Source organism: Streptomyces sp. NPDC020996 (genome assembly GCF_040641355.1).
Taxonomy (GTDB): Bacteria; Actinomycetota; Actinomycetes; order Streptomycetales; family Streptomycetaceae; genus Streptomyces.
Genome location: NZ_JBFADM010000001.1, coordinates 288,034 through 332,847, shown reverse-complemented (window position 1 = coordinate 332,847; position 44,814 = coordinate 288,034). Strand labels below are relative to the sequence as shown.

The following is a 44,814-nucleotide window of genomic DNA, read 5'->3' as shown; positions in this document are numbered from 1 at the left end:
AAGACGGCGACGGGGCGGCCGTCGACGGTGCCGTAGCCGGTGACGACGCCGTCGCCGTAGGGGCGGTTCGCCTCCAGGCCGAAGTTGGTGGAGCGGTGCCGGGCGAACTCGTCCAGCTCGACGAAGGAGTCCTCGTCCAGGAGCAGTTGGATCCGCTCACGGGCCGTCAGCTTGCCCTTGGCGTGCTGCTTCTCCACGGCGCGTGCGGAGCCGGCGTGCGTCGCTTCGTCGATACGGCGCTGCAGATCCGCGAGCTTGCCCGCGGTCGTGTGGATGTCGATCTCTTGACGCTCTTCCGGCTCGGACATCGGGATGCGGCTCCCTGCCTGCTCAAAAGGGGGGACGGTTACTCATCCGTAGCGTAGTGGCGTGCCCCTCGATCGGCAGTGCGGCGTGCACCACACCTAGGGTGGCTTGCATGACGCCGCCCGATGCAGCAGACGACAGCCGCTGGTCCGACCTCGACCGCCCGCCCCTGAACGCCGCCGCGCTGCGGCGCGGGCTGGTGCACGAGGGCAGCCTGTGGCGTGAGATTCGGGTGGTGCGGAGCACCGGCTCCACCAACTCCGACCTCGCCGCACTCGCGCAGTCGGGCGAGGCGGCCGAGGGAACCGTCCTGGTCGCCGAGGAGCAGACGGCCGGCCGGGGGCGCCTGGACCGCCGGTGGACGGCGCCGGCCCGCTCGGGCCTCTACTTCTCCGTACTGCTCACGCCGGGCGACGTGCCCGTGGCCCGCTGGGGCTGGCTGCCGCTGCTCACCGGCGTCGCGGTGGCCACGGGACTGTCCCGGTCGGCGGGCGTGGACACGGCACTCAAGTGGCCCAACGACCTCCTGGTCACCGTCGGCGGCGAGGAACGCAAGGCCGGCGGGATCCTCGCGGAGCGGGCCGCGGGCGACGCCGTGGTCGTCGGCGTCGGCGTCAACGTCACCCTGCGCCAGGACGAGCTGCCGGTGCCGCAGGCGGGCTCGCTGGCGCTGGCGGGAGCGGTGAGCACGGACCGCGACCCCCTGCTGCGGGCGATGCTGCGCTCGCTGGAGGACTGGTACCGGCGCTGGCGGGCCGCGGGCGGCGACCCGGCGGCCTCGGGGCTGCAGGAGACGTACGCGGCGGGCTGCGCGACGCTCGGGCGGACGGTGCGGGCCGAGTTGCCCGGCGACCGGTCGGTCATCGGGGAGGCGGTGGCGGTCGACGGGGACGGCAGGCTGGTGCTGGCGACGCCGGACGGAGTGCAGGAGCCGGTGGGCGCGGGCGACATCGTGCACCTCAGACCGGCGTGACGGCGCGGGTCCCGGCCGGATGCCCGGCCGGATGCTCGCTCGGGTGCCGGTCGGGCGGGGGCGCGGCCGATGCGCCGTGCGTGGGGCCGATCGGTGTGCCGTGCGCGGCGCTGGCTGGTGTGCTGAGTGTGGCGCCGATCGGTGCGCTGTCCGCGGCGCTGGCCGGTGTGCCGTCCGCTGCGCTGGCCGGTGTGCCGCCCGTGGCATCGGCCGGTGTGCCGTCCGCAGCTTCGGCCGATGCGCCGTGCGAGGCTTCGGCCGGCGTGCCGTCCACGGGGTCGGCGGATGTGCCGTGCGGGGCTGTGACCACGGCTCCGACCGTGGCTGTGACCGGGGCTCCCGCTGTTCCGGCCGGGAGTGAGCTACCGCACACCTGCCGTACAGTTGAGGCCGGTCGATACCTGACCGTGACAGATCGGAAGGGCAGCAGGCGTGACCGTCGACGACACGGGCTCCGGCGCGGGCGCGCACGACCGGGTGGACCACGACGCCGCCGACTCCGGCGAGGATCCGCTCGCCCTGCGTCTCGAACAGCTCATCCTCGGCGCCGAGCGGCGCTACACCCCGTTCCAGGCGGCCCGCAGCGCCGGTGTCTCCATGGAGTTGGCCTCCCGGTTCTGGCGGGCCATGGGCTTCGCGGACATCGGCCAGGCCAAGGCGCTGACCGAGGCCGACGTGCTGGCCCTGCGGCGGCTGGCCGGCCTGGTGGAGGCGGGGCTGCTCAGCGAGGCGATGGCCGTGCAGGTCGCCCGGTCCACCGGGCAGACCACCGCGCGCCTGGCCGAATGGCAGATCGACTCCTTCCTGGAGGGCCTGACCGAGCCGCCCGAGCCGGGGATGACGCGCACCGAGGTGACGTACCCGATCGTCGAGCTGCTGCTGCCCGAGCTGGAGGAGTTCCTCGTCTACGTCTGGCGTCGCCAGCTCGCCGCCTCCGCCGGCCGGGTCGTGCAGGCCGCCGACGACGAGGAGATGGTCGACCGGCGCCTCGCGGTCGGCTTCGCCGACCTGGTCGGCTTCACCCGCCTCACCCGCCGGATGGAGGAGGAGGAACTCGGCGAACTCGTCGAGGCCTTCGAGACGACCGCTGCCGACCTCGTCGCCGCGCACGGCGGACGGCTCATCAAGACGCTCGGCGACGAGGTGCTCTACGCGGCCGACGACGCCGGGGTCGCCGCGGAGATCGCGCTGCGCCTGATCGAGACGATGGCCAACGACGAGACGATGCCGGAGCTGCGCGTCGGCATCGCCTTCGGCACCGTGACCACCCGCATGGGCGACGTCTTCGGCACGACGGTGAACCTGGCGTCCCGCCTGACGTCGATAGCTCCCCGCGACGCCGTCCTCGTCGACAGCGCGTTCGCCGAGGAACTGATCCGGGTCGGTGACGCGCCCGCCTCGGAGGCGGCCGCAGCCGAGGCGGCGGCGACTGCGGAGAAGGAGGGCGAGGAGCCCCCGGTGTACCGCTTCGCGCTCCAGCCGATGTGGCAGCGCCCGGTGCGCGGCCTCGGCGTGGTCGAACCCTGGCTGCTGACCCGGCGGAGCGGCGGGCCCGAGTGACGGGCCGACGGCTCACGGGCTGACCGGCTCAGGGCTGACCGGCTCACGGGTTGACCAGCTCGCGTGCTGACCGGCTTGCGGGGGCACGGACGCCGGTCGCGGGCGATGCCAGTCGTCGTGGCCGCCGGGCAGGTCCACGCACAGGTCGATGACCGGGACGCACAGGTCCGGCAGGCCGGGGGTGCTCGGCTGCGGCGCGGGCGGTGTGGTGGTGCCGCTGGGGGCCGGGGGCGCCGGCGGGGCGGTGCTCGTCGTGGCCGGTGGGCGGGGCGTTGCCGTGGGGTGCGGGCCGTCGGTGGTCCCGGGGAGGGGCGTGGCAGCGGGGACGGGCGCGGACGAGGTGGCCGCGGCCGGTACCGGGACGGCGCTCGGTTGTGCGGCCCGCCGCGTGCTCGTACCGCCCCGCGCGGCGGCGGACGGCTTGGCCGTCTTCGACGGCGCCGAAGCGGTGGTGGCGGCGGGCGACGGGGTCGTGACGGTGCTCGGCGCCCGGGCCGCCTCGGGGGCGTCGGGTGTCAGGCGGGCGAGGCTCAGCGCGCCGGCGGCCAGCGCGAGGCCCCCGGCGGCGATCAGCGCCCGGCGCCGGCGAGGCCTGCGGTGCCGGCCGCGGATACGGAGACCGGGCCCGCGCAAGCGGGGGTGAGAGGTGTCGGCGGCGTCCGTCGGATCGACCGCCTTCGCTATGCCTGCTATGTCCGTCGTGCCCGTCGTGCCCGTCGTTTCCGTCGTTTCCGTCGTGCCCGTCGTGTCCGTCGCGTCTGTCATGGCAGCCCCTCCCCGCCGCGCCCCGCCCCCGGTGCGCCGTGGCGGAGGAACGGTATGCGCCGCCGTGGCCGGTGGGGTGGGAGTCGGGCGGTATGTCACTCGAACGGGTTGACGGGTGCGCCTTTCGCCGCCGGGCCGGGGCTGGGATGATCGAGACGTATCTTGTTAACCCGCGTTAACCGGAGGGCGTCATGAGCGAGGAGCGGTACGGGGAGTTCGTGCTGGTGCGGCGGCACGGCGACGGGGACGTCGGGCATGTCGCCGAGCTGGCCCTGGACCGGCCCAAGGCCATGAACGCCGTCTCCACCGAGATGGCCCGCTCGATCGCCGGGGCGTGCGCGGCGCTGGGCGCCGACCGTGACGTGCGGGTGGTCGTGGTGACCTCGACCCACGAGCGTGCGTTCTGCGTCGGGGCGGACCTGAAGGAGCGGAACTCCTTCACCGACGCGGAACTGGTGCGCCAGCGGCCCGTCGCGCGGGGCGCGTACACCGGTGTCCTGGAGCTGCCGGTGCCCACGATCGCGGCGGTGCACGGGTTCGCCCTGGGCGGCGGCTTCGAGCTGGCGCTGTCGTGCGACCTGATCGTGGCCGACCGTACGGCGGTGGTGGGGCTGCCGGAGGTGTCCGTCGGCGTGATCCCGGGCGGCGGCGGCACGCAGTTGCTGCCGCGCCGGGTGGGCGCCGCACGGGCCGCCGAGCTGATCTTCACCGCGCGGCGCCTGGAGGCCGCCGAGGCCCATGAGCTGGGGCTCGTCGACGAACTGGTCGAGCAGGGACGCGACCGCGAGGAGGCGCTCGCGCTGGCCTCCCGCATCGCGGCGAACTCGCCGGTCGGCCTGCGGGCCGCCAAGCGCGCACTGCGCCTCGGCCACGGCCTCGACCTGAGGGCCGGCCTGGAGGTCGAGGACGCGGCCTGGCGCTCGGTGGCCTTCTCCGGAGACCGGGCGGAAGGAGTGGCGGCCTTCAACGAGAAGCGGAAGCCCCAGTGGCCTGGCGAGTGAACGCACAGAGCCGCCGGACGGGGTGACGGGGCCGTCGGGTGGTCGGGGTCGAGCAGCCGGGTCGCCGGTCGCCGAGCAGCGGGTCCCCGGCTGCGGCGGTCGGCAGCGCGGTGTCTCCTGGCCCGCTGCCGCCGCCCCCGCTCCCGCTGTAGTTGCCTTGTGCGGGACGGGATGCCGGATGGTCCCGCTGGTGAGGCGCTTCGTCGGTGTGGTCATGGGGCCGGGTGGCCGGGGTCCGGTTTCGGGCGGCGGGTGCCGGGCGTGGGTGCCGGTGGAGCGGCGGTCGGCTGCTGGGTTGCCGTTGCCGGGCGCTGTGTGGCGGACGCGTGATCGGGTGCGGTCGCCGGACGGGGTGACGGGGCCGTCGGGTGGCCGGGGTCGAGCGGCCGGGTCGCCGGTCGCCGAGCAGCGGGTCCCCGGCTGCGGCGGTCGGCAGCAGGGCGTCCCCTGGCCCGCTGCCGTCGCCCCCGCTCCCGCTGTGGGTGCCTTGTGCGGGACGGGATGCCGGATGGTCCCGCTGGTGAGGCGCTTCGTCGGTGTGGTCATGGGGCCGGGTGGCCGGGGTCCGGTTTCGGGCGGCGGGTGCCGGGCGTGGGTGCCGGTGGTGCGACGGTCGGCTGCCGGGTTGCCGTTGCCGGGCGCTGTGTGGCGGACGCGTGATCGGGTGCGGTCGCCGGACGGGGTGACCGGGCTGCCGGGTGGCCGGGCCGCCGGGCAAGGCGTCGGGTGCCCGGCTGCGGCTGCGGCTGCGGCTGTGACGGTCGGCTGCCGGCGTCGCCCGGTGTCGGGGTCGGGGCCGGTGTGAGGGGTGGCGTGCTGGGTCGGGCCCGTGCCTGTGGGGTGCGGCCCGTGTAGTCGCGGGGGAGGGGTGCCGGGGAGGTCGGGTGCGAGAGCCGGTGGCCGGGATGGGGCGCGGCTGGGCGAATTGAATGTCCCTAATCGTCCTGGATGTCCCTAGCCTGGGGTGATGGGTGAGGACAAGCGGCTCGCGGCTGTCGTGGCGCTGGCGCAGGGCATGGCGGCCGCCCACGGCACGCGCGAGGCGTGGCGTGCCGCGGCGGCCGGCGCGTGCCGCGCGCTGGGCGGAAACTTCGCCGCGCTGTCGGTGTGGGAGCGCGACCTCGGCAGACTCAGGGTGCTCGTCAACGTCGGAGAGCGGGCCGAGGGCGAGCAGGAGTTCCCGGACGACGAGTCCTATCCGGTGCACCAGTTCCCCGAGATCACCGAGTTCCTGCACGAGCGCTGGGCCGGCGGCGGCGGTCCCAACGCCTGGGTGGAGACCGCCGCGGGCCCGGCCGCCGGGGGCCGCCCCGGCTACGTCCACCAGCGCGTAGCCGCCCTGCGGCGCCGGGGCCGCGGCTGCTGCGTGGTCGCGCCGATCGTGCTGAACGGGCGGGCCTGGGGTGAGCTGTACGTCGCGCGTCGGGCCGGCGATCCCGTCTTCGGGCCGGGCGACGCCGACTTCGCCACCGTCCTGGCCGCCGTCGTCGCCGCCGGTATCGCCCAGGCCGAGCGTCTGGAGGAGGTCAGACGCCTCGCCTACACCGACGCGCTCACCGGCCTCGCCAACCGCCGCGCCGTCGACGCGCGGCTGGACGAGGCGATCGAGCGCCACCGCGCGGACGGCACCGTCGTCAGTCTCGTCGTGTGCGACCTGAACGGGCTCAAGCACGTCAACGACACCCGCGGCCACGCCGTCGGCGACCGCCTGCTGGAACGCTTCGGCTCGGTCCTCTCCCTGTGCGGGGCCATGCTCCCCGGCGCCCTGGCCGCCCGCCTCGGCGGAGACGAGTTCTGCCTGCTCGCGGTCGGCCCGTCCGCCGACGAGGTCGTCAAGGCGGCCCGCGAACTGTGCCGCCGGGCCGCCGAGCTGGAGCTGGGCGAGGGGGTCGCCTGCGGGGTCGCCTCGACCGACGACCCGATCGGGCCGGTCGGCTCGGCCCGCCGCCTGTTCCGGCTCGCCGACGCCGCCCAGTACCGGGCCAAGGCGGTACGCGCCGCCGAGCCGGTGGTCGCCGGCCGGGAGGGCCCCGACGACCCCGTCGTGCGGATGGCCGACGAGCCGTCCGGGGAGCGGACGGCCGAGCGCCGCCGGTTCCGCGGCCGCCGCGCGTGACAGACCCGCGCCCGGGTTCCCGGATACTGGCCGCCGCCCGGGTAAGGGGTGCACCCACCACCCACTGGTGACATCGCGGAATTCACTGCGTACGCTCCTGAATATGGATATGCACACTGTGGTGGTGGGGACGTCCGGGGTCACCGCGTCCGACGTTCTCGCCGTGGCGCGCGCCGGCGCCCGGGTCGAGCTCTCCGCGGAGGCCGTGGCGGCCCTCGCTGCCGCCCGCGGGATCGTGGACGCGCTGGCGGCCAAGCCCGACCCCGTCTACGGCGTCAGCACCGGCTTCGGCGCCCTGGCGACCCGGCACATCAGCCAGGACCTGCGCAGTCGGCTGCAGCGCAACATCGTTCGCTCGCACGCCGCCGGCATGGGCCCGCGGGTGGAGCGCGAGGTCGTGCGGGCCCTGATGTTCCTGCGGCTGAAGACCGTCTGCTCCGGGCACACCGGCGTCCGCCCCGAGGTCGCGCAGACCATGGCGGACGTCCTCAACGCCGGCATCACCCCGGTCGTGCACGAGTACGGCTCCCTCGGCTGCTCCGGCGACCTCGCCCCGCTGTCCCACTGCGCCCTGACGCTCATGGGGGAGGGGGACGCCGAGGGTCCGGACGGCGCCGTACGGCCCGCCGGGGAGCTGCTCGCCGAGCACGGGATCGCCCCCGTCGAACTGCGCGAGAAGGAGGGCCTCGCCCTCCTCAACGGCACCGACGGCATGCTCGGCATGCTGGTGATGGCCCTGGCCGACCTGGACACCCTCTACAAGTCCGCCGACGTCACCGCCGCCCTGACCCTGGAGGCCCTGCTCGGCACCGACCGGGTGCTCGCCCCCGAGCTGCACGCCATCCGTCCGCACCCCGGGCAGGCCGCCTCCGCCGCCAACATGCTGGCGGTGCTGACGGGTTCCGGACTCACCGGCCACCACCAGGACGACGCCCCGCGCGTGCAGGACGCCTACTCGGTGCGCTGCGCCCCGCAGGTCGCCGGCGCCGGGCGCGACACCCTCGCCCACGCCCGCCTGGTCGCCGAGCGCGAACTGGCGTCGGCGGTCGACAATCCGGTGGTTCTTCCCGACGGGCGGGTGGAGTCCAACGGCAACTTCCACGGCGCCCCGGTCGGCTACGTCCTCGACTTCCTCGCCATCGCCGCCGCCGACCTCGCCTCCATCGCCGAGCGCCGCACCGACCGCCTGCTCGACAAGAACCGCAGCCACGGCCTGCCGCCGTTCCTCGCGGACGACCCCGGCGTCGACTCCGGCCTGATGATCGCCCAGTACACGCAGGCCGCGCTGGTGAGCGAGCTGAAGCGGCTCGCCGTACCGGCGTCGGCGGACTCGATCCCGTCGTCCGCCATGCAGGAGGACCACGTCTCGATGGGCTGGTCGGCGGCCCGCAAGCTGCGCACCGCCGTCGACAACCTCACCCGCGTGCTCGCGATCGAGCTGTACGCCGCCACCCGCGCCGTGGAACTGCGCGAGGGCCTGACGCCCGCGCCCGCCTCGCGCGCCGTGATCGAGGCCGTGCGGGCCGCCGGTGTCCAGGGGCCGGGCCCCGACCGGTTCCTGGCGCCCGACCTGGCCGCCGCGGACGCGTTCGTGCGGGACGGACGGCTGGTGGCCGCGGTGGAGAAGGTCACCGGGCCGCTGCGGTGAGCCGGCCGGGCCGGGGCCCCGCCGCCGCGCTGCGGGGCCCCGGAAGGCCACTCGGGCTCACGGCCCCGGAGGGCCACCCGGGCTCACGGCCCCGGAGGGCCACTCGGGCTCACGGCCCCGGAGGGTCACTTGAGCTTGGCCGCCTGGGCCTGGACGACGTCGGCGGGGATGTCGTACGTGTCCTCCTTGCCGGCCAGCGCGGCCAGGCTGAGCGTGTAGTACGTGGCGACCGTGGAGCCGTGCCGCACGACCTCGGCGTGCACGGTCGTCGTGCCGCCCTCGACCTTGCTGGTCACCGCGAACGCCACCGACTGGTCACCGGTCCCGGCGGACTTCTCCTCCGCGACCTTGGTGAACGTCTGGGTGTCCTGGCCCTTGGCCGAGACCGTGAACCCGCCCGCGCAGCCGCCGACCGCGTCCGTGACGGACTTCATCGTCTCCTCGGCGCCCCCGCCGGCGTAGGAGGAGAGCGAGACGATGGTCATCGTGGAGTCCAGCACGTCCTGGAGACCGTCCATCGCGTTGTCGAGATCCTCGTCCGAGGTGCCCGAGGCGGTGGGCTCGGTGCTCTTCTCGGTCACCATCCGGTTGACGTAGGCGCTCTCGTCGCCCGGCGCGAAACCGGTCAGGACGTAGGCGATCGGCTCGCACTTCGCGTCCGCCACCGTCACCTGGTCCTTCGAGGCGGCGAAGCGGTCACCGGTGTCGGCGGGCCGGACGTCGTACCCGTCGAGGTCCGCCTTCGTGACGATGAGCTTCTCCAGCTCGCCCGCGCCGAGCGCCTTCGCGGCGGCCGTGGTGGACGCGGTGGACGCGGTGGACGAGGAGTCCTCGCCGGGCGGCGCCTTGGCGTCCTGCGCGCCGGAGTCCCCGCCGCATCCCGTGGTGAGGGCGAGCGACAGCACGCTCACGGCAACCGCGGCGCCCCTGCGCGCGCCCGATGATCTCTTCATGAGCGGACTATGAAGTCCTCGCCAAGGGAACGTCAAACGAGTTCAAAAACCCAGACGTTCCCGGCGTACCGAGTAGGCGACGAACCCCGCGCCGAGGGTGAGGAGGAGCGAGCCGCCGACGACGTACGGGGTCGTGTCGAAGCTGCCGGTGTCGGCGAGCCGGGAGTCCGCCGCGGACGCCGTCGTGTCCGCCTCCGAAGCGGCCCTGGCCTGCGTCGTCGTGCCCGCCGAGGGCTGCTGTCTGACCGGCGTGTCCTGAGTCGCGTTGGCGGACGGGACGAACCACAGGGCGCACAGCAGCGTCCCCGCGGCGGTGGCGGTCAGCAACGGACGGCGAGCGGATGACACGGAATATCGATCCCCTTGTGGCGCTGGCGAATTGGCCGTGTGGGCCGATGGTAGTGAAAGGCGAGGGTCACAGGAAAGTCACGGGAGGAATGAGTCGTACGCTCCGGGGCATGAGCACTGAAGACACGTCACGTTTTGTCCGCCTTCGCGTCGAACTCGTCCTCGAAATCGAGGACTCCGGCGCCCTGACCCGGGCCGCCCTGGAGCGGATCGCGGACGACCCCGATATGCCGGCCGGTGAGCGGGTGCACGCCGAGAGTGCTGTGACGGAAGACACCGCGGAAGCCCTGGCCTACCTCGTGGATCCGTTCGACCTGGTCAGTGAGGTGCCGGGGGCCGAGCTCGCGCAGGCCTCCTGGTCGGCCGAGCGGATCGACTACGACCCCGATTCGCCGGACGGGTACCTGGACGAGGATGATGTCGAGGAGGACGACGAGAGCGAACGGGCGGGCGGCAGCGCCTGACGTCGGTCCGGGGACCGCGATCCCCCGGCCGGCAGCCGCCGCCCGGGGTTTCGTCGTCCCGCCTGGCGCACGGACCGTCACCCGCACCACCCGTCGCGGCGGACGTGTCGTGCCCCACACATGCGGTAGATGTGGAACGGGGCGCACCGGTCGGAGCGTTGGAGTTCGTTAACGGGGGCTCTTGGGGTTTGGGGATACGGCAACGATGGAGAAGCGTGTGATGACGAACAGTAAGCGGCGCAGGGGCTTCGTGGTCGCGTCCGCACTGCTCGGTGGCGTGCTGGTGCTCTCGGCGTGTTCCGGCGGCGGCGACAGCGCCTCCGGAAGCAGCGGGGGCGGCGACACCTCCCAGGCCAAGGCCGACGAGGCGGCCGCCAAGAAGGCGTCCGAGGCCGACATCAGGATCACGCCCAAGGACGGCTCCGACAACGCCTCCATCAACAACTCCGCGGCCGTCACCGTCAGCAAGGGCACGCTGACCAGCGTGACGATGACGTCCGCCGACGGCAAAGCCGTCTCCGGGCAGCTGTCGGCCGACAGGACCAGCTGGAAGCCGAGCGTCCAGCTGGAGCGCTCGACCACCTACAAGGTCGCCGCGGCCGCGAAGGACTCCGAAGGCCGCGTGGCCCACGAGAACGCCTCGTTCACCACGGTCTCCCCGTCCAACAGCTTCATAGCGAACTTCACGCCGGAGGACGGCTCCACCGTCGGTGTCGGCATGCCGGTGTCGATCAACTTCGACAAGGCGATCACCGACAAGGCCGCCGTCCAGAAGGGCATCACGGTCACCTCCAGCAGCGGCCAGGAGGTCGTCTGCCACTGGTTCAACACCAACCGCATGGACTGCCGGCCCCAGGACTACTGGCAGGAGAACTCCACCGTCACGCTGAAGCTCGCGCTCGACGGCGTCGAGGGCGCCGACGGCGTCTACGGCGTCCAGCAGAAGACGGTCACCTTCCACATCGGCCGCAACCAGATCTCCTACGTCGACGCGCAGACCAAGCAGATGAAGGTCACGCAGGACGGCAAGGTCGTCAAGACCATCCCGATCTCCGCCGGTTCGCCCGAGAACACGACGTACGAGGGCATCATGGTGATGTCGGAGAAGTTCAAGGAAACCCGGATGAACGGGACGACCGTGGGCTTCACCGACAACGACGGCAAGGCCGAGTACGACATCAAGGACGTGCCGCACGCCATCCGCCTGACCAACTCCGGCACCTTCGTGCACGGCAACTACTGGGGCGCGAAGTCCATCTTCGGCAGCGTGAACACCAGCCACGGCTGCGTGGGCCTGTCCGACACCAAGGGCGCCAACGACCCGAACACACCGGCCGCGTGGTTCTACAACAACTCGATCCTCGGTGACGTCGTGGTCGTCTCGAACACCGGCGACAAGACGGTGGCCCCCGACAACGGCCTCAACGGCTGGAACATGAACTGGGCCGAGTGGAAGGCCGGATCGGCCGTCTGACGGCTGCTCCACAGGTGACCGGTGCCGCCCCCAGGGGCGGCACCGGTGTTTCTGGGCCCGGCCACAGCCTTCTCATGCTTCTCTTATGGCCGCCTTATCGAGTCATCACGGGGCGTACCTACCTTGCGGCCATGTTCTTCACCTACCTGAGGCGCGAACTGCGGCGCCGTAGAAAGGCGGCGCTCGTCGTCGCCTCCGGCCTCGCGCTGGGCATCGCGCTCGTCATCGTGGTCAACTCCGTGGCGTCCGGCATGGGCAAGGCGCAGGACAAGGTCCTCCAGTCGCTGTACGGCCTCGGTACCGACATGACGGTCACCAAGGCGGCCGCGCCCCCGACGAGCGGCTCGGGCCGTCCCCGCTTCGACTTCGACGCGCAGGACGCCGACTCCGACAAGGAGCAGAGCAGCGACCGCGTCATGGTGCAGGGCTTCCAGACGCTGTCGACGGCGACGGTGACGAAGGTGGCCGGCCAGCGCGGTGTCTCGGACGCCGTCGGCGGTCTGAGCCTCCAGGTCATCAAGGTCAGCGGCCAGTTCACGCGGGGTCAGTTCCAGCAGAACGGCGACGGCCAGCAGAACGGCGAGGGCGGTATGCCGGGCGGCCCCGGCGGCGGCACCGGCCAGCCGCAGGGCGAAGTGCGCGGCGGCGGCGCCAACTTCGACGTCAACAACTACTCCGTCTACGGCACCGACGTCACCGATCCGGCCCTCGGCCCGCTGACCTCGTCGAAGATCACCAGCGGCCGCACCTTCAAGACCACGGAGACCGACGCCGAGGTCGCCGTCGTGGACTCCGCGTACGCCAAGGAGAAGAAGTACAAGGTCGGTTCGACCGTCACCGTCAAGGGCACCAAGTTCAAGATCATCGGTGTCGCCACCGCCGACAGCGGCGACTCGGCCGCCAACCTCTACATCCCGCTGAAGCAGGCCCAGACCCTCAGCGACTCGAAGAACAAGGTCACCACGATCTACGTCAAGGCGACCGACTCGCAGAAGATCGACTCCGTCAAGTCGGCGATCCAGAAGAACATCTCGGGCACGACGGTCACCACCTCCGCCGACCTCGCCGACACCGTCTCCGGCTCCCTGTCCACGGCCTCCTCCCTCGCCACCAGCGTCGGCAAGTGGCTGTCGATCGCCGTGCTGGTGGCCGCCTTCCTGGTCGCGGGCCTGCTCACCTCCTCCGCGGTCTCGCGCCGGGTGCGCGAGTTCGGCACGCTCAAGGCGCTGGGCTGGAAGTCTGGCCGGGTGACCGGGCAGGTCGTCGGCGAGGCGATCGTCAACGGACTGGTCGGCGGCGCCCTCGGCATCGCGCTCGGCCTGGCGGGCGCGTACGCCGTCACCGCGATCAGCCCGACGCTGCAGGCCCAGCTGGGCTCCGGCGGGGGCGGCGGAGGGATGGGCGGACCCGGGGGCGGCGGCTTCGGCGGCGGTCCCGGCCGCCAGGCCGCGAAGACCCTCGAGGTCGCGCTCACCGCGCCGGTGAGCGCCACGACGATCGCCCTCGCGGTCGCCCTAGCGGTGGCCGGCGGCCTGATCGCGGGCGCGTTCGGCGGCTGGCGGGCCTCGCGGCTGCGGCCGGCGGACGCACTGCGGCGCGTGGAGTAGCGCACCCCCTCAGGCGCCCCCTCCGCACCCTCTCCGCACGCCCTCCGCACCCTCTCCACGCGTCCTCAGCACCCTCTCCGCTGGCCCTCCGTGCCCCTCTGCACGCCCTCAGCGCCCCTCCGCACGCCCTCCGTGCCCCCCCGCACGCCCTCCGTGCCCCCCCCGCACGCACCCGGGGCCCGCCCGACCGGCGCGGGCCCCGATCCCCATACGTCAGGCAGGAGTTGACCATGTACGAACTCAGAGGCGTCACCAAGCGCTACACCCGCGGCAAGGAGACCGTCGACGCCCTCGACGGCATCGACCTCACCATCGGCGACGGCGACCGGCTCGTCATCCAGGGCCCCACCGGCGGCGGCAAGTCCACCCTGCTGCAGATGCTCGGCGGACTGGACCGGCCCACCGCCGGCGAGGTCGTCCTCGACGGCGTCGACCTGGCGAAGCTGTCCGAGGCCAGGCTCACCAAGGTGCGCAGCGAGAACATCGGCTTCGTCTTCCAGTCCTTCAACCTCATCCCGACGCTCACCGCCCAGGAGAACGTCGAGACCGCCCTCGTGCCGCTCGGCGTGAAGGTCAGGGAGCGGCGCGAACGGGCCGCCGAGGCACTGAAGTCGGTCGGTCTCGGCGAGCGGCTCGGGCACCTGCCGTCGGAGATGTCCGGCGGCCAGCAGCAGCGCGTCGCCATCGCCCGCGCCCTGGTCAAGCAGCCGAAGGTGCTGCTCGCCGACGAACCCACCGGCAACCTCGACGAGTCGATGCGCGACGAGATCATGGAGGTGCTGGAGCGGATGTGGAAGGAACTCGGGCTGACCTTCATCATGGTCACCCACGACTCCTCGATCGCGCGGCGGGCCCCGCGCCTGGCGACGATCCGCAAGGGACGCATCACCGTCAAGGAGAACGCGGGCGCGTAGGGCCTGTCGCGAAGTCCCGCCGCCCGCCCGCGGGACGCCTGTCAAGCGGCCCCGCGGAGTCCCAATTCGACGAAGCTGTAACAGTGTTCGTGCGGCGGCGTAACAGTTGCCGCATACACCTGATGCCCTTCTCTCCTCCCTTGAGACGCCTGATCACCCCCCGGCATACTGCGTGTTCCCGGGGGGCGTACGCGCGCCTGTACGAGACCACCCCCGGCCGGGTGACGGGGGACGACGCCCGGAACTTCATCTCCAGGGGGAGACTTGCGTCAACAAGTGAAGAGAGCATGCGCGGCCACGATCGCCACCGCGGCCGCCGTGGCCCTGGCGGCGGGCATGACCAGCCCGGCGTCGGCCAGGCCCGGACAGGCGAGCAGCGCCTCGAAGGCGGCCCTCACCGCCAAGCACCGCATCACCCTGATCACCGGTGACCGCGTCGCCGTGGACGCCAAGGGCCGTGTCGTCGGCCTGGAGCCGGCCAAGGGGCGCGAGCACATACCCGTCCAGATCCGCAAGGCCGACGGCCACACCCTGGTCGTGCCGGCCGACGTCGCCCGCATGATCGCCACCGGCAAGGTGGACCAGCGCCTCTTCGACGTCACCGAGCTGAACAAGGCCGCCACCCGCACGTCGCAGAAGCGGGGCCTGAAGGTCATCGTCGGCTACCGGGGCGCCGCGGCGGCCGCCCGGGCCGACGTACGGGACGCGGGCAAGCTCCGCGAGAGCCTGAAGACCCTGAACGCGGACGCGGTGCAGACGCCGAAGCAGGACGCGCCCGAACTGTGGGACGCCGTCACCGACGGCGACCGCACCGCCTCCGGCATCGCCCACGTCTGGCTCGACGGCGTCCGCAAGGCCAGCCTCGACAAGTCCGTGCCGCAGATCGGCGCGCCCACGGCGTGGGCGGCCGGCTACGACGGCAAGGGCGTGAAGATCGCCGTTCTGGACACCGGCATCGACGCCACCCACCCGGACCTCAAGGACCAGGTGATCGCGGCCAAGAACTTCTCCACCTCGCCCGACGCCACCGACAAGTTCGGCCACGGCACGCACGTCGCCTCCATCGCGGCCGGCACCGGCGCCAAGTCCGGCGGCAAGTACAAGGGCGTCGCCCCGGGCGCCAAGCTGCTCAACGGCAAGGTCCTCAGCGACGACGGCTACGGCGACGACTCGCAGATCCTCGCGGGCATGGAGTGGGCCGCCGAACAGGGCGCCGACGTCGTCAACCTCAGCCTGGGCGGCGGCGACACGCCGGAGATCGACCCGCTCGAGGCCGAGGTCAACAAGCTGTCGGAGCAGAAGGGCATCCTGTTCGCCATCGCCGCCGGCAACGACGGCGACTTCGGCGACCAGACCATCGGCTCCCCGGGCAGCGCCGCCGACGCCCTGACCGTCGGCGCCGTCGACGACAAGGACAAGCTGGCCTCCTTCTCCAGCCGCGGCCCCGGACTCGACGGGCAGATCAAGCCCGACGTGACCGCCCCCGGCGTGGACATCACCGCGGCGGCGGCCCCCGGCAGCGTCATCGACCAGGAGGTCGGCGAGAAGCCGGCCGGCTACCTGACGATCTCGGGCACGTCGATGGCGACCCCGCACGTGGCGGGCGCGGCGGCGATCCTCAAGCAGCAGCACCCGGACTGGTCGTTCGCCGAGCTCAAGGGCGCGCTGACCGGCTCCGCCAAGGACGGCGGGTACACGCCGTTCCAGCAGGGCTCGGGCCGCATCCAGGTCGACAAGGCCATCAAGCAGACGGTGATCGCCGACCCGGTGTCGGAGAGCTTCGGCGTCCAGCAGTGGCCGCACACCGACGACAAGCCGGTCACCAAGCAGCTGACGTACCGCAACCTCGGCACCAAGGACGTCACCCTGAAGCTGACGTCCAGCGCCACCAACCCCAAGGGCCAGGCGGCTCCCGCGGGCTTCTTCAAGCTCGGCGCCACCACGGTCACCGTCCCCGCGGGCGGCAAGGCCACCGTCGGCCTCACCGTCGACACCAGGCTGGGCGGCACGGTCGACGGCATGTACTCCGCGTACGTGACCGCGACCGGCGGCGGGCAGACCGTGCGCACCGCGGCCGCGGTGCAGCGCGAGGTCCAGTCGTACGACGTCACGCTGAAGTTCATCGGCCGTGACGGCAACCCGGCCAAGAACTACCTCGCGACCCTGTTCGGCGTCTCGGGCCTCGGCGAGGGCAGCTTCTACTCGCCCTACGACCCCTCCGGCACCGTCACCGCGCGCGTGCCCAAGGGCAGCTACGTCCTCGACACCGGCGTCATCGTGGACCCGGAGGACTTCGCCAAGGGCGTCGACTCGCTGGCCCAGCCGAAACTGAGCGTCACCAAGAACACGACGATCACGCTGGACGCGCGGACCGCGAAGCCGGTCGACATCACCGTCCCGGACGCCGCCGCCAAGTCGCAGTTCGCGTCGCCCGGCTACACGGTCCAGTCCGGCAACTTCGGCATCTCCTTCGGCTGGTGGCTGGACTCCTACGACAACTTCCGCACCAAGGGCCTCGGCCCGGAGGTCACCGACGGTTCGCTGACCCAGCAGTGGGACGGCCACTGGACCAAGGGCGACGACGAGGAGTACGACACCACGACCGGCGCGGTGGTCAAGCAGCTCGCCACCGGCTACACCAAGCACTACAAGGCGAGCGAACTCGCCACGGTCAAGGTCGGCATGGGCGCCGCGGCCAGCGGCAAGACGGGCGCGGTCAGCGCGCTGGGCTGGCTGCCCAACAGCACCGGCGCCTCCTCGATCGGCGTTCCGCAGGCCCTGCCCGGCACCCGCAAGCTGCACCTGTCCACCTCGGGCGGCGTGCAGTGGAACCTGGAGTTCGCGCAGTACGGCGGCACCGACTCCGAGGGCTTCCCGATCTCCGAGGCCGGCTACGTCATCGACGCCCCGCAGACCTTCAAGGCGGGCCAGACCTACTCGAAGACCTTCAACACGGCCGTGTTCGGACCGCACCTGAACTACAACTACGGCCTGTACCGCGACGGCAACAGCATCTCCGGTCTCGTGCCGCTGTTCGCCGACGGCAAGGCGCACGCGGGCTCCTCGCTCTTCACCTCGGTCACCACCACGCTCTACCGCAACGGCACCAAGGTCGGCTCCAACGACGACCCGCTGTTCGGCGACGGCGAGTTCAAGGTCCCCTCCGGTGAGGCGGACTACAAGCTGACGACGTCGGTCAAGCGCACCGTCAAGGTCGCGGCGGCCTCCACCCGCATCGACGCGAGCTGGACGTTCCGCTCCAAGAAGACCTCCGACTTCACCAAGCTGCCCGCCTCCACGGTCCGTTTCAACGCGACCACGGGACTGGACAGCAGGGTCGAGGCCGGCAAGACGATGAGCATCCCGGTCGTCGTCGAGGGCTCCGCCAAGGGCAGCAACCTCAAGTCGCTGGGCGTGTGGGTGTCGTACGACTACGGCCAGACCTGGAAGAAGGTCAGCGTGGTCCACGGCAAGATCACCGTGAAGAACCCGGCGAAGGGGAAGGCCATCTCCTTCCACGCCAAGATCACCGACAAGAAGAACAACAAGTCGACGATCTCGATCTACAACGCCTACTACGGCAAGTAGTCCGCGGTTCCTGACAGGGAACCCAGCGGCCTGACAGGCCGAAGAAGCCCGCCGGAAGATCTTCCGGCGGGCTTTTCGCCGAGTCCGTGCCGCACCTGGCGGCGGGGACGTTCCCCTGAGCGGCCGTCAGCCGCCCGGCCGGAACGCGCCCTCCGCCGGGTGCGCGAACGCCTCCACGGCGGTCTTCCGGCCGGCCGCGGTCCCCTTGAGCGCGAGCTGCCCGCCCATCACCCGCAGGTCCACGGCGAAGCGCACCGCGCCCCGCTCGGCCCGGAGGCCGTGGACGCGGGAGCCGGGGTAGCCGAGCTCGTTCAGTTCCCTCGCCACCCGGCCCGTGGTGGGCCTGTCCAGGCCGGTCAGCGCCAGGGCGACGCGTTCGCTGTGTTCCCGCCCCTCACACGCCTCCACCCCCTTCAGCCGGGCCGGCTCAGCCGTGGCGGCGGGGGACGGCTCCTCCGTGGGCTGCTCCTCGGTGGGCGGCTCCTCGTCCACCGGCAGCGGCTCGTCCGGGCTCGTGGGCGGACGCTCACCCGGGGCCGGGTCATCGGACTCCGCCGTCGTCGGAGGGTCCGGTACGCACGGGGCGCCCACCCGCTCCAGCATCTCCAGGAACGCCACCCCGGCATTCGCGCCCGGGCTGGTCGCCGCCCGCGCGCCCGCGGCGTCCACGGTGTGGTGCCGTCGTCCCCCGGCCTGTTCGCCGCCGCACCCGGACAGCGCCGCGACGGCGAGCGCCGCCGCTCCGGCGCTCGCGAGAAATCTGTTCAGCGTCATGAACAAACCCTTACGGAACGGCCCGCATCGCCACATGAGTACGCGTACTCACCGGCCCCTGAGCCCGCTCGGGCGGACGCCGGTGGATCAGGGCCGGGCGGAGGAGGCCTTCGGGGTCGCGTCCGCCGCCCAGCTGCCGAGCAGCCGCAGCGCCTCCGCCGACGGCGACCCCGGCTCCGCGTGGTAGGTGACCAGGACCTGCTCCGCGTCGTCGGCCAGGCGGAAGGACTCGTACGACAGTGTCAGGTCGCCCACCAGCGGATGGCGCAGGTTCTTGACGCCGTAGCCCTTCTCCTTGACGTCGTGCATGGCCCACAGGCACCGGAACTCCTCGCTCTTGACGGAGAGTTCACCCACCAGGGAGGACAGGCGCGGATCGTCGGGACAGCGGCCCGCCTCCATGCGCAGGAAGCTGACGACGTCGCTCGCCTTCTGCTCCCACTGCACGAACAGGTCACGGTAGTCGGGCCGCAGGAACACCAGCCGCGCCCAGTTCCGCTCCTGCGCCGGCAGCTCGGCCCAGTCACCGAAGACCGCGGCGGCCATCCGGTTCCAGGCGAGGATGTCCGAACGCCGCCCCGTCACGTAGGCCGGCACCGTGTCCATCGTGTCCAGCAGCTGCCGCAGCGCGCCGCGCACCTGCTGCGTCCGTCCGGCCGGCTTCTTCTTGTGCTGCTTCGGCTTCGCCAGGTGCACCAGATGCGCGTGCTCGGCGTCGCTCAGCCGCAGCGCCCGCGCGATCGAGTCGAGCACCTCCGCCGACACGTTCCGCCCGTTGCCCTGCTCCAGACGCGTGTAGTACGCCACGGACACCCCGGCGAGCTGCGCCAGCTCCTCGCGGCGCAGCCCCGGCACCCGGCGGTGCCGGCCGAAGTCCGGCAGCCCCACGTCCTCCGGCTTCAGCCGGGCGCGCCGGGTGCGCAGGAACTCGCTGAGCTCGGCACGCGGGTCCAGGGCCGACGCGGGCTCCCGCACGGTTTCGGGCTGTTCCTCCATGCCTTCCAGTATTCACGGTCGTACGCACAGCAGCCTGACCCCGCCAGTGGTAGGCACAGCGGACGTAGGCACAGGCGTGGCCTGGGTGAGCCGCGATCCGCTGGGCACACTGGACGTCGTGCCCGGCCGAAAGGCAGCCGGGCGCACACGACCTTGCTAGGAGAACCCCCGGCATGACCACTGTTGCTGCGTACGCCGCACCCGCCGCCAAGGCGCCCCTGGAGCGCACCACCATCGAGCGCCGAGCGGTCCGCGAGCACGACGTCCTGATCGACATCAAGTTCGCCGGCATCTGCCACTCGGACATCCACCAGGCGCGCGAGGGCTGGGGCGAGGCGATATTCCCGATGGTCCCGGGCCACGAGATCGCGGGCGTCGTCTCCGAGGTCGGCCCCGGCGTCACCAGGTTCGCCGTAGGCGACCGCGTGGGCGTCGGCTGCATGGTCGACTCCTGCCGCGAGTGCGAGAACTGCCTCAAGGGGCTGGAGCAGTACTGCCTGGCCGGCAACGTCGGCACGTACAACGCCATCGGCAGGGACGGCGAGCCGACCTACGGCGGCTACTCCGAGAAGATCGTCGTCGACGAGAACTACGTCGTGCGCATCCCCGACGGCCTGGCGCTGGACGTCGCCGCGCCCCTGCTGTGCGCCGGCATCACCACCTACTCCCCGCTGCGTCACTGGAACGCGGGCCCCGGCAAGAAGGTCGCGGTCGTCGGCCTCGGCGGCCTCGGCCACATGGGCGTCAAGCTCGCGCACGCGATGGGCGCCGAGGTGACCGTCCTGTCCCAGTCCCTGCGCAAGAAGGACGACGGGCTGAAGCTGGGCGCCGACCACTACCACGCCACCAGCGACCCGGAGACCTTCAAGGCACTGCGCGGCACGTTCGACCTGATCATCTCGACCGTGTCGGCCCCGATGGACTTCGGCGCGCTGCTGTCCCTGCTCAGGACGGACGGCGCGCTGGTGAACGTGGGCGCCCCCGAGGAGCCGGTCTCGCTCAACCTGTTCTCGGTGATCGGCGGCCGCAAGACCCTCGCCGGCTCCGGCATCGGCGGCATCCAGGAGACCCAGGAGATGCTCGACTTCTGCGCGGAGCACGGCATCGGCGCCGAGATCGAACTGATCCGCGCCGAGCAGGTCAACGAGGCGTACGAGCGGGTGCTGGCGAGCGACGTCCGGTACCGGTTCGTGATCGACGCGTCGACGATCTGACCCCGCGCCGCGCTCCGGGGCTCCGGCGGTGTTACGCCGGAGCCCTCGACGGACGCCGGCCGGCCACCGTCGGCCGGCCGGGTGCGCTCAGCCGGCGGCGGCGAACTCCTCGCCGTCGCCGTAGACCCGTACCAGCACGCCTCCATCGGTCCCCGGCCGCACCGAGTGCGCGCGCCCGAGCCCGGCGACCCGGACCCGTCCGTCGGCCGTGACCTCCGCCATGGTGTTCTCGTCGAGCGCGACGCCGTGGGCGAGCCCGTGCCGGGCGGCCGCCGCGATCAGCCGCGGCAGGTTCCCCCACTGCGCGGCGTGCACGTCGACGGCGAAGGGCACGATCCCGAGCCCGGCCCGCACCTCCACCTCCTCCAGGTCCTCCGCGCTGTCCTCCGGGCACACCGCGACCCCGCCGTCGAGCCAGCCGCCGACGAGGGCGTCCCGCGCCGCCACCACGGCGCCCGCGGAGAAGCCCGCGTACGGGATGCCGTACTCGGCGAGCAGGCCCGGCAGCCGGTCGAGACAGTCGCTGAACGCCTCCTGGTACGCGGGCGTGAGCCCACCGCAGACCAGCAGCCCCTGCACGTCCCGCAGGAGACCGACGTCGAACCGCTCGCCGAGCGGCACGAGCAGCGGAACGGGGACGCAGTCGGCGACCTTGCGCAGTACCGGCTCGTACCGCGCGAACTGCCCCGCGCCGTCGCCCTCGTCGACGATCACGCACCCGATCCTGGGCGCACCGCCCCCGGCGGCGTCCGCGGCGGCGCGCAGGAAGGGCCCGTAGACCGCTGTCGCGGCGGCCGTGTCCCAGCCGCCCCCGATGAGAAACGTACGAAAGCTCATGTGCTCCCCCGATTGATCGAACCGGCACTGTACGGGCTGGACGTGCTGATCGTCGAGCGGATGGCCGGACCGGTCCCGGCGGATCCCCGGTCCGGGACGGATCTCCGCCCGGCCCCCACCGCGTTCGCGCGGAATGTGCACCCATGGTGACATTCCGGCTACCGAAAGTTCCCGTGCTCGGTCAGGAGGGACGGCATGGGCCGCGTCACGCCGAGAGTCCGGTCTTCGCTGACGTGCGTGGTGCTTCTCGCCGCGGCCGGATGCGGTCAGTACCAGGCCGGCGCCGGGTCGGGCACGGCCGGCGACCAGGTCACCGAGGGGCTGGTCGGCGACCTGAAGCAGAGCGGGTTCCAGGTCAGTCCGGGATACGCGCGGCTCTACACCCAGCAGGGCTGCAAGCAGTACACCCAGTCGATCGCCGACCGATACCACTCGGACAACGCCGCCGGCTCCTCCCGGAGCGCCACGCCGATCGGCAGCCGGCCCAGCTCGCAGGGGTAGCCGTACGGGCTGTCCATGTCCTCCGGCCACAGTGGGGTGTCTACGCCGGCCTCGAAGAAGAACCGCAGCCAACGGGTCACACGGCATCCTCTCAGGCGTCCGCGACCGGGCCGCGTCGCGTCAGCGGGCCCGTACGGTGAACGGCACGGTGATCACCTCGCCGCCGGCGAGCCGGAACTGCGCCCACAGCCGGTAGGTCCCGGCGGTGGGGAACTCGGCGTGCACGTCGAGTTCGGGCCCGAAGGTCTGGCCGGGCAGGGCGAAGACCGGACGGCCGTCGGAGCCTGTGACCTCGGCGTGTTCGTGGGCGAAGGTCTGTCCGTCGGCGCGCATGACCACGATGTGGCCGGCGGCGGCGAGGTAGGGCCGCAGGCCGTCGACCGGGCGGCCGGTGGCGGCGTCGCTGAAGGTGTAGCGCAGGTCGCTGCGCCTGCCCGCCTCGGCGTCGCCGTCGAGCCGCACGCGGACGCCGTCCACGACGGTGCTGCGCGGGCCCGCGGTGAGGGTCACCGGCGCGGGGGCGCGGCCGGCGACGGTCAGCAACTGCCGGAAGTGGACGTCGGCCAGCTGACCCTGCCGCCGGAACTCGGCGTTGACGATGTACCGTCCGGCGGTCGGGAAGGTGATCTCCACCGCGAGCTGTCCGGGCCGGCCGGTCGGTCGCGGATGCGCGTGGGTGAACGTGCCGAGATCGGCGCGGGTGGCGATCAGGTGCATCCACGCCTCGTGGCTGCGGGTCAGGTCCTGCACCGGCTTGCCCGTCCGGCGGTCGACGACGGTGGCCACCAGCCGGGTCGGCACGCCCGGCCGGGTGCTCGCGGGCAGGTCGAGGCGGACATCGAGTCCCGCCTCGGCGGCATCGGCCGGCGGGCTGTCGGCGGTCATCATCACGCTCATCGCGGGGCGTATCGGCATACCGGTGCCCTGCACCCAGGCCAGCTGGCCGTTCATGCCGCGCTCGGCGAAGTCCATACGGCTGACCGCGGTCAGTCCGGCGCCCAGGGCCAGGGCGACGGCCGCGATACCGGTCAGGTAGGCGTACTGGCCGACCCGGGCGCGCAGCGGCGGACGCAGTATCTCGCGGGCCCCGGCCGGGCGGCGGAAGCGGCGCAGCCGCAGCGCGTTGGTGACCACGCTCACCGAGCTCATCGCCATCGCCGCACTGGCCAGCACCGGGTCCAGCAGCAGGCCGTGCCACCAGTACAGTGCCCCGGCGGCGACCGGTACGAGCAGCAGGTTGTAGCCGAACGCCCAGCCCAGCCCCTGCTTCATCGTCGTCACGGTGCGCCGCGACAGCGCGATCGCCGAAACGATGCCGCGCAGGTCGCCGCCGACCAGCGTGACGTCGGACGCGGCGATCGCGACATCGGCGCCGGTGCCGACCGCCAGGCCGATCGCGGCCTCACTGAGGGCGCCGGCGTCGTTGATGCCGTCACCGCAGAAGGCGACGACGTCCCCCCGCTCCTGCAGTTCGCGCACCTTCGCCGCCTTCTCGGCCGGCAGCACATCGGCGAGCACGTGCTCGATGCCGACCTGCTCGGCGATCGCCGCGGCGGTGGCGGCGTTGTCGCCGGTGAGCATCCACACCTTCAGGCCCAGCGCCTTGAGCTGGGCGACCGCCTCGGCCGACTCCGGCTTCACCGTGTCGGCCACGGTGAGCACGGCGGCCGCGGCCCCGTCGACCGCGACGAACATCGGCGTGCGACCTGCCGCGGCCTCGGCGGCAGCGGTGGACTCCAGCGCGGCGACGTCGACGCCGCGGGCGGCCATCAGCGCGGCGTTGCCCACGAGCACGCGCTTCTCACCCACGACGGCGTCGACGCCATGCCCGGGAACGGCGTCGAAGGAACGCAGCGCGGGCAGGTCGAGGGAGCGAGCGGTGGCGGCGGCGACGATCGCCTCGCCGACCGGGTGCTCGCTTCCGGTCTCGGCGGCCGCCACGAGGGCCAGCACGTCGTCCTCGCCCCAGCCGCCGGTGGCGGTGATGCCGGTCAGGGACGGCTCGCCCCGGGTGATCGTGCCGGTCTTGTCGAGCACCACGGCGGTGACCCGTCGGGCGGTCTCCAGCGCGTCCCCGTTGCCGATGAGGATGCCCAGCTCCGCGGCGCGGCCGGTGCCGGCCATCACCGCTGCCGGCGTGGCCAGGCCGAGTGCGCAGGGGCAGGCGATGATCAGCACCGCGATCGTGGTGCTGATCGCCGTCGTCAGCCGTCCGGTGTCCGGGCCGAGCGTCGCCCACGCGACGAACGTGGCGGCGGCCAGGCCGAGCACGATCGGGACGAACCAGGCCGAGACCCGGTCGGCGAGTCTCTGCAGCGGCACCTTCGCGCCCTGCGCGTCCTCGACCAGCCGGACGATCTGCGCCAGCGCGCTGTCCGCGCCGACCGCGGTGGCCCGCAGCACCACCGTGCCGGTGCGGTTGATCGTGGCGCCGATGACCCGATCGCCGGCGGTCTTGTCCACCGGCAGGCTCTCGCCGGTCAGCATGCTCTCGTCGATCGCCGTGGCGCCTTCGGTGACGACGCCGTCGACCGGGACCTTCTCCCCCGGCCGGACCCGGACCAGGTCGCCGACGACGACCTGGTCGACCGGGACGTCGACCGGAACGCCGTCGCGCAGCACGCGGGCGGTCTTCGGCGCCAGTCCGGCCAGGGCGTTGATCGCCGCGGCGGTCTGCTTCTTCGCCTTCGCCTCCATCCACCGCCCGGCCAGGACGAGGGCCAGGATGACCAGCGAGGTCTCGAAGTACAGGTGCAGCGGCAGGCCCCACCGCTCGGCGGCCGCGGGCCAGAGAGTGACGAACGCGCTGTAGGCGTAGGCGACTCCGGTGCCCAGCGCCACCAGGGTGTTCATGTTCATGCTGCGGTGCCGCGCGGCGGCCCAGGCGGCGCGGTAGATGTCCCGCCCGGCCCAGAACTGCACAACCGTGGCAACCACGAGGACGGCCGGCATCAGCCAGTCCATCACGTCGAGGTAGAGCGGTATGTACATCAGCACCATCAGCCCGAGGCCGGTGGCGAGGGTGACCTGCCACCTGCGCTTCAGCGAAGTCAGGCGGGGCCCGCCGTCCCGCTCGTCACCCCCCGCGGCGTTCGCGGTGGTCGTCGTCGGTCCCGCGGTCGTGGGTCCCGCGGTCGTGGGTCCCGCGGTCGTGGGTCCCGCGGTCGTGGGTCCCGCGGTCGTGGGTCCGGTGGTCGTCGGTCCGGTGGTCGTCGTCGGCCCGGCGGCGGACCGGGCGTCGCGGCGCGGGGCCGCGGTGTAGCCGGCCCGGGTGACCGCCGTGGTGAGCTCCTCCAGCCCCACTCGCGTCGGGTCGAAGAGGACGGTGGCGACCTCGGTGGCCAGGTTGACCTCCGCGGCTGCCACCCCGTCGACACGGCGAAGCGCCTTTTCCACCCTGTTGACGCACGAGGCGCACGTCATGCCGCCGATGTCGAGGATGCAGCCGGCGGTCGCCGCGGCCGCGGTCGAGGCAGTGCTGGTCATTCCGGACTCCTGTTCGGGCGGGGTTCCTGTGCCACGGCTGATGGTGCAGGGCGGGGGACCGGCCCCGGACCGGCGATTTCGCCGGGTTCGCGACGGGGTTCGCGACGGGGTTCGTGGTCGTCGGCGACCAGGCCTGCGTATGCGCTGGGCGGCCAGGCAGCGAGGATCTTGGGCCGCAGGGTGGCGCCGAGCCGGCGGTAGAAGCGCTGCGCGTCGACGTTGCCGGCCTCCACGCCCCAGCGGATGAGCAGTCGCCCGGGTGCGGCCGACGCGGCGAGAGCCGCCATGAGTCGTCGGCCGGTGCCGGCGTCGCGGTGCCCGGGGCGGACGTAGAGGTCGTCGAGGTCGAGTACGTCGCCGCCGGTCCACAGGTGCAGCCGGCGGACGGCGGAGACGTAGCCGACCGCCGGGCCGCCGTGTTCGGCCAGCAGGACGATCACCTCGGGGCGTCCGAGCAGGGCGTGCCACTGATCGTCGGTGACGTGCACCTGCGCCGTCTGATCCTCGTGGGCGGCGATCTCGCGGACCATCGCGGCCACGTCGGCGGCGTCGTCCGGTGTGGCCCGGCGGATCGTGATCTCGGTCATTGCGGGGAGTCCTCTCGTGGGGCGGTGGTGGACGGGGCGGCGGGAGCGGGAGGGCGGCTCCCGCCGCCGCGGTCGGTCCGCGCGACGCCGCGGGTGTCACCGACGGCGCCGGGCTGGGGCCGACGCCTCAGCAGTGGGCGTATTCGTGCGGACGCAGCAGCATGGCCGCGGCCATCGCCGGGAGCATGAGCAGGTGGCCCCACAGCATCAGGGCGCCGCCGTCGATGAGGTCGAGCGCCAGCGGCACGAACAGCACCAGGAAGGGCAGGTACATGGCCGCGCCCATCTCGGCGATGGGCCGCCAGCGGTGGCCGCGGAACCTCATCCACGCGGACATGGCCACCGTCATGTTCGTCGCCATGATCAGCGCGCCGGTGTAGGGGTTGTCCATCAGCGCGGCGGCGTCGAGGACGTACATCCACACCGGGTGCAGGACCACCATGCCGACGGCCATGGCCACGACCATCTCGGCGAAGTGGAGGGCGAATTTCCTGGCGCTCAGGCGGTGGCCGTCGTGCCCCGCGGCGTCGGTGGGCGCGGGGGCTGCGGACGGGGTGGCGGTTCGGTTGTGCACGGTATGTCTCCAGGGACGGGGTGGGGATGTCGGGGACGGGGTCCGGTCACGGGACGAGGGTGAAACCGGCCTCGTCGACGGCGTCGGCGATGGCGGCGCGGTCGACTGGCCGGGAGACGGTGACGGTGACGCTGCCGGTGGCCAGATCGACGGTGACGGACTCCACGCCGGCGACGCCCGAGATCTCCTCGGTGACGGCGCGGACGCAGTGCGCGCAGGTCATGCCGGTGACCCCGAAGGTGGTCGAGCCGATGAAGGTGCGGGGGGTGCCGGAAAGCATGGGTACTCCTCGAGTTGGTCGTGTTGGTGACGCTGGGGTCGGGTAGCGGAGTCGGCCCGGCGGCGGGTGCATCTCACCGGGAAAATCGCCGGGATCGGGCACGTTGCCGGCCCTGCTCGCGGGATCGTCCGCGGTGGCGCCGGTGCCGGGCTCGCCGTCTGGCGTGGCGAGGGGGAGGGCGGCCGCAAGCCCTTGATCTCTGACTCCGCGGACAGCTGGGCGCCGGGGGTCTGCGGCGGACGTGCCGGCTGTCACTCGGGCGGGGCGGCGAGGCAGCCGAGCCCGCTGGGGCGTGGTCGTTCTGAGCGTTCTCACGTGCGGAGACCGGGTCCGACGTCGCGGTAAGCCGGCCCCCGTCGAGGCGGCCAGGGCGGTCCTCGGCCGGCCGAAGGCGGGGTCTCGGCCCGGCCCCGGGAGGCCGTGGGGCGTCGTGGCCAGGGCCGGGCGTCGGCTACGGGTCGGCGCGGTCGCCGGTGATGCCGAAGGCGACCAGCGTCTGGTCCACGGCTTCATCGGCCCGGCGACGAGGCCTCCGGATCCGGCATCCTCCAGGCGACCACGACCAGCCAGATCATCCACGACACGTCCAGGACGAAGGCCAGCACGATGGCGATCGACTCCGTTGGGGAGAAGCCCGCGGAGCCGACGACCCAGCCCTGCACCAGGTAGCTGAGGCCGGAAAGCCCCATCAGGTGGACCATCGGCCGCGGGATCCAAGCCGTCCGCACGGCGGCGACCGCGAACAGGAGCAAGGCAAGGCCCAGGGCGAAGTCCTGGTAGCTCCGCACGCCCCACTCAAGCCAGCGGATGGCCTCGGCGCTCGCGAAGCGCGCCGGCTTCTCGGAGGCCGGGGCGCTCGCCCACGCGTTCACGGCATGCTTGAGGGCGACCCCGTCCACTGCTTGCAGGACGCCGTACAGCGCCAGCGTCGCCGCCGCGGAAGCGGCACCGAGTCGCCCCGCCCATCTCGCCGTTCCGCTGTGACCATCCAGAGCGGAGAACAGGGCGAGCAGCCCTGCGAGGAGGATCGCCATGCCGGCGAATTGGCCGACGTGCACGAGTGTCCAGACCCCGCTGTCGGCGTAGGCGGCGAACACGGCGTGGTGGTCATTTGCGTCCCCGCCGGTGTGGAACTGGGTGACCGCGATGTACAGGAGCTGTCCCACCAGAAGCAGCGTGGCGGCGCGGCGCAGCGACGTACGACGCGCCAGGGGTTCGGGGGGCGCGGGGGTGGCGCTCAGAACGCGGGACGCGCCGGGCGCAGCCGTGTGCTGGCGGTGTGCGCAGGTTCCGCCCTCGCTTGAAGGCGGTACAGCCGATGAAGGTGCGGGGGTGCCGGGAAGCACGGGAACTCCTCAAGGTGGTCGTGGTGGTGACGCTGGGGTCGGGTAACAGAGTCGGCCCCGAGGCGGCTGCGTCTCACCGGGGAAATCGCCGGGTTCGCAGTGCGAGGAACAGGGCGAGCAGCGCTGCGACGAGGATCGCCATCCCCGCGTATCGGCCGAAGTGCACCAGTGCCCGGAGCGCGCTGCCGGCGTGGGCCCCGAACACGGCGTGGTGGTCATGGGCGTCCCCACCGGTGGGGAACCGGGTGACCGCGAGGTACAGGACCTGCCCCGCGAGGAGCAGCGTGGCGGACAGCCGTAGCGACGTACGACGCGCCAGGGGTTCGGTGGGTTCGTGGGTCGCGCCCGGAGCGGGCGATGTGCTGGACACGGCAGGCCTCCGGGTGGCGTGCGGGTCGGACTGCGGGTCGGGCGGTGTCACGGGAGGGCCACGGGAGGAGGGCGAGGCCCGCCTCGCCGACGGTGGCGGTCCGCTCGGTGACCGGGCGCGGGGCGTCGGACGGTGAGGGGGAACTCCTCGACGTGCTGACGGCGGTGCCGTTCTGGTAAGCAGAGTCGGCGCCGGCCGGGGGCGTCTCACCGGGGAAACCGCCGGGTTTCCCGCCGTGCTCGGGCAGAGGACACCGACGCCGACGGCCCGGTCGCAGCCGCCTCGGACGTGGGGTGGTGGTCGCCTGGCCGCCTGCCGTGCCCGCCGGTCGCCCGGTCACGCACGCGGGATGTGGTCGGATCTCGGTCGGGGACCGTCCGGTGTGCTCGATGCGCTCGATATCGTTGGTTCGTGCTGGCCGGAAGGGACCTAGAGCGCGCGGCGGTCTCCGCGCTGCTCGACGCTGCCCGCGCCGGCAACGGCGGCGCGCTGGTGGTGCGTGGTGTCGCCGGGGCCGGCAAGTCGGCGCTGCTGGCCGACGCGCTGTCGACCGCGCCGGACCTCCAGGTGCTGCGCACTTCCGGCGTGGAATCCGAATCGCCGCTGGCCTTCGCCGCGCTGCAACGGCTCCTGTGGCCGTTGCGCGCCCGGATCGATGCCCTGCCGGCACCGCAGGCCGCGGCGCTGCGCGCGGCGATCGGTGAGGCCGAGGGCGAGGGCGACCGCTTCCTGGCGTTCCTCGGCACGCTGAGCCTGCTGGCCGACGCTGCCGAAAGGGCGCCGCTGCTGGTCATCGTCGACGACGCGCACTGGCTCGACGACGCGTCGGCCGCGGCGCTGCTGTTCGCCGCCCGCCGACTCCAGGCCGAGCCGGTGGCGCTGCTGTTCGCCGCCCGCGACGGCGACGCCCGCCGCTTCGACGCCGGGGACCTGCCCACCGTCGTACTCGGCGGCGTGACCGGCGCCGACGCCGACGCGCTGCTGTCCGCCCACGCCGGGACCGACGTCGACCCGGCGGTGTGCGGCCGGCTGGTCGCGGACACCGGCGGCAACCCGCTCGCGCTGGTCGAGCTGGCCGGCGTGCTCACCGCCGACCAGCTGGCCGGCCGGGCGCCGCTGCCCACTCCGTTGCCGCTGACCGGCGGCGTGGAGCGCGCCTTCCTCAACCGCTGCCGCCGTCTCGACGAGCCCGCGCAGCGGTTTCTGCTGGTCGCCGCGACCGACGACACGGGCCGGCTGACCGTGGTCCGGGAGGCCGCCGAACGCCTCGACGCCGCGGATGCCGCCCTGGACGCGGTGGAACGGTCCGGGCTGCTGCGCGTGGACGGCGACGCCGTCGCCCTCTACCACCCGCTGGTGCGCTCGGCGGTCTACCGGGCGGCCACCAGCGCGCAGCGCCGAGCCGCGCACCGTGCGCTCGCCGACGTGCTGACCGGCGACCCCGAGCGGCGGGCCTGGCACCTGGCCGCCGCCGCCGACCGGCCCGACGAGGACGTCGTCGCCGCCCTCGACGGGGTCGCCGAGCGCGCCGCGGCCCGCGGTGGCCACGAGGCGGCGGCCGCCGCCTGGGCCCGCGCCGCCGAACTCGAAGAGGCCAGTGAGGCCCGCGGCCGGCGGCTGTACCTGGCCGCGTCCTCGGCCTGGCTGGGCGCGCACCCCGCACGCGGCTCGGCGCTCGCCCAGGCCGCTGCGGCGGACGTGACCGATCCGCTGCTGCGGGCGCGACTGCTCGCCCTCCAGGGGCAGATCGAGTGGAACACCCGCTCGCTGAACGACGGCTACGACCTCGTCCTCCAGGCCGCCGAGACCGCCACCGGCGTGGACGCGGCGCTGGGGGCTCAGCTGGCGATGCTCGCCGCGTCGCTCACGGCGTTCGGCGCCCGGTCCCCGCGCGCGGTGGACCCGGCCGCGCTGCTGGCCGAGCCCGCACCGGACGCGCCGCCCCGCGTGCGGGCCGCTCGGGCTCTGCTGCACGGCTTCGGCGCCGTCGCCCGCAGCGACTGGGCAGCGGCCGCGGAGTCCTTCCGGCGCGCGTTCGACCTCACCGACGCCGAGCCGGTCGACGACCACATGCTGCAGCCCAACCTGGGCATCGCCGCGATGCTGATCGACGACGACGAGCGCGGACTGCGACTGCACGAGCAGCAGCTGACCGCCGCCCGCAGCGCCGCCGCACTCACCATGGTCGAGCACGCCCTCACCCGCGGCGCCCACTTCCAGATCGCGACCGGAGCCTGGTCGAAGGCCGCCGGCGCCGCCGCCGAGGCGCTGCCACTGAGCGCCGGCACCGGTCACCCGGGGCTGACCGCGCTGCCCACCGCGCAACTCGCCCTGATCGCGGCGCTGCGCGGGGACGACGATGCCGAGCGCCACCTGGACCGGGTCACCGAGATCCGGGACAGGCACCCGATCGGCATCACCGACCGCCTCGTCGCCGACCTGGCGCACTGGGCCCGTGGGCTGCGCGCGGCCGCGCAGCCGGCGACCGCGCTGCACCACCTCGAGCAGATCGAAGGGCCGGCGTTCCGCCGGCTGGCCGCCCTCGACCTGTTCGACGCCGCCGTCCGCGGCGCCCGTACCGACCTCGCCCGCACCTGGCTGGCCGAGCTGGAGCAGTTCGCCGCGGGGACCGGCGCGCCGTCCGCGACCGCGGTCGTCGAGCACGGCCGCGCCCTGCTCGCCGGCGCCGGCGACGGCGACGCCGAGACCCACTTCCGGCGGGCACTCGCCGCGCACGCCGAATCGCCGCGGCTGCCCGACCGGGCCCGCACCCATCTGGCCTTCGGCGAGCACCTGCGCCGCGCCCGCCGCCGCGTCGACGCCCGCGAGCACCTGCGCACCGCGCTGGCACTGTTCGAGGACCTCGGCGCCACCCCGTGGGCCGAACGCGCCGCGCAGGAGCTGCGCGCCTCCGGCGAGAGCGCCCGCCGCCGCGACGTCACCACCGCCACCGCGCTCACCCCGCAGGAACGCCAGGTCGCCGCCCTGGTCCGGCAGGGCCTGTCGAACCGGGACGTGGCCGCCCAGCTGTTCGTCAGCCCACGCACCGTCGACTTCCACCTGAGGAACTGCTACGCCAAACTGGGTGTCAGTTCCCGCGCCGAGCTCACCGCCCTCCCGCTCGATCTGTGACCGGCGTCCAGGAATCGCTGGGAACCCTCACGTGTTGACCGGGGTGGGCAATGGATGCCGGTGAAGTGCGAGCCGGGCAGCCCGAGTGACCAGGCTGACACGTATGGGAGGGGCCGCGATGGCCGAGCAGACGCAGAGGGCCGTGCTGGCGGGCGGATGTTTCTGGGGGATGCAGGAGTTGATCCGCCGGCTTCCGGGCGTGACGGCCACCCGGGTCGGCTACACCGGGGGTGACGTGCCGAACGCGACGTACCGCAACCACGGCACGCACGCCGAGGCCATCGAGATCCTCTTCGACCCGGCGAAGACCGACTACCGCGCGATCCTGGAGTTCTTCTTCCAGATCCACGACCCGAGCACCAAGAACCGCCAGGGCAACGACATCGGCCTCAGCTACCGCTCGGCGATCTACTACGTCGACGACGAGCAGAAGCGGATCGCCGAGGACACGATCGCCGATGTGGACGCCTCCGGACTGTGGCCGGGCAAGGTCGTCACCGAGGTGGAGCCGGTCGGCCCCTTCTGGGAGGCCGAGCCCGAGCACCAGGACTACCTGCAGCGCTACCCGAACGGGTACACCTGCCACTTCCCGCGCCCGGGATGGCGGCTGCCGGCCCGGACGCAGGACTGACCACGAGAGACGCCCCGGTGGAACGCCACGGGCCGGGAAGGCCACGGGCCGAGGCTCGGCCGTCCAGGGCGGGGCCGGCGGGGCAGGACGCGGGCAGCCCCTGTCAGGGTCCTCTTGCTTCCCGCCTCGCGGGGTGGGCCGGGTCGCCGGGCGTCGACGAGATGTCGATGCCCGGCGGTCCTGCAGCTGGGGCCCGCTCAGAACCGGCGACCGAGGGCTGCGCCGAGCATGGCGATCCAGACCAGCAGCAAGGGCAGTGAGACGAACGCCATCGGGGTCAGGGCGGTGGACAGCAGCAGGTAGCCGATGCCGGACGCGGTGATCGTGACGGCGAGGGCCCAGCCGGTGACGGTCTCCCAACGCCGCAGCAGTGCGTCGTGCCGCGAGGCCACGCAGGCAGCAGCGGCGAGCGCGGCGAGCGCGAACATCTTGACGCCGTCCAGGCGCTGGACCGCCTCGAACAGTGCGCCCGTCCTGCCCGGTGACGCCGGATCGGCTCCGGAGACGGCGATCAGCTCCAGGACGAGTTGCACGGCCGCGAGTGCGGCCGCGGCCGTCCCGGCCCATCCGGCGAAGCGCGCCGTGGCGTTGCCGGTCCGGTGGGCCCAGCCGAGCAGTCCGGATCCGACGACCGCCAGACTAGCGGCCGCCACGCCGTGCACGAGCAGCACCTGGGCGATCGCCTGGACCGGCCGGTCGGCGTACGCGGTCGCGATGTGGGCGTCTGTGTCACCGGCCTCGGGTGTGGCGCCCCAGGCGACGGCGAGCCCGACGATCCATGCCGCGGCGTGTGTGTATCCGGCGGCGCGGGAAGCGGTGCCGGTGGCCTGCCCGGCAGCGATCATGGTCATGCGGTATCTCCCTGACGTTCGTCGTCGACGGCACGGGTGAGCGCCGCGCAGCCGATGCGCCATGCGGCGTCCAGGTCTGCGCCGGGCGGGAAGCGGCCGTCGAGTTCGAGTACGGCCATGCCGTGCGCGAACGCCCAGAGCGTGCGCGCGATGCCGACGTCGCCGTGCGCCGCGCGGACCAGCGGCATCGCCGCGCGCTCCTCGAGCCCCTCGGGCAGCGCGGTGCGGGCGAGCGGCCGGGTGTGCGTGATGCGGTAGAGGTGCGGGTTGGCAAGGGCGTGCTGCCGGTAGGCGCGGGCGAGCGCAGGCATCGCCGTTCCCTCGTCGGCCCCGGCTTCGGCGGCCTCCAGGTCCTGCGCCAACTGGGCCATGCCCTGCGCCTGGAGAGCAGCCTCGACGGCGCCCTTGTCGGGGAAGTGCTTGTACAGCGACGGTGCCCGGATGCCTACGCGCTCGGCGATACGCCGCATCGACAACCCGTCCGGCCCTTCGGTCTCGAGTAACTCCCGGGCGGCGTCCGTGATCTGCTGCGCCCGGTCAGCCACGGCGCGCCGTCCGCGCGACGGCGGTGCCGGTGGGCCTGCCGGGTCCGGCGACGGGCCGGGCACTGCCGGTGGCCGTGGTCGTGGTCGTGGTCACGGTAATCCTTCCGCGTCGGGACTGGGCCGATTCGGCTAACGTTGTTAGCCGCGCGCCGTGACTTTAGGGCTAACGCTGTTAGCCGTCAAGCCTGAGGGTGCCGAAATCCGATCGCGCCGCTGAGCCTGGAGCCTCCTGCGTCACCTCGACAGAGGCCGTCCACTCGTCCGCGTTACGCTCTACGGCCTCACCGGAGAGCCCGAGCTGCAGCGAGCGGTACGGCAGGGGCCCGAGGTGCAGATCACGCTCGGGGTTCCAGACGCCGGTCGGCGAGCGCTTCAACTGGCGTTGCCGGGTGCTGCGGTCGGAGTGCAGCCCACGCACGCAACTCGACAGGCACGCGTTGCGCAGCGCCCACTCGAAGCCGTCGCGAGCGATCTCGACGGCAAGAACAGTCTCCCGTCCCGGCTTCGTGCCCCAGCCACAGCGATACGTCATCCACAGGAATGACGGCTTGATCCACGTCATCCTGTCCCGCTTCCACGCCGCAGGGAAACGGCCGACGCGGATGGCGGGCGGTCGGGGCGTGGGGGCTGTGCGGGAACTTGCGGTGTTGAGGTGTTCCGGGGGCCGGAGGCGCGGGCCGGGCCACCTCGGCGTACGTGCGGGGTCCGCCGGGTGGTCCGGCCGCACCGGTCCCGGGTGGTCAGTGCGGGAGCGTTGCCGGGCTGCCGCCGTTCGCCTCGTAGCCTGCCACCGCCAGGGCGCGGTAGACCGCGAACTCCGCCGCCGGGTCGGCCGACAGGGTCCAGGGCAGGGCGCCGACGTGACCGTCGATGTGTATGAGCTGGTTCATGGCCTCGGACCAGCGTTCGGCGCGCACCAGGAAGAACACCAGCATGTGGCGCACGTGCGCCAGCATCGGGTCGTCCGGGCGGGCCGAGTGGACGGCGTGCAGCGCGCCGTGGATCGCCTTGGTGACGACCTCGCTCTGGTAGAAGCTGCTGACCAGGTTCACCTCGGGGAGGTGCTCGAAGACCGCGAAGAGGGGCATCGCCGCGAGGAGGGAACCCCGCGGGGCGCGGGCGGCGGCGGCCTCCGCGAAGGAGTACGCCAGCTCCCGCGAGCCGTGCCACTTCTCGCACCAGTAGTGCAGTGCCGCCAGGTGCGCGCCCATGTGCGCCGGTGCGCGGTCCAGGATCTTCAGCCAGAGCTGCTCGAACTCGGGCCGCGGGTAGGCCAGGCCGCGCGCCACCGACAGTTCGACGATGTACGGGATCGGATCGCCGGGCGCGAGGAGGGCCGCGTCGGCGCACGCCGACCTCGCCTCCTCCATGATGATGCGGAACTCGTCGGTGCCCGGCGTCGACGTCCGCCACGCCTGCTGCACCAGGAACTCCGCGTGCACGGCGGCCCCGCCCGCGTCCTTGGGCTGCTCGGCGCGCCACACCCGCAGCCACTGCCCGCCCGGCATCTCGCCGACCCCGCCCGGCCGCTGCTGCAGCTCCAGCGACGCGGCGCCCGCGAAGGCCTGCACCCGCTGCCAGCGCGCCTCGCCCTCCGTCTCCGTGCCGGCCAGCAGCTGCGCCGCCGCGTGGTAGTCCTGTGTGCGCTGCACCAGGTCCAGGACGTCCAGCAGGTCCTGGTCGGGTCCGGGCATGCGGACGTCCAGCTCCTCTTCCCGCACGAACCCGTAGTTCTCCGGGTCGGCGGCGTCCGGGTGGCCGGCCGGAACCTGCTCGATCATGCCGCGCCGCCGCCGCAGCACGGGCAGCAGCACGAAGCTGATCATGATCAGCGCCATGAGGACCCACAGAATCTCCATGCCTCAAGCGTTCCAGACACCGCCGACAATTGGCCAACCCGGTCCGCGGACCTGTGGAAAACCTCCGCGCCGGGTTCGGGTGACGGGCCGTCGCGCCGCCGCCCGTTCCTCGCCGGCCGCCGTCCCGCCCGCCAGCGCACCGGCCGCCGACCTCCGCCCGGGCCGCGAGCGCACCGGCCGCCCTCCGTCGCCCGGGCCGCGAGCGCACCGGGCGCCATCCGTCGTCCGGGCCGCGAGCGCACCGGCCGCCATCCGTCGTCCGGGCCGCGAGCGCACTAGTCTCGGTGCGCATGAGCGACAGGCACATCAGTCAGCACTTCGAGACCCTCGCGATCCATGCGGGCAACACCGCCGATCCCCTCACCGGCGCGGTCGTCCCGCCGATCTACCAGGTCTCGACCTACAAGCAGGACGGCGTCGGCGGCCTGCGCGGCGGCTACGAGTACAGCCGCAGCGCCAACCCGACCAGGACCGCCCTGGAAGAGAACCTCGCGGCCCTCGAGGGCGGCCGCCGCGGTCTCGCGTTCGCGTCCGGGCTGGCGGCCGAGGACTGCCTGCTGCGTACGCTGCTCAGCCCCGGCGACCACGTGGTCATCCCCAACGACGCGTACGGCGGCACGTTCCGGCTGTTCGCCAAGGTCGTCTCCCGGTGGGGCGTGGAGTGGTCGGTCGCCGACACCTCCGACCCGTCCGCCGTCCGGGCCGCCATCACCCCGAAGACCAAGGCGGTGTGGGTGGAGACCCCCTCCAACCCGCTGCTCGGCGTCACCGACATCGCCGCCGTCGCCCAGGTCGCCCGGGACGCGGGTGCCAGGCTGGTCGTCGACAACACCTTCGCCACGCCGTACCTCCAGCAGCCGTTGGCGCACGGCGCGGACGTCGTCGTGCACTCCCTGACCAAGTACATGGGCGGCCACTCCGATGTCGTCGGCGGTGCCCTGATCGTCAGCGACCCCGAGCTGGGCGAGGAACTGGCGTTCCACCAGAACGCGATGGGCGCGGTCGCCGGGCCGTTCGACTCCTGGCTGGTGCTGCGCGGCACCAAGACGCTGGCGGTGCGCATGGACCGGCACAGCGAGAACGCCGCCAAGGTCGCCGACATGCTCAGCCGTCACGCGCGCGTGACGCGCGTGCTGTACCCGGGGCTGCCCGACCACCCCGGACACGAGGTCGCCGCCAAGCAGATGCGGGCGTTCGGCGGCATGGTGTCCTTCCAGGTCGAGGGCGGCGAGGAGGCGGCCGTCGAGGTGTGCAACCGGGCCAAGGTGTTCACGCTCGGGGAGTCCCTCGGCGGCGTCGAGTCCCTGATCGAGCACCCGGGGCGGATGACGCACGCGTCCGCGGCCGGCTCGGCCCTCGAGGTGCCCGCCGATCTGGTGCGCCTGTCCGTCGGCATCGAGAACGTCGACGACCTCCTGGAGGACCTGCAGCAGGCGCTCGCCTAGGTCCTCGACTAGGCCACGCCCGGCCCGGCACGGGCCGGCAGGGCCCGGCGGGCGCGGGGATCACCAGTCGGTGAGCGGTGGGGTCGTCTGCGAGGGCGGCTCCACCCACGGGCGCGCGGTCAGCGCCCACACCAGGAACGCCACGCTCGCGGCGAGCAGCAGCAGGTACAGCAGACGGCGGGCGGCGGCCTTGCGGCGCAGCAGGCGCGAGCCGCGGCGCACGACCTCCGCGTGCAGGTCCGCCGGGACGGGCGGCGGCACCCGCTCCATGATCTGCCGTGCGGCGGCCTCCCGCTGGGCCCGGTTCATTCCCGCCACCCCCTGTCGGCGTCCCTCATGACGGCACCGCCTTCGCGCCGCCCCGCACCGCCGGGGCGGCCGGCCTGCGCGGCGGATGCAGCAGGGTCGCCGTCGCCCGGTCGCAGATGGTCCGCACGCGTTCCGCCGGCAGGCCGAGCAGTGCCGCCGTCTGTTCCTCGCCGACCCCCTCGTACAGCCTGAGGACGATGATCAGACGCTCCTGCGGTGCGAGCAGGGCCAGCGCGCTGCCCGGGGCCGGGCGACCCCGGCCCAGCGCCCCGTACTGGTGCCAGGCGGCGCGGGCGAAGCGGGTGGCCAGGTACTGGCGGGCGCGGTCGTACGGGTCCTCGCCGCGCAGCCGTTCCCAGCACGCGTACGTGTGCGCGAGGGCATGGGTCAGCAGCCGCCGCGCGCGTGGGTTGTCGTCCGGCGCCTCCGCGGTGAGCAGCGTGGCGGCGTGCAGCAGGCGCCCTGCCGCACCCGCGACGAACGCCTCGAACTCCCGCTCTCGGCGCTCGCCCCGGGACGCATGCCGTCGTCGCACCGCTCCTCCCGCCCGAACGCCCTGAGGGACCCGGGCCCGGCCGCCATGGCCCGGCGGAACCGCGTGCGACGGGGGCCCGGTCTCATATGAGGCCAGGCGTGGCCTTTCGGTCAAGAGTAAAGGGCACACGGGTACGCGGGCCGAGCAGCGGGACTCCGCCGCGCCACCCGCCTCGGCGGCGCCGTACGCCCCCGCGCACCTGCGAATTCCGCCGCGCGTCGGCGTACGGCCGCGACACGCGTGCGTGGCGGCCGGGCCGGAGGCGCAGGGGGCACTTCCGGCCGGTCTACGACTCCGGCGGGGCCTCCGGGCCGGACACCCCCTGCGTCGCCATCCGGGCGGACAGCGCGCCGTTGAAGCGGGTGAGGAGCGCGCAGAACGTCTCGCGTTCCTCCGGCGCCCAGTCCTGCGTCAGCTCGGCCATCAACTGCCGCCGGGAGGAGCGGACTTCCGCCAGCCGGGACTGTCCGCGCGGGGACAGCTGGAGGACCACGGCCCGCCCGTCGTCCGGGTGCGAAGTCCGCTTGACGAGCCCGGTGTCGACGAGCGGTGCCACCTGCCGGGTGACCGTCGAGGAGTCGATGCCCATGCTCGCGGCGAGAGCCTTGACGCCCATCGGGCCTTCCTTGTCGAGACGGTTGAGCAGCAGGTAGGCGGCGCGGTCCATGGAGTTGCGCACCTGCCCGACTCCGCCGAGCCGGGTCTGTTCGGCGCGGCGGGCGAAGACCGCCACCTCGTGCTGCAGCGTTTCGAGGAGACCGGTGTCACCGGCGGTCGTCATGTCCATCGACATTTCAGGTGTTGTGGGCATGGCCGGGGGCTCACTTCATGAAGGGGGTGCTGGAATGGGGGACAGAGTACGCGGCCGGGGCGTGGGCCGTACCGGCGCTGCGCAAACCAGTCTCGGAGCGTGGTCATTGCGGTGCCGCCCGCCCGTGAACTGCGATGCTTGAGTCATGAGCTACAGCACGGCTGACTCCTATCGTCCCGTGACCCTCGACGACGTGCGCGGCGCCCAGAAGATGCTCTCGGGCGTCGCGCGGGTGACGGCGATGGAAGGCAGCAGGCACCTGTCCCAGCTGGTGGGCGGGCCGGTCCACCTCAAGTGCGAGAACCTCCAGCGGACGGGGTCCTTCAAGCTGCGGGGCGCCTACGTCCGCATCGCCGGGCTGCTGCCCGAGGAGCGGGCCGCCGGGGTGGTCGCCGCGAGCGCGGGCAACCACGCGCAGGGGGTCGCCCTGGCGTCGTCGCTGCTCGGGGTGCGCGCGACGGTGTTCATGCCGAAGGGCGCCCCGCTGCCGAAGATCAGCGCGACCCGGGAGTACGGCGCCGAGGTGCGGCTGCACGGGCAGGTGGTCGACGAGACGCTGGCGGCCGCGCAGGCGTACGCGGCCGAGACGGGTGCGGTGTTCATCCACCCCTTCGACCACCCCGACATCATCGCGGGGCAGGGCACCGTGGGCCTGGAGATCCTGGAGCAGTGCCCGGAGGTCCGCACGATCGTCGTCGGCATCGGCGGGGGAGGCCTGGTGGCCGGCATAGCGGTCGCGGTGAAGGCGCTCAGGCCGGACGTGCGGATCGTGGGCGTGCAGGCGGAGGGCGCGGCGGCCTACCCGCCCTCGCTCGCGTCCGGCCGTCCGGTGTCGATGGACAACCCGGTCACCATGGCCGACGGCATCAGGGTCGGGCGGCCCGGCGACGTGCCGTTCGGGATCGTCCGCGACCTGGTGGACGAGGTCCGCACGGTCAGCGAGGACGAGCTGTCCACCGCGCTGCTGCTGTGCCTGGAGCGGGCCAAGCTGGTCGTCGAACCGGCCGGGGCGAGCCCGGTCGCGGCGCTGCTGAGCGCTCCGAGGACCTTCGAGCCGCCGGTCGTGGCGGTGCTGTCCGGCGGCAACGTCGACCCGCTGCTCATGCAGCGCGTGCTGCGGCACGGGATGGCCGCGCAGGGCCGCTACCTGGCGGTTCGGCTGCGCCTGACGGACCGGCCGGGCGCGCTCGCGACGCTTCTCGGGGCGTTGTCAGTGGTGGACGCTAACGTGCTCGACGTGAGCCATATCCGGACCGACCCACGGCTCGGGCTCACGGAGGCGGAGGTCGAGCTGCACCTGGAGACGAAGGGGCCGGAGCACTGCGCCGAGGTCGGCAGGGCGCTGCGCGAGGCCGGCTACACCGTCATCGAGTGAGCCGCCGGGTGGTGTTCCCCGGCCGGCGGCCGGGGGTGACCCGCTTCTCGGGCTGAAAGCCCAGCTCAGAGGCTTCTTCGTCGCTCGTTCGGGTAAATGCGTTGAGGGACGCGATACATCGCGTTATGGTGTGTCTCGTGCCATCGTCACCCTCACCGCCCGCCGGGCGGAGCAAGAAGCACGAACCTACGCTTTCCGAAGAATCCCCGACGACGTGGAGACTGTTATGCCAGGCGCCATCTACGCCGAAGGTCTGAAGAAGACCTTCGGCGACGTAAGAGCACTGGACGGCGTCGACCTCGATGTCCCCGAGGGCACCGTCCTGGGCCTGCTCGGACCTAATGGCGCGGGCAAGACGACGACCGTCCGCTGCCTGACCACGCTGCTGCGCCCCGACAGCGGCAGGGCGGTCGTCGCCGGCCTCGACGTGCTCAAGCAGCCGAACGAGGTGCGGCGCTCGATCGGCCTGTCCGGCCAGTTCGCCGCCGTCGACGAGTACCTGACCGGCCGGGAGAACCTCCAGATGGTCGGCCGGCTCTACCAGATGAACGCCAGGGCCGCGAAGGCCAGGGCCACCGAACTGCTCGACCAGTTCGACCTCACGGACGCCGCCGACCGCCCCGCGAAGACCTACTCCGGAGGCATGCGCCGCCGGCTCGACCTCGCGGCCGCCCTGGTCGTCTCACCGCCCGTGATGTTCATGGACGAGCCCACGACCGGTCTGGACCCGCGCAACCGCCAGCTGCTGTGGGACGTCATCAAGCAGCTCGTCTCCGGCGGCACGACCCTGCTGCTGACCACCCAGTACCTGGAAGAGGCCGATCAGCTCGCGCACGACATAGCGGTCGTCGACCACGGCCGTGTCATCGCCCGCGGTACCTCCGACCAGCTCAAGGCGCGCACCGGCGGTGAGCGCGTCGAGGTCGTGGTGCACGAGCGCGACCGCATCCCCTCCGCCCGTACGGTCCTGGGCGGATTCGGCAAGGGCGAGGTCACCGTCGAGGAGCACACCCGCAAGCTCACCGTGCCCGTCGTCGGCGGCGCCAAGCTGCTGGCCGAGGTCATCCGCGAGCTGGACGTCCTCGGCATCGAGATAGACGACATCGGCCTGCGCCGCCCCACCCTGGACGACGTCTTCCTCTCCCTCACCGGCCACGTGGCCGAGACCAGGGACGAGGGGAGCGGCGAGGCGGCCGACGCCGCGGCCAAGGACCGCCGACCCACGAAGGAGGCCGCCAAGTGAGCGCCGTGAGCGATTCCCTGGTGATCACCCGCCGGAATCTGATCCGCATGAGCCGGATTCCCGAGATGGTCATCTTCGGCCTGGTCCAGCCCATCATGTTCGTGGTGCTGTTCACCTACGTGTTCGGCGGCTCGATCCAGGTCGGCTCGTCCACCTCCACCCAGGCCTACCGCGAGTTCCTGATGGCCGGCATCTTCGCCCAGACCGTCACCTTCGCCACCGCGGGCGCCGGTGCGGGCATCGCCGACGACATGCACAAGGGCCTCATCGACCGCTTCCGCTCCCTGCCCATGACCCGGGGTGCCGTGCTCACCGGCCGCACCATCGCGGACTCGGTACAGACGGCGCTGACCCTCGTCGTCCTGGCGGTCGTCGCCCTGCTCGTCGGCTGGCGCACCCACGAGAACTTCGGCAAGGTGCTCGCCGGCTTCGGGCTGCTCCTGCTGCTCGGGTACGCGTTCTCGTGGATCGGCGCGCTGATCGGCCTGTCCGTGCGCACTCCCGAAGCGGCGACCTCGGGCGGTCTGATCTGGCTGTTCCCGCTGACGTTCATATCGAACGCGTTCGTGGACGCCAACCAGATGCCGACCTTCCTGCGGCACATCGCGGAATGGAACCCGTTCAGCGCCACCGTGCAGGCGTGCCGTGAACTGTTCGGCAACCTCCCGCCGGGCTTCAAGACGCCCGACGCGTGGCCCATGCAGCACCCCGCGCTGGCCTCGCTGATCTGGTCGGTCGTGATCATCCTGGTCTTCCGCACGCTCGCGGTGCGCAAGTACCGGTCGGCCACGGCATGACAGACGCCCCCGGCGTCAGCGCGGTCAGCGCGACGCCGGGGGCCGTCACAGCACAGGTGGAGCCGGGTCAGCCGTTGTAGGGCTCGGCCTTCAGGATCGTCACCGAGGCCTTCTTGCCGTTGGGCAGCTCGTACTCCGCGTCCTCGCCGACCTTGTGGCCGATCACGCCGGAGCCCAGCGGGGACTGCGGCGAGTAGGTCTCGATGTCCGAGCTGGCGTACTCACGGGAAGCGAGCAGGAAGGTCAGTGTGTCGTCCTCGTCGCCGTCGAAGGCGATCGTCACGACCATGCCCGGCGCGACGGCGCCGTCCGCCGAGGCCGGGGCCTCGCCGACCTTGGCGTTCTCCAGGAGCTGGGTCAGCTGGCGCACACGGAGCTCCTGCTTGCCCTGCTCCTCCTTGGCCGCGTGGTACCCGCCGTTCTCACGCAGGTCGCCCTCTTCGCGCGCGGCTGCGATCTTGGCGGCGATCTCCGTGCGCGCGGGACCAGTAAGGTACTCAAGCTCGTCCTTGAGCTTGTTGTACGCCTCCTGAGTCAGCCAGGTGACGTTCTCGCTGGTCTGGGTCACAGGTGCTCCTCGTAGGTACTGGGAAGACAAAGCATCGCCCTACCCAGAAGAATGTTCCTTCACAGATGGGCGAAACCACGAGCCTAACAATTCACGGACCGAAGGGGGAGGACATAAGCCACCAGAATCACGTCGGTGCAGGTCAGACCGCCGTTATTCGGTGAGAGGCCGGGTGGTTTCAGTCGGCGTGACAGCCCAGCAGCTCGGCCGTCGCGCCCCGGGACGTCGTACGCAGCGTGACGACCTTGTCGATCCGCGTGGCGTGCCCGTCGAAGCGGAAGTCGGCCCGGCCCACCTCGGCGCCGTCCGCGGACTGCGACCTGAGGGTGCAGTAGCCGCTCGCGTCGGCGTCCTTGCGGACCTCCAGGTGCACCTTCACCGCGTTCTGCCGGGTGTCGAAGGTGATCACCTCGGCGCTGATCTTGTTCTGGCCGACGTAGTGATAGGCGAAGTAGCCGATCAGCGCGAGCAGCAGGGCACCAAACACCACACCGGCGATCTTGAGCTTTCGGTCGGCACGCTCGTCCGAGGAACGGCCGTAACGGCCCTCCGGCAGTCGCGTGCTCGCCGTACTCATGATCGTCCTCTCGGCAGGGTCGGGTACTCATGTCCCGAAAGGGGCTCCCGAAGCCGTACCCCGGAATTATCCGCCCCCCGATTCGGTCACTATAGAAGCCTCCGCACGCCACCCGACCGCCGCCCCTCTACGACGTACCTCAGGGACGGCACCGTTGGACCGCGCCTCACCGGGCGCCGACTTACCGAGGATTGAGTCTTGACTGACCAACTGCGACTGATGGCCGTCCACGCCCACCCCGACGACGAGTCGAGCAAGGGCGCGGCCACCATGGCGAAGTACGTGTCCGAGGGGGTGGACGTGCTGGTGGTGACCTGCACGGGCGGGGAACGCGGCTCCATCCTCAATCCGAAGCTCCAGGGCGACAAGTACGTCGAGGAGAACATCCACGAGGTGCGCCGGAAGGAGATGGACGAGGCCCGGGAGATCCTCGGCGTGCGGCAGGAATGGCTCGGCTTCGTCGACTCCGGCCTGCCCGAGGGCGACCCGCTGCCGCCGCTGCCGGAGGGCTGCTTCGCCCTGGAGGACGTCGACAAGGCGGCCGGCGAGCTGGTGAAGAAGATCCGCGCCTTCCGCCCCCAGGTCGTCACCACCTATGACGAGAACGGCGGCTATCCGCACCCCGACCACATCATGACCCACAAGATCTCGATGGTGGCGTTCGAGGGCGCGGCGGACCGTGAGAAGTACCCGGAGGCGGAGTACGGCGAGGCCTACCAGCCGCTGAAGCTCTACTACAACCAGGGCTTCAACCGCCCCCGCACCGAGGCGCTGCACAACGCGATGCTCGAACGCGGCCTGGAGTCGCCCTACGGGGAGTGGCTCAAGCGCTGGAAGGAGTTCGAGCGCAAGGAGCGTGTCCTGACCACGCACATCCCGTGCGCCGACTTCTTCGAGATCCGCGACAAGGCCCTGATCGCGCACGCCACACAGATCGACCCCGACGGCGGCTGGTTCCGGGTGCCGATGGAGCTCCAGAAGGAGGTCTGGCCGACGGAGGAGTACGAGCTGGCGAAGTCGCTCGTCGACACCTCCCTCCCCGAGGACGACCTGTTCGCGGGCATCCGCGACAATGCCTGATATGAGCGCAAGCGTGAGCCTGGCAATGACGCACCTCGTTCCCCTCGCCAAGGAGGTGGACGAGAACAAGGTCACCCCCGGCGTCCTCGGCTTCATCGTCTTCGCGGCGATGGCGCTGGCGGTGTGGGGCCTGATGAAGTCCATGAACCGCCACATGGGCAAGGTGAAGTTCAAGGAGCCGGCCGACCCGGACGCCGAGGCGGGCACCGCCACCACCGCCGCCGACCGGAAGGCACACCGGAGCTGACGGCTCCGGCGCGGGCGGGCCCGGCCCACCCACCCCACGAGGACGGAGGGGCCCGGCGGCCCACACCGGCCCCGGGGCTGAGGCCCCGGCGGCCCGCCCGGCCAGCGGGTGGACGAGCCCGGCTTCA

At 72.6% G+C, this 44,814-nt stretch carries 42 protein-coding genes and 1 pseudogene; 20 read left to right on the top strand and 23 right to left on the bottom strand.

Annotated elements, in window-relative coordinates; translation table 11 throughout:
- Nucleotides 1-308, bottom strand: a 308-nt coding sequence (locus AB0G63_RS01385; RefSeq protein WP_360742341.1) for a carboxyl transferase domain-containing protein, incomplete at its 3' end; no start/stop codon positions are given.
- A gap of 110 nt (nucleotides 309-418) precedes the next feature.
- Here AB0G63_RS01385 and AB0G63_RS01380 point away from each other — a divergent pair.
- Nucleotides 419-1,279, top strand: a complete 861-nt coding sequence (locus AB0G63_RS01380) for a biotin--[acetyl-CoA-carboxylase] ligase (protein WP_360742338.1) — start codon at nucleotides 419-421, stop codon at nucleotides 1,277-1,279.
- Here the strand turns inward: AB0G63_RS01380 and AB0G63_RS01375 are convergent.
- Nucleotides 1,266-1,589 carry a hypothetical protein gene (locus AB0G63_RS01375; RefSeq protein ID WP_360742336.1) on the bottom strand — a complete coding sequence of 108 codons (324 nt, stop codon included), beginning with the start codon at nucleotides 1,587-1,589 and terminating at the stop codon, nucleotides 1,266-1,268. The two genes, AB0G63_RS01380 and AB0G63_RS01375, sit on opposite strands and share 14 nt — an antisense overlap.
- A 122-nt stretch (nucleotides 1,590-1,711) precedes the next feature.
- Here AB0G63_RS01375 and AB0G63_RS01370 point away from each other — a divergent pair, with 122 nt between their 5' ends.
- Nucleotides 1,712-2,839, top strand: a complete 1,128-nt coding sequence (locus tag AB0G63_RS01370; RefSeq protein WP_360742333.1) for an adenylate/guanylate cyclase domain-containing protein — start codon at nucleotides 1,712-1,714, stop codon at nucleotides 2,837-2,839.
- Nucleotides 2,840-2,851: 12 nt separating this feature from the next.
- On the opposite strand, the gene AB0G63_RS01365 is transcribed toward AB0G63_RS01370, so the two are convergent.
- Entirely contained in the window at nucleotides 2,852-3,604 is a 753-nt protein-coding gene (locus AB0G63_RS01365; RefSeq protein WP_360742330.1) for a hypothetical protein, read from the bottom strand.
- Between the two features lie 191 nt (nucleotides 3,605-3,795).
- Between AB0G63_RS01365 and AB0G63_RS01360 the strand changes: the two genes are divergently transcribed.
- From AB0G63_RS01360 to hutH, 3 genes are all read left to right on the top strand, one after another.
- The gene (locus tag AB0G63_RS01360; RefSeq protein ID WP_360742328.1) at nucleotides 3,796-4,605 is read left to right on the top strand and encodes an enoyl-CoA hydratase-related protein; all 810 of its coding nucleotides are present in this window, start codon (nucleotides 3,796-3,798) and stop codon (nucleotides 4,603-4,605) included.
- A gap of 967 nt (nucleotides 4,606-5,572) precedes the next feature.
- On the top strand, nucleotides 5,573-6,721 hold the full coding sequence (locus tag AB0G63_RS01355; RefSeq protein WP_360742325.1) for a GGDEF domain-containing protein: 1,149 nt from the start codon (nucleotides 5,573-5,575) through the stop codon (nucleotides 6,719-6,721).
- Between the two features lie 109 nt (nucleotides 6,722-6,830).
- Nucleotides 6,831-8,369: a histidine ammonia-lyase gene (gene hutH / locus AB0G63_RS01350; RefSeq protein WP_360742386.1), complete on the top strand. Its 1,539-nt coding sequence runs from the start codon at nucleotides 6,831-6,833 to the stop codon at nucleotides 8,367-8,369.
- A gap of 125 nt (nucleotides 8,370-8,494) precedes the next feature.
- Here the strand turns inward: hutH and AB0G63_RS01345 are convergent, their stop codons facing one another.
- Nucleotides 8,495-9,322 (bottom strand): hypothetical protein, encoded by an 828-nt coding sequence (locus AB0G63_RS01345; protein ID WP_360742322.1) that lies wholly within the window; start codon nucleotides 9,320-9,322, stop codon nucleotides 8,495-8,497.
- 42 nt (nucleotides 9,323-9,364) lie between these two features.
- Nucleotides 9,365-9,670 (bottom strand): LAETG motif-containing sortase-dependent surface protein, encoded by a 306-nt coding sequence (locus AB0G63_RS01340; RefSeq protein WP_360742319.1) that lies wholly within the window; start codon nucleotides 9,668-9,670, stop codon nucleotides 9,365-9,367.
- A gap of 110 nt (nucleotides 9,671-9,780) precedes the next feature.
- Between AB0G63_RS01340 and AB0G63_RS01335 the strand changes: the two genes are divergently transcribed.
- The 5 genes from AB0G63_RS01335 (at nucleotide 9,781) to AB0G63_RS01315 (ending at nucleotide 17,717) form a co-directional block, all read left to right on the top strand.
- The gene (locus tag AB0G63_RS01335; protein ID WP_360742316.1) at nucleotides 9,781-10,134 is read left to right on the top strand and encodes a hypothetical protein; all 354 of its coding nucleotides are present in this window, start codon (nucleotides 9,781-9,783) and stop codon (nucleotides 10,132-10,134) included.
- 220 nt (nucleotides 10,135-10,354) lie between these two features.
- The gene (locus AB0G63_RS01330) at nucleotides 10,355-11,608 is read left to right on the top strand and encodes an Ig-like domain-containing protein (RefSeq protein WP_360742313.1); all 1,254 of its coding nucleotides are present in this window, start codon (nucleotides 10,355-10,357) and stop codon (nucleotides 11,606-11,608) included.
- Between the two features lie 131 nt (nucleotides 11,609-11,739).
- A complete protein-coding gene (locus AB0G63_RS01325; protein ID WP_360742310.1) occupies nucleotides 11,740-13,215 on the top strand; it encodes an ABC transporter permease in 1,476 nt (491 codons plus the stop codon).
- Nucleotides 13,216-13,445: 230 nt separating this feature from the next.
- Nucleotides 13,446-14,129: an ABC transporter ATP-binding protein gene (locus AB0G63_RS01320; protein ID WP_360742307.1), complete on the top strand. Its 684-nt coding sequence runs from the start codon at nucleotides 13,446-13,448 to the stop codon at nucleotides 14,127-14,129.
- A 276-nt stretch (nucleotides 14,130-14,405) separates the two neighbouring features.
- Nucleotides 14,406-17,717: a S8 family peptidase gene (locus AB0G63_RS01315; RefSeq protein ID WP_360742304.1), complete on the top strand. Its 3,312-nt coding sequence runs from the start codon at nucleotides 14,406-14,408 to the stop codon at nucleotides 17,715-17,717.
- A gap of 126 nt (nucleotides 17,718-17,843) precedes the next feature.
- Here AB0G63_RS01315 and AB0G63_RS01310 read toward each other — a convergent pair whose 3' ends face one another.
- Together AB0G63_RS01310 and AB0G63_RS01305 are read right to left on the bottom strand one after the other, a co-directional pair.
- Nucleotides 17,844-18,491 (bottom strand): hypothetical protein, encoded by a 648-nt coding sequence (locus tag AB0G63_RS01310; RefSeq protein ID WP_360742301.1) that lies wholly within the window; start codon nucleotides 18,489-18,491, stop codon nucleotides 17,844-17,846.
- 87 nt (nucleotides 18,492-18,578) lie between these two features.
- A complete protein-coding gene (locus AB0G63_RS01305; RefSeq protein ID WP_360742298.1) occupies nucleotides 18,579-19,487 on the bottom strand; it encodes a helix-turn-helix transcriptional regulator in 909 nt (302 codons plus the stop codon).
- 173 nt (nucleotides 19,488-19,660) lie between these two features.
- Here AB0G63_RS01305 and AB0G63_RS01300 point away from each other — a divergent pair, with 173 nt between their 5' ends.
- Nucleotides 19,661-20,701, top strand: coding sequence for an NAD(P)-dependent alcohol dehydrogenase (locus tag AB0G63_RS01300; RefSeq protein ID WP_360742295.1), 1,041 nt, complete (start codon nucleotides 19,661-19,663; stop codon nucleotides 20,699-20,701).
- A gap of 87 nt (nucleotides 20,702-20,788) precedes the next feature.
- Here AB0G63_RS01300 and AB0G63_RS01295 read toward each other — a convergent pair whose 3' ends face one another.
- Nucleotides 20,789-21,538, bottom strand: a complete 750-nt coding sequence (locus AB0G63_RS01295; protein ID WP_360742292.1) for a hypothetical protein — start codon at nucleotides 21,536-21,538, stop codon at nucleotides 20,789-20,791.
- Between the two features lie 237 nt (nucleotides 21,539-21,775).
- Here AB0G63_RS01295 and AB0G63_RS01290 point away from each other — a divergent pair, with 237 nt between their 5' ends.
- On the top strand, nucleotides 21,776-22,039 hold the full coding sequence (locus AB0G63_RS01290) for a hypothetical protein (protein ID WP_360742289.1): 264 nt from the start codon (nucleotides 21,776-21,778) through the stop codon (nucleotides 22,037-22,039).
- A gap of 120 nt (nucleotides 22,040-22,159) precedes the next feature.
- Here AB0G63_RS01290 and AB0G63_RS01285 read toward each other — a convergent pair whose 3' ends face one another.
- From AB0G63_RS01285 to AB0G63_RS01260, 6 genes are all read right to left on the bottom strand, one after another.
- The gene (locus AB0G63_RS01285) at nucleotides 22,160-25,525 is read right to left on the bottom strand and encodes a heavy metal translocating P-type ATPase (RefSeq protein ID WP_360742286.1); all 3,366 of its coding nucleotides are present in this window, start codon (nucleotides 25,523-25,525) and stop codon (nucleotides 22,160-22,162) included.
- Nucleotides 25,522-26,112, bottom strand: coding sequence for a GNAT family N-acetyltransferase (locus tag AB0G63_RS01280; RefSeq protein WP_360742283.1), 591 nt, complete (start codon nucleotides 26,110-26,112; stop codon nucleotides 25,522-25,524). Before AB0G63_RS01280 ends, AB0G63_RS01285 begins: the two co-directional genes overlap by 4 nt.
- A gap of 127 nt (nucleotides 26,113-26,239) precedes the next feature.
- Nucleotides 26,240-26,686, bottom strand: coding sequence for a hypothetical protein (locus AB0G63_RS01275; RefSeq protein WP_360742280.1), 447 nt, complete (start codon nucleotides 26,684-26,686; stop codon nucleotides 26,240-26,242).
- Nucleotides 26,687-26,732: 46 nt separating this feature from the next.
- A complete protein-coding gene (locus AB0G63_RS01270; protein ID WP_360742277.1) occupies nucleotides 26,733-26,966 on the bottom strand; it encodes a heavy-metal-associated domain-containing protein in 234 nt (77 codons plus the stop codon).
- A gap of 509 nt (nucleotides 26,967-27,475) precedes the next feature.
- Nucleotides 27,476-28,132, bottom strand: coding sequence for a DUF4386 family protein (locus AB0G63_RS01265; RefSeq protein ID WP_360742274.1), 657 nt, complete (start codon nucleotides 28,130-28,132; stop codon nucleotides 27,476-27,478).
- A gap of 253 nt (nucleotides 28,133-28,385) precedes the next feature.
- Nucleotides 28,386-28,682, bottom strand: a complete 297-nt coding sequence (locus AB0G63_RS01260; protein WP_360742271.1) for a hypothetical protein — start codon at nucleotides 28,680-28,682, stop codon at nucleotides 28,386-28,388.
- Nucleotides 28,683-29,093: 411 nt separating this feature from the next.
- On the opposite strand from AB0G63_RS01260, the gene AB0G63_RS01255 reads away from it, so the two are divergent.
- Nucleotides 29,094-31,814, top strand: coding sequence for a LuxR family transcriptional regulator (locus tag AB0G63_RS01255; protein WP_360742269.1), 2,721 nt, complete (start codon nucleotides 29,094-29,096; stop codon nucleotides 31,812-31,814).
- A gap of 118 nt (nucleotides 31,815-31,932) precedes the next feature.
- On the top strand, nucleotides 31,933-32,445 hold the full coding sequence (gene msrA, locus AB0G63_RS01250) for a peptide-methionine (S)-S-oxide reductase MsrA (protein ID WP_360742267.1): 513 nt from the start codon (nucleotides 31,933-31,935) through the stop codon (nucleotides 32,443-32,445).
- Between the two features lie 197 nt (nucleotides 32,446-32,642).
- On the opposite strand, the gene AB0G63_RS01245 is transcribed toward msrA, so the two are convergent.
- The 4 genes and pseudogenes from AB0G63_RS01245 to AB0G63_RS01230 form a co-directional block, all read right to left on the bottom strand.
- Nucleotides 32,643-33,296 carry a hypothetical protein gene (locus AB0G63_RS01245; protein WP_360742264.1) on the bottom strand — a complete coding sequence of 218 codons (654 nt, stop codon included), beginning with the start codon at nucleotides 33,294-33,296 and terminating at the stop codon, nucleotides 32,643-32,645.
- Entirely contained in the window at nucleotides 33,293-33,841 is a 549-nt protein-coding gene (locus AB0G63_RS01240; protein WP_360742261.1) for a TetR/AcrR family transcriptional regulator, read from the bottom strand. The genes AB0G63_RS01245 and AB0G63_RS01240 overlap by 4 nt, the downstream gene beginning before the upstream one ends.
- Before the next feature lie 232 nt (nucleotides 33,842-34,073).
- Nucleotides 34,074-34,451 (bottom strand): annotated as a pseudogene (locus AB0G63_RS01235) (DUF4291 family protein); the annotation flags it as partial.
- Between the two features lie 130 nt (nucleotides 34,452-34,581).
- The gene (locus AB0G63_RS01230; RefSeq protein ID WP_360742258.1) at nucleotides 34,582-35,700 is read right to left on the bottom strand and encodes a hypothetical protein; all 1,119 of its coding nucleotides are present in this window, start codon (nucleotides 35,698-35,700) and stop codon (nucleotides 34,582-34,584) included.
- A 290-nt stretch (nucleotides 35,701-35,990) separates the two neighbouring features.
- Between AB0G63_RS01230 and AB0G63_RS01225 the strand changes: the two genes are divergently transcribed.
- Nucleotides 35,991-37,145 carry a cystathionine gamma-synthase gene (locus AB0G63_RS01225; RefSeq protein ID WP_360742255.1) on the top strand — a complete coding sequence of 385 codons (1,155 nt, stop codon included), beginning with the start codon at nucleotides 35,991-35,993 and terminating at the stop codon, nucleotides 37,143-37,145.
- Between the two features lie 60 nt (nucleotides 37,146-37,205).
- Here AB0G63_RS01225 and AB0G63_RS01220 read toward each other — a convergent pair whose 3' ends face one another.
- From AB0G63_RS01220 to AB0G63_RS01210, 3 genes are all read right to left on the bottom strand, one after another.
- The gene (locus tag AB0G63_RS01220) at nucleotides 37,206-37,454 is read right to left on the bottom strand and encodes a hypothetical protein (protein WP_360742252.1); all 249 of its coding nucleotides are present in this window, start codon (nucleotides 37,452-37,454) and stop codon (nucleotides 37,206-37,208) included.
- 25 nt (nucleotides 37,455-37,479) lie between these two features.
- A complete protein-coding gene (locus tag AB0G63_RS01215) occupies nucleotides 37,480-37,989 on the bottom strand; it encodes a sigma factor-like helix-turn-helix DNA-binding protein (RefSeq protein ID WP_360742249.1) in 510 nt (169 codons plus the stop codon).
- Nucleotides 37,990-38,275: 286 nt separating this feature from the next.
- Nucleotides 38,276-38,782, bottom strand: coding sequence for a MarR family transcriptional regulator (locus tag AB0G63_RS01210; RefSeq protein ID WP_360742246.1), 507 nt, complete (start codon nucleotides 38,780-38,782; stop codon nucleotides 38,276-38,278).
- A gap of 163 nt (nucleotides 38,783-38,945) precedes the next feature.
- On the opposite strand from AB0G63_RS01210, the gene ilvA reads away from it, so the two are divergent.
- The 3 genes from ilvA (at nucleotide 38,946) to AB0G63_RS01195 (ending at nucleotide 42,215) form a co-directional block, all read left to right on the top strand.
- Nucleotides 38,946-40,175, top strand: coding sequence for a threonine ammonia-lyase (gene ilvA / locus AB0G63_RS01205; RefSeq protein ID WP_360742243.1), 1,230 nt, complete (start codon nucleotides 38,946-38,948; stop codon nucleotides 40,173-40,175).
- Nucleotides 40,176-40,401: 226 nt separating this feature from the next.
- Nucleotides 40,402-41,418, top strand: coding sequence for an ATP-binding cassette domain-containing protein (locus AB0G63_RS01200; RefSeq protein WP_360742240.1), 1,017 nt, complete (start codon nucleotides 40,402-40,404; stop codon nucleotides 41,416-41,418).
- Complete coding sequence (locus AB0G63_RS01195; protein WP_324787359.1) at nucleotides 41,415-42,215, top strand: ABC transporter permease; 801 nt, start codon at nucleotides 41,415-41,417, stop codon at nucleotides 42,213-42,215. The genes AB0G63_RS01200 and AB0G63_RS01195 overlap by 4 nt, the downstream gene beginning before the upstream one ends.
- A gap of 67 nt (nucleotides 42,216-42,282) precedes the next feature.
- Here AB0G63_RS01195 and greA read toward each other — a convergent pair whose 3' ends face one another.
- Nucleotides 42,283-42,783 carry a transcription elongation factor GreA gene (gene greA / locus AB0G63_RS01190; protein WP_324787360.1) on the bottom strand — a complete coding sequence of 167 codons (501 nt, stop codon included), beginning with the start codon at nucleotides 42,781-42,783 and terminating at the stop codon, nucleotides 42,283-42,285.
- A gap of 178 nt (nucleotides 42,784-42,961) precedes the next feature.
- Entirely contained in the window at nucleotides 42,962-43,360 is a 399-nt protein-coding gene (locus tag AB0G63_RS01185; RefSeq protein ID WP_360742236.1) for a DUF4307 domain-containing protein, read from the bottom strand.
- 219 nt (nucleotides 43,361-43,579) lie between these two features.
- Between AB0G63_RS01185 and mca the strand changes: the two genes are divergently transcribed.
- Both mca and AB0G63_RS01175 read left to right on the top strand, forming a co-directional pair.
- Nucleotides 43,580-44,440, top strand: coding sequence for a mycothiol conjugate amidase Mca (gene mca, locus AB0G63_RS01180; RefSeq protein ID WP_360742383.1), 861 nt, complete (start codon nucleotides 43,580-43,582; stop codon nucleotides 44,438-44,440).
- Nucleotides 44,433-44,687, top strand: coding sequence for a hypothetical protein (locus AB0G63_RS01175; protein ID WP_360742233.1), 255 nt, complete (start codon nucleotides 44,433-44,435; stop codon nucleotides 44,685-44,687). Before mca ends, AB0G63_RS01175 begins: the two co-directional genes overlap by 8 nt.
- Nucleotides 44,688-44,814 lie beyond the last annotated feature (127 nt).

Excerpts from the sequence above, each read along its gene's own strand:
- AB0G63_RS01380 (WP_360742338.1), top strand. The coding sequence starts at position 419 with ATGACGCCGCCCGATGCAGCAGACGACAGCCGCTGGTCCGACCTCGAC.
- AB0G63_RS01365 (WP_360742330.1), bottom strand. The coding sequence starts at position 3,604 with ATGACAGACGCGACGGACACGACGGGCACGACGGAAACGACGGAAACG.
- AB0G63_RS01360 (WP_360742328.1), top strand. The coding sequence starts at position 3,796 with ATGAGCGAGGAGCGGTACGGGGAGTTCGTGCTGGTGCGGCGGCACGGC.
- AB0G63_RS01355 (WP_360742325.1), top strand. The coding sequence starts at position 5,573 with ATGGGTGAGGACAAGCGGCTCGCGGCTGTCGTGGCGCTGGCGCAGGGC.
- hutH (WP_360742386.1), top strand. The coding sequence starts at position 6,831 with ATGCACACTGTGGTGGTGGGGACGTCCGGGGTCACCGCGTCCGACGTT.
- AB0G63_RS01345 (WP_360742322.1), bottom strand. The coding sequence starts at position 9,322 with ATGAAGAGATCATCGGGCGCGCGCAGGGGCGCCGCGGTTGCCGTGAGC.
- AB0G63_RS01335 (WP_360742316.1), top strand. The coding sequence starts at position 9,781 with ATGAGCACTGAAGACACGTCACGTTTTGTCCGCCTTCGCGTCGAACTC.
- AB0G63_RS01330 (WP_360742313.1), top strand. The coding sequence starts at position 10,355 with ATGACGAACAGTAAGCGGCGCAGGGGCTTCGTGGTCGCGTCCGCACTG.
- AB0G63_RS01325 (WP_360742310.1), top strand. The coding sequence starts at position 11,740 with ATGTTCTTCACCTACCTGAGGCGCGAACTGCGGCGCCGTAGAAAGGCG.
- AB0G63_RS01320 (WP_360742307.1), top strand. The coding sequence starts at position 13,446 with ATGTACGAACTCAGAGGCGTCACCAAGCGCTACACCCGCGGCAAGGAG.
- AB0G63_RS01310 (WP_360742301.1), bottom strand. The coding sequence starts at position 18,491 with ATGACGCTGAACAGATTTCTCGCGAGCGCCGGAGCGGCGGCGCTCGCC.
- AB0G63_RS01305 (WP_360742298.1), bottom strand. The coding sequence starts at position 19,487 with ATGGAGGAACAGCCCGAAACCGTGCGGGAGCCCGCGTCGGCCCTGGAC.
- AB0G63_RS01300 (WP_360742295.1), top strand. The coding sequence starts at position 19,661 with ATGACCACTGTTGCTGCGTACGCCGCACCCGCCGCCAAGGCGCCCCTG.
- AB0G63_RS01295 (WP_360742292.1), bottom strand. The coding sequence starts at position 21,538 with ATGAGCTTTCGTACGTTTCTCATCGGGGGCGGCTGGGACACGGCCGCC.
- AB0G63_RS01285 (WP_360742286.1), bottom strand. The coding sequence starts at position 25,525 with ATGACCAGCACTGCCTCGACCGCGGCCGCGGCGACCGCCGGCTGCATC.
- AB0G63_RS01280 (WP_360742283.1), bottom strand. The coding sequence starts at position 26,112 with ATGACCGAGATCACGATCCGCCGGGCCACACCGGACGACGCCGCCGAC.
- AB0G63_RS01270 (WP_360742277.1), bottom strand. The coding sequence starts at position 26,966 with ATGCTTTCCGGCACCCCCCGCACCTTCATCGGCTCGACCACCTTCGGG.
- msrA (WP_360742267.1), top strand. The coding sequence starts at position 31,933 with ATGGCCGAGCAGACGCAGAGGGCCGTGCTGGCGGGCGGATGTTTCTGG.
- AB0G63_RS01245 (WP_360742264.1), bottom strand. The coding sequence starts at position 33,296 with ATGACCATGATCGCTGCCGGGCAGGCCACCGGCACCGCTTCCCGCGCC.
- AB0G63_RS01230 (WP_360742258.1), bottom strand. The coding sequence starts at position 35,700 with ATGGAGATTCTGTGGGTCCTCATGGCGCTGATCATGATCAGCTTCGTG.
- AB0G63_RS01225 (WP_360742255.1), top strand. The coding sequence starts at position 35,991 with ATGAGCGACAGGCACATCAGTCAGCACTTCGAGACCCTCGCGATCCAT.
- AB0G63_RS01220 (WP_360742252.1), bottom strand. The coding sequence starts at position 37,454 with ATGAACCGGGCCCAGCGGGAGGCCGCCGCACGGCAGATCATGGAGCGG.
- AB0G63_RS01210 (WP_360742246.1), bottom strand. The coding sequence starts at position 38,782 with ATGTCGATGGACATGACGACCGCCGGTGACACCGGTCTCCTCGAAACG.
- ilvA (WP_360742243.1), top strand. The coding sequence starts at position 38,946 with ATGAGCTACAGCACGGCTGACTCCTATCGTCCCGTGACCCTCGACGAC.
- AB0G63_RS01200 (WP_360742240.1), top strand. The coding sequence starts at position 40,402 with ATGCCAGGCGCCATCTACGCCGAAGGTCTGAAGAAGACCTTCGGCGAC.
- AB0G63_RS01185 (WP_360742236.1), bottom strand. The coding sequence starts at position 43,360 with ATGAGTACGGCGAGCACGCGACTGCCGGAGGGCCGTTACGGCCGTTCC.
- mca (WP_360742383.1), top strand. The coding sequence starts at position 43,580 with ATGGCCGTCCACGCCCACCCCGACGACGAGTCGAGCAAGGGCGCGGCC.
- AB0G63_RS01175 (WP_360742233.1), top strand. The coding sequence starts at position 44,433 with ATGCCTGATATGAGCGCAAGCGTGAGCCTGGCAATGACGCACCTCGTT.